Raw genomic sequence first — 53,482 nt, forward strand, 5'->3', positions numbered from 1 at the left:
TGCCCGACATGCCTTGCATTGCGGGTCGGGTCTGCTACAACGTAAGAGGTCTCCTCGCGCGCATCCTGGCGTGAGCATTGCCCGCCGGGTAAACGCTGCGGCGGGCTTTTCTTTTGCTAAGCCCGCACCTACTGACTAGTCGCCTCGTCGGCGGAAGGCAAAATTGCCGTCGCGGTAAGTGCACTTCTCCTTGGCGCTTCATACCCATCGGCGAAATAGAACTCTTCATCAACGAGGTAGCGTTCGCCCGTGTTAGGTCGACGATTGGCGAGACCAGAGAAAGCGGAGACGGCGATATGCGCTGACGCAGTGCTAAGGCGGTGCAGTGGCACAATCGCGTTATGGTGACGGTGATGGCGAAGGAGGGTGCGAGCAACGGCGTGAAGCGACAGGCGCAGATGTCCGTTCGTGGGCCATGCCGCAAAGCCGACGGTCGGGTTAGATGCGATTGAGCTGGCCTTTTCCTATTTGCACCGGAGCCACCGAGACATGGATGACGCGGTTGATGGACTCAAAAGCCGATGCGCAGGGGCTCCGGATAGTGTTGTGTCAAATCGAAGGTACTTCCGATTTTCCATGCTTTAATTTCCGTCGTCTGGCCGCCATAATCGTTGCAGTCGATGTCCGGGTTGATGTAGCCGCTCGGCGTGTAGCCGCCGCCGGAGCGCAGCGTTACCGTCTCCCTAGGCTTGCTGCTCGCGACGTAGAGTGTGGCCTTTGGCCCCTTGCGGACGATGGCCGCGGGGCGGAGTGGCCCGAACGCCGACAGCAAAACGTACACCTCCCCTGAGCAGTTCGGACCCGAGAAGTATCCAGGGTTGCCATACCACTTCAGCGCCCTTACAGACTCGTCCGCGGGATTGCTGCGAACGACGCTCGCATATACAAGCACGCCCTGTATGTTGAGAATCACCCCGCCCTGAGCGAGACGTTCATAGGGCGTGATGTACCCTCCGTAATTGAAGTACACGAGCTTACCGACGACCCTGCCGTTGGCGTCCAAGAGCTTCGCGACTGGACGGTCCCTGTCATGGCGAGCGCTGTCTTCCTCATCGGCGGCTGCCGCTGGCCATGCTCCTAACAGTGCCGCCGACAGGATCAAAGAATTAACAAGTCGCTTATTCACCTTGCCTCCGCCTTGCGCGCTAATAAAGAAGCCTCACGGCATAGAGCTTATTCCCCGGAACCGTACCGATGAACCTGGGGCTCGCATACGTTCATGAAAGTTTGGTTTCAAGGTCCGATTCGCAGAGGCTCCGGATAGTTTTGAGTTAAATCGAAAATACTTTCGACGGCCCATACTAGCCGTTGCGCTGGCCTATAAGAGCAGCAGTCGACCCCCGGCTCGCCCACCGAACTAATGAGCACTGCCTGCTGGCGGCTGCCGCTAGCGACGTAGAGCGTCACGGTCGACCCGTTGCGCACGGTGGCTGTCGGGCGGAGTACTCCGACGTCGGAGACAACATAGACCGTTCCTGAGCAGTTCGGACCCGCAAAGGCGGCATCTCCGCTAGACCATTTCAGGTCAGTTGCCGACTGCTCGAAGTAGCCGTTCCCGATACGAGTGATGCCCGCATACACGGGCGCGCCATGTATGTTGAGAACTACTCCGGGATACCCTTGAAAGTACACCATCTCGCCGACGAACCTGCCATTAGCGTCGAAAACCTTCGCGACGGGTCCGTCGCTACCATGGCGAGCGCCGCCGTTCTCATCAGCGGCGGTGGCCAAGCATGTCCCAAACAGGGCCGACAACAGAACCAAAGAATTGAAGATTCGGTTATTCACTTCACCTCCGCAGCGTGCGATATAGAGAAAGCCTCCACGGACAGAGCTTATTCCCGAAACGGACCGGTAGAAGTGCGAGGCCGTTCGTTGACCCAAGTCAAGCTGCGTGCGGAGATGCCGGACCGATGTTGCACGCAGGCGCTGGATAGGAGTGCGACTTCAGAATCCCACTCTCAAAGGCTCTGGGTAGCGTTGTGTCAAATCGATCGTACTTTCGACCGCCCATGCGCGCAATTCGCCGCCGTAGTTGACGCTCCTATGTCAAGCGACACGCGTTGAATCCGCCAGATCGGCCAGGATGAGCGGGTACAGTTCCCGGACGATATAGCGCTTCAGGCAGCGATGGATTTCCTTGTTCGACATGCCTTCCTTCGTCCGGCGATCAACGTAAGCTCGGGTACGCGGGTCGCTGCGCATCCGAACCATCGCTATCGTCCATAGCGCGTTATTTGCAGACCGATCACCGCCTCGATTCAAACGATGTCGGACCGTTTTTCCGGATGACGCCTGCAACGGACTTGTGCCGCAGAGTGCCGCCAGCGCAGCTTCGCTTTTCAGGCGTTCGGGATTGTCGCCCGCTACAGCGACCAATACCGCAGCGGTCTGCGGGCCGACGCCGAATCTTTCGCGAAGCCGCCTGGCATGCTGGCTGGTCAGGTCGTCGAGCATAGTGTCGAGTGCTTTGAGCTCCTCTGCCAGCGTCAGCCAACGCTTCGCCAGCAATCGCAACGTGGTCGTGAGCGTTTGCAACATTGGCGTTTTTCCCAGCGACCGAAGACGGACGCAGCCCTCAATGCATTCTGCAGTCTTCACTTTCAGAAGGCGATCACGGATTTCTTGGGGGGCGCTCACGAGCAAAGCTCGTAATTGGTTGATAGCCTGCGTCTTTGCCTTGACTGCACTGCGTCTGGCAACAGAGACGGCGCGCATCGCCTCGGCGGCACCGGACTGTTCCTTTGGAATAGCCGTAGCACTTCCGGAGAGGACCGCACGCGCGGCGTTTTCAGCATCAGTAGGATCGGACTTCCCTCTGGATCGGCGCATCGCGCGATCGGGACGATTGACTTCAAGCACCTCGATCTCATGATCGCGCAGCACGCGGGCCAATCCTGCTCCGTAGGTGCCGGTCCCTTCAACCCCGGCGCGGCGTAAATGGCCGAACGAACTCGCCCATGTCAGCAGATCGAGATGCCCTGCCGTGTCGGTCGAAACCGATCGCGTTCCGAGAAGCCTGCCTGTGTCGTTGATCACAGCCCCGACATGCGTATCCAGATGCGTGTCAACGCCTAGAATTACTTCATTTTGTGCCATGCGTATATCCGTTGTAGTGGGCACATCGCCAACCCCAATCGCAGGACAGGACACTCACGGTGCAGAACAAAGCTCCTATTAGGTCACAGACGCTGGGCCCGGCAACGCTCGGGGAACGCCGGAACCCGATCGACAGGTCAACACCAAGGCAGCTCGGCCAATCCCAGCACGGGTCAGATCGGGCCGACGTTCAGAAGCGATCTTAGACTGAGTATCCCAGCAGTCGGTACCCCAAAGTCCCCCCGCCGAGATCGCCGTAATCCACTGCTGTCGCCCGCGGCTGGCGACGTACAACGTGGCTATCGCTCCGTTGCGCACGATGGCTGCCGGGCGGAGCGGTACCGCGGGGGGGACCGTACTAAGATAAGGCGCTCCTGAGCAGTTCGGACCCGTAAAGTGCGCAGCGTTGCCCGCCCATTCCATCTCAGTGGCGGACTTCTCCCCTTGATCTAGACGGATACGAGTGATGCCCGCATACACTGGTGTGCCATGTATGTTGAGAATGACCCCAGCCCCGGGGTCGCCAAAGACGTCGAAGTACTCCAACTCGCCAACGAACTTGCCATTCGCGTCGAAAAGCTTCGCGACTGGGTGGTCCCTGTCATGGCGAGCGCTGTCTTCTACGTCAGCGGCGGAAACCGACGATGCTCCCCACAGGGCCGACAACAGGACCAAAGCATTTAGTCGCTTATTCACATTGCCTCCGGTGCGCGCAAACTAGAAGCCGCCATCCTCGCGAAAGCGCCGCGCCGCTTCGCCTCCCTCATCTCTGCTTTACGAGCGCTCACTGCGCATCTTGTTGCCAGCGCAGGATCGGATGCGTGCCTCCCGCGGGCATCACCCACGTGCCGGTCGGACTGAAGTCCCACGTCGGTCCGAAGCTCGCGGCCATGCTCATCTGCGCGGTCGTGAAGCCGTTGGCGGCGGGTAGCGCATCGCCGCTGTACACGCTATTGGTTGCAGTGGTCGCCTGCACGTCCCAGAAGACGTTGTCCGCGATGGCTCCGTCATTCGTAAAGGCTACACCGGCCTTCTGGTCGGGCGGCCCCAGTAGCGTGAGGCGCGTGGTAGCGAACGATTCGCTAATCGTGCCGGCGTTATACGAGACCAGGCCGCTGGCGTACCAATACATTGTCGCGGCGCCGGCCGCATAGGACTGGGTGATCGATCCGTAGTTCGCGTCGACCAGGCCGGCGCCCGATGCATGCGATCCGCCGCTTACCAAGCCGCTCGCGAAAGACTGGACGATGCGGCCGTTATTGACGACGACGAGGCCTGCAAACGAGCCTTGGTCGTTGAGCGCGGCACTGCTCGACGAGCGCTCGATCGTCCCGTCGTTCTCCACGACGAGGCCGCCGGCGCGCCGGGTTGAACCGATGCTGCCCGACGCATGCGTGTTCGTGATGAGCCCTCGATTTCGTAGCGCAATGATGCCGCCGCCGAGCCCCGCAAAGATCCCCGATGCGGTCATCGTCGCATTAACGCTCAGATTGCGCACGACGCCTGTCGTTCCGATCTCGCCGAACAGGCCCGTCGATTCCTGATATTGGTACAGATTGCCGATGGCGTGACCCATGCCGTCAAACTGTCCCGTGAACGTCGCAGTCGCTCCTCCGATTCTCTGGAATTGATTCGGCCATCCCCCCAAATCGAGATCCTTGCCGAGCGCGTATACCCCGGCGAGATTTTTCGTTACGTTCTCGAGACCCTCTTTAGAATTGACGAGCTGGTACGCGGTCGCCTGCGTGTTCAGGCCGCTGAACGGCGCGGGAGCCCACGACGGATTGCTCCTCACGGTGCCAGCGATGTAAGCGCCGTTCGTGTCATGGAGCGCCGCGACGACGCCGGTGCTGCGCGACCAGTCGATGGTGCCTCGATTCACGACGCTAGCGCCATTATCGATGCTGTTTGCGTCGGCTCGTAGTGTGAGGTTGCCCGCGCCGTTGTTAGCGACCGTTATAGTCCCGCCGATCGTCACATCGTGCTGTGCCTTGAGCGCAAGTGTTGCGTCGCCGTCCCAGCGCAGCGTCGAGTGGAGATTGATGTCGCCGCTCTTGCCGTAGGCGCCCGTCGTGTTCAGATTGACCGACGTGCCGCTCGACAGGCTACGGGCGAGGATCGCCGCGGCCACCACTCCCACGTTGAACTCGGGCGCCGTCAGATTCCAGCGTGCCGCATCGATTACGGCGTCGTCGAGATGGAGCGTATAGCCGCTCGTCTCTACGACGCCGCCGTTGCCAACTGGATTCGATGCCACGACATGGGTGTGGACGTGCGCCGTACCACGGTCGGCCACGAGCCACACGTGACCATCGCGCGTGGCGGTGCCGGTCGCGCGCAGTTCGCCTTGATTACCGGCGAGCGCGAAAACATTGCCGTCGGCCGCATTGAGAGCGATCTGCGCGGCGCTGATCGTGCCCTTGTTCACCACATCGCCTCGAATACCGGGTTCCACGAACACTTGGCTGCCGCTCGACGAATCCTTCAGCAACACCTGTGCGCCGGTGGCAAGTTCCGCCGTGCCCACGAGCGCCTCGATCGAGCCGACGTTTTCGGCCCGCTTGCTCGAGATCAGGAATACGTCGCCGCCGCTCGAACTGATCCTGCCAAGATTCACGACGACGGCATCGCTTGAACCGCTCAAGTTGAGCGAGCCGCCGTTCATGAAGGCGTCATCGCTGAGGTCGAGCGTGGAGGCAACGAAGCGGCCGCCGGTCGTCACAACACCACGCGTTCCTATCAGCACGCCCTGCGGATTGACCAGGAAGAAGCTACCGGTGGCGTTCAGTCTTCCGTCAATGACCGAGCGATCAATGCCGGTCACCCGGCTCAGCGTTGCGCCGGCGCCGTTATTGACAATGACGCTGTTTCCATTACCGATCGAAAAGCTGCGCCAGTCAATGACCGCGCGCGGCGTGCTTTGGGTGATGTTGAGCGCAGTGCCGTTCGACGAGATCGCACCGGCGCCTGCAACAAAATTTCCCCCGTTCGGGAGAGGGCCGGCGGCGAGCACACATGCTCCATGTGTGAGCATCCCGCATAACAAGGCGGACCAGTATCGTTGGCGAGCGTGACGAAGGCCCAAGGTGAGGGGCGCTTGCTTTTGCATAGCTAAACCACGAGGCACAAAGTCCTGCATGACTCCTCCCGCAACAACCAATACTAACCAGCGTCAGTGTCCGGCGAAGGTCTAATGTAAGGATAGACGCTATTCGATCAACTTCAATGGCGTGGCGGAAGATCGACGCTGCAATGAATCACGGGCCGGGGCAAGCGCCAACACAGCGAGCGACTGGGTGAGCGGCGCGTTCCTTTCAATCCCTGAGGCTTGCTGTGCCTTGTCTTTCGCTCCGTTGTAGTTTTTATGCCTAAACCGGCCCACGCGAAACGGACGGGCCTGCGCGAATACGGCATGCTGGCGGAACGTTATCTGCACGAGTTCGATTCAAAGTGGCTGGGGGCGGCTCGCCTGCCAGTAAGGCGTTGGTGAGTAGCGTTGACATTCAGTCGCTTGTGGATCTCGCCAACATTTTCGACGTGGTCTGGACGATGCGGCTCGTCGGCGATTACCGAGGACGCCATCGTGCGCCTCACGGCTGCGGTACTTTCCCGATCGTGCCGCTGGGACTGACGATGACGTCCGCAAAGGATCTGCCGGAGAGACTGTTCGAATTGTTGTTCCAGGCGTTGGCCTTCCTTGCCCGTGCGCTATGGATGACCGTATTGGCCGACCTATGTTTTCGTCTGGAGTGGCAGGACTGCTCGACTCTGACGGCTCGACCGTCGGCAACGGGTCGAAAGTGACGTGGGGCGAGCGACGTTGTGAGCAAAACGATCGGTTGCGCTGTTCGCCGACGTCGGCGCATGGGCATTCGAACGTCCATTTACATCGGGTTCAGCCGATCACTCACCGCCGTAATGGCAACGGTCGGCAGGCCTTGGACACTTAGCGTCCAACATGCAGCGGTTCAGGGAAGCGCGCTGTCAGGTCGAGCGACTCTCCGACTACCCACGCGGGAAAATCTCCCTGTTCGACGAAGTTTCCGCAGTCGTTTCCATAGTCCTGGGAGCGAATGCTGACGTACTGCGAATGTTCGTCCTTCGCCACATGCAAGACTGCCTTCGCCCCTTTGCGCTCGATGGCAGCCGGTCGCAAGGGTCCAAGCGCGTAAGGAATATAGGGCGTGCCAGTACAGTTCGCGCCGGAATAGGACGGGCTCACACCGCTCCATCGGAGTTTGCTCGCTGACTGTGAGCCGTCAGGCGCCTTCTCAAGCGCAAAGCTGACAAAAACCGGTGCACCTTTGACGTTCATGATGACGCCGCCGTCGGATACGGCTCCCCCCGGCGCATCGATTACGATGCCCACCAGCTCATTGTTCGCGTCATACAGTTTCGGGGTGTTGCCCTGTCGTTCGCCCGCATCCCATGCGTGAGCCAACGCTGCACCGCTCGCGGTAGCCAAAACCGCGACAGTCGTCAGCATCTGAAAGGTTCGCATGTTCTCCTCGCAATGGTTCGCGTGGTCGGAGGTTCATCGACCGATGCGCAGAGGTTCTGGAAAAAGTTGAGTTAGGTCGACGGTGCTTTCGACAGACCAGGCCTTTGAGACGTAGACCGGGGCGCCGGCATAACAAGATCCATAGCCACCTATGCTCGAACCCATAGTGACGGTTTGGGAGAGCGTATCCTTCGCGATATAGAGCGTCGCTGTGTTCCCCTTGCGCTCGATTGCGCTCGGACGGTATGGGCCCCCGTCGTAGTAGATGTACGGGGTACCCGTGCAATTTGGATTAGAGTAAGCGAGCTGCGGATACTGCCACACGAACTCGCTGTTGCTCAGCGCGTCGTTGGTTTGGTAGCCGCCTGCGCGCGAAAACCCGGCAAATACGAGAACGCCGCTGAAATTGAGCAGAACGCCGCCGTCGTAGTCGATCCCGCCGACGTAGATAACATCGCCGATAACAGTCCCGCGGGCGTCATATAGCCGAGCCTTGGGACTTACTTTCTCGTGTCTGCCTTGGAGAGTCCTCGAGCCTCCACCCTGGTCGTTGCCATCATCCCACCGATCATGCGCCGAGACGAAGGTTGTAAAAGCAGCCAATGCGAGGAGCAAAGCGAACTTGGTCGCGAGAAACAGTCGACGATTCACGTGACTTACTCCGATGTATGGTGAACGGCGCGTCCTAACCCGGCGAGGCGAGCACGCCGGTTAGAATCCGACGCGCAGTGGCTCAGGGTATCTGCTCGTCAGGTCAAAGGTGCGCTCAACGCGCCAAACGTCATTGGGCACGGCGTAGTTCCCGATGCAGGTTCCGCCCTCCAAATTGGAGACAAGGGTGCGATGCTCTTCGCGTCCTTCCACTGCAATAAGCAGCGTCACCTGTGAGCCCTGCCGCATTATCGAGACGGGCCGGAGGGGGGAGTTTATGTACCAGATGTAAGCGGTCCCAGTGCAGTTGGCGCCACCATAAAAGGGCTCGCTTCCACTCCACCGCATTTGCGTCGCGGACCGGGTAAATCCTCCATCGAGCGAAATCCGCTCGAAGCCGACATATACAAGAACGCCGTCGATATTGAGAACAACACCCCCATCGTCGCTACTTGTTCTGCCAAGCGCAATGTCGCCTACGACCGTTCCTCGCGCATCGAAAAGCTTCGGTGTCGGCGCTCGTTCCCGCCATGGCCGATGCCAATTTTCGGTTCTGTCCGGGTCGCGTTGGACATCCCTACTATCTTGAGCATGACTAATAAGCGGTGTCGTCGCGACACTCGTAAGAAGCATCGTGAATGTGCAAAGCTTCTTAACCAACTGCTTATCCACGTTACCTCCGCTGTTTGCTCGCGTGAGTTATCCGGCGGATTTCATCTTATGCCCAACTTTTCAAATATCCAAGTTAAAGACGGTGCGACCTTGTCATTGATGGCTCTGCCGAGGAAGGTGCAAGCGGGGCGCGGTCGGTTTGGTCTGACCCGGCTATCCGCCTATCCTTCTTTTTCCAGATTCAGATCTGTGATCGCCGAAACTCGCGTCGACGAATAGTGGGTGTGGGCGCGCGACATGCGTTGAAGGAAGTTGCAGACGGCCTTAACGTGGGCGCAGCGCTTGGACATTATTAAGAGGTATGAACTAGAAGGGGCGTCATCTAGCGGCCGCTCGCAAAGCGACGGCGGAGCCATGGAGAAATTAGAACATGACCGAGCGCGAATCCGACGTGGGCTGAGCTCCACTTTATTCGCGCAATTTTCGCCCTCGAGCCGTGTGATTTTGTCAATTCGCAGCCCCTGCGGCCTCAACGGCTCTAAGGTCTGTCGAGGTTCGGCCCAGGTATTGGCGAGGGTGCGGTCCCCGCGAGAAAGCGCAAAAGCCGCTGTTCAGCCTCCATCACCTTGTGGCGAGGCGCGGTCGCCAATTGGGTGTCATGCAGCGCGAGCAGCGTTTCAAAAGCCGGAATTGTGTCTTTGGCCAGAATCCATTCGTCGGACCTGCTCGCAAGCTCGAGCGCTGCCTCGACAGCGTATTCTGCCTTCTTGTAGCATTCAACCGGTTCGTTGCCAAAACCCGCCTGCTGAAGAAACCAGGTGGTATAAGCGACGCGAATGAGTTCGTTGAACAGGTACTCGCTTCCATGCCCATCTCTGCATGCGGCAAGTGCAAGATGGGAAGACAAAGATCGCTCCCGCGCGGACGCCTGGTTCATCGGCAGAAGCATCGCCTTCGTGAGAGGTTGACGCGCAGAGGACCCACCCTTTCGGCTACGCTTCGAACCCATATGCCCTCTCGCCAGGCTCGCTCAAGCGTTCTACGACCCGCAAGCCCAATCGCATCGCTGACGATTTGTCACGTGTTGACAGCGTCCTTAAACGCCTTGCCCGCTGTGAACTTGACCGTTTTTGCCGCCGGGATCGTAAGAGCTTCGCCGGTCGACGGATTGCGCCCGCTCCGCTCTGCGCGAGCGCCGGTCGAAAATGATCCAAAGCCCATCAGTTGCACGGCCTCTCCTCGGGTAAGCGCCTGTGTTACCGATTCGAGGATGGCGTCGATGGCCAAGCTCGTGCTCGCCTTTGTGCCCCCGGTGGCGGCGACTACTGCTTCAATTATTTCCTGCCTGTTCATACTTCCATCCTAGAAAATCCGGTCGAGCCGTCACGCTACCGCATCTAGGCGCAATCGCGCAACCGACGCAGTGGAAGTTGCTACATGGGAGAGAAATGAAGCTGAGAGCCAATAGGCGAAAACGGCGACAGCGAGCGCGGGAACCGTGCGATTGTTTGAGGCCCCGGGGGGAGGTGGCGACGTTGGGGCATCGACACGCACGGCAAACGGGTGACGCCGGCTCGAGATGCGTCGAAAATTTCGAGCCCAATGGCTGCCGAGCTCGACCGGGCGTCATTCGCGGCTTTAGTTTCTCGTGAAATCGGCGGGGGTCGGCCGCCGTTAGCTCCAAGCGTTCGCGAGCAGCTTTCGTTGTGCGACTGCCGTCGCGGAAGATTCTCAGGGTCTTGTGTCATCCGCATTGGGCGTGAGCCAAAAATGCATCTCAAGTGCCGCGCTCGCCATCACGCATTCAACGGAACGCGATCTGTGCCTCAGGACGAACCCGACGCCATGCAGATCGACAACAATCCCAAGTTCGAGTTCGAGTGTTTCCATGTGAGTTCAACGCATTGGAAAGTCTGAAAAGATTCTGACAGAGGCAAGGCGCTTTCAGGACCGCTGTACTGGCTTCACGCGACGACTATTCCTCGTACATTGGCCGAGCAAGACCGACTTCCCGGCAGGCATGTCGGCTTGTGATTAGTCTCTCAACCTCGTGGCCCGCATTGCTCCTAGCGATCTTCCTATATCTCAAAAACTTCCTTGCATTCATCTGAAGGTTGTGCTTTTATACAGTGTAAGGTCAACAAATCGCTTCCGGCATTTCACAAATAATGTCGAACGTGGAATATTGACGCTGAAACGTAGCAAGCCGCTGTTGTCCGTGGCATTAATTCCGTCTTCGCCGAAACCGCGCAACGACGGAAAAAGAATGCTCACGCTGACCAAAAAAGAGTTGACGGTCCTCGACCAAGCTCAGCCGGATTACGAAATTCATTTGATCGAGACTGAGCACGGCCACAGCCGATGGTGGCTCATGAAGGTCAAGCTACCGACGCATGACATGGTGTATGACGTCGTGACCGCGCTCGGAAAAATCAAGCTGTGGAAACGCCTGGATATCGCCGTCGATTTTATTAAAGAAAGTTGTCCGCGTACTCAAACCGTTTGCATCGTTTTTTCCAAGAGAAACGAATAAACCTGAGAGGTGTTTGCCATGGGCCAGCTGAATGACCATAAGGAACTTACAGTCGGCCCTTGCAAGGGCGACAGCGTCGACCGCGTGCTAGAGTTCATCGCGAATGCGCTGGTGCTCCTCCTGGTCTTGCTTCCCGAGATCGCTCAAGCCCAAGACGCAGCGGGCGCATTCACCGGCATTACCGCATTTCTGAAGTCCATTACCAACCTGCTCATCTTCGAGTGGGGCTACTACATCGGCATCATCACCCTAGCGATCCAGGGGATTCGCTGGAAAACCGGGCGCATCGACCTGATGACGCTCGGCGGGTGGGGGTTGGGGATTGGTCTGGTGTTCTTCGCACCGAACATCGTGGGCGATATTCGCAATCGTGCGAGTGGCCTGGTATGAGCCAGGTCGAGCACGACCTTTTGCCCGATGAAGCGGAAACACTCGTCGCGGCGATGACCCGACCCACGATGGTCGGCGGCCTGACGCTCACGAGTCTCGCGATCAGCTTTTATTTTCCTGGCATGACGGCGCTCATCACGCGCTCGCTGTGGGCCGCGGCCTTGGTGCCCGTCCTGCTGCTGATCAGCTATCTGGTCTGCCTGAAAGACGTGTACCTGTTTGACATCCTGGCCGCCGCCACGCATCTGAAGACGTGCCCGAACAAGCGCTTATGGGGATGCCGTCGCTATGCGCCTCGCTGACGTCTTGAAAGAGCAGTTCGACATGTCGCTGTCGATGCCGACACCCGACGGCGCGCGCGCGAACGCCCGCGAGAGGGCGTTGAGCGAGATGATTCCGTACACCGTTCACTACGATGACGAAACCGTCATCACCAAGGACGATGGCGTGATGCAGGTCATCAAGCTCGATGGACTGTATTTCGAGTCGTTAAACGCCGCGCAAATCAAGCAGTTCGAGCGTCGGCGCAATACGGTGTTGCGCTCCATCGCGAACAGCGACCGCGGCATCTATGTGCACCTGATTCGTCGCAAGGTCAATCAATATCCGGCAGGCGAGGGCGGCACGTGGTTTTCGCGGCAGTTCAATGCGGCCTGGCGCGCCCGCTACCAGCAGCGCCCGTTCTACGTGAACGACATCTACATCTCGATCGTGCGCAACCGGTTTCGCCAGGGCGTGCCGGGTATCCTCGACCGCCTGTTCTCCTTGGTGTCGGGCACGACGATCACGAACGAGGTGTTGGAATCGTTCGACGAACAGGTCAAGGACGTGAACGAAGCGGCGAACCTGATCACCCAAACCTTGGCGAGCTATGGCGCCCGGAAGCTGCGCATCCAGCGCGCACCCAAGTTTTCTGTCGATCAGGTGACGCGCGCGGATGCCGAGGCCGCAATCGTTCGGTTCGGCACGGACTGGCCAGCGTTCCTGCGCGAACACGGCGACCGGGGCGTCTATCGGCGTGACGACGTGCTCGACGCGCTCGGTGCGGACTACACCGAGATCGGTGGCTTTCTTCATTACCTGATCAATCTCGAAGATGAGCGCGTGTCGGTCACGGAACTGCCGCTCGATCGCACGCTGGCTGTGTCGTGGCTCGACTTCAAAACCGTCAGCAACACGATGGCGGTGCAAAACCTGAGCGGCATGCGCGCGGGCGCGATGCTGAGCATGGCCGAATGGCCGTCGCGCACGCCTTCGCGGATGCTCGACGAATTTCTCAGGCAACCCGTCGAGTACATCATCACCCAATCGTTCTTCTTTACCGACCGGATCAGCGCCGAGCACGACATGCGGCAGGAACGCCGTCGCATTGCAGTGAATGATCACGAGGGCGTCGCGCAGGAGGACAAGGACGAAATCACCCAGGGCCTGCAAGACTTAAGTCGCGGCCGCTCGGTCAATGGTCTGCATCACCTGAGCATGCTCGTGCATGTACCGGCCACGACGACCCTCGACGACCCGGTCGTCAACAAAGCGCAAACGTTTGCGGATCTCGATGCCGCGGTCGGACGGTTGAAGAAAGCGTTCGTGAATCTCGGGGTGAAGCCGGTGCGCGAATGGTTTGCACTTGAGACCTTCTTTTGGGCGCAATTGCCCGGCCAAGCGCAGCATTTCATGGGCCGGCGCGGCAAGATCAAATCTGGCAACTTCGCGGGCTTCGCGTCGCTGCACAACTTCGCCACCGGCAAGATCGACGGCAACCTGTGGGGACCCGCGATCATGCCGTTCGAAACGGAGAGCGGCACCGCATACCACTTTAACTTTCATCGGGAGATGGAAGGGATGGTCGCGGGCAGCCTTGCCATGGCGGCCGATAGCGGGGCAGGTAAGACGACGCTGCTGGCCGCCTTGATTGCAATGGCCGACAAAGCCCGGCCGCGGGTGTTCTGGTTCGACAATCGCGAAGGCGCGAAGGTGTTCATGTGCGCGATGGGCGCGCAGCACACGACGCTGAGCCTGCAAGGGAAAACGGGCTGGAATCCGTTCAGGCTTCCCGATACGCCCGAAAACCGCGCCTATTTGATCGAGCTACTGATGCTGATGCGCACCTGCTACGGCGGCACGTTGATACCCGACGACGTCGAGCGCTTCAAAAAAGCAGTTCACGAAAACTACGAACTGCCGGAGGAAGACCGGCGCTTGCGCAACGTGGCGTGGTGCTTCGGTCAGACCGAGCTCGCCAAAGACATGCGCATCTGGCACGGCGCGAACGGTCACGAGGGGGCGAACTGGGGCGTGTTCGATAACGAGCACGACTGCATCGATCTGAACACCTGCCGATACTACTGCTACGAGATGCGGCAACTCATCCGAGACGGTGCGGCGCGTCCCGAGTTGCCCGTCGTGCTGAGCTACCCGTTTCATCGCATCGAGCAGGCGATGAACGGCGAGCCGTTCATCTTGGTGCTCGAAGAAGGCCAGAACCTCGTCAAGCACGCGTATTGGCGCGACAAAATCGACAGCTACATCATGCAGATTCGTCGCAAGAACGGGTTGCTGATTTTTGTGACGCCGGATGCCAAGTACCTGTACAGCGAAACCGACTCGATTCAGAAGCAGACGGCGACCAAGATTTTTCTGCCGAACGGCGAAGCGCGGTATGCCGATTATGTCGACGCGCTCGGGCTGACACCAGCTGAATTCGAGTTCATCCGCGATACGCCGCCGGAACATCGCACCTTCCTAATCCGACGGGGTAACGAGTCGATCAGAGCGAAGTTCGATCTTTCTGAGCTACCCGAGTTCATCCCGGTCCTATCTTCCAACGACAAGGGCGTCGCGCTGATGGACGAGATTATTCGTGAGCTCAACTCCGCCGACCCGGAGCGGTGGGTACCGGTGTTCATGGCGCGTGCGCTCGCGAGGAACACGCACAACCTCAGGGCAAAGGAATCTCAGGCAGGAGCTCAAGCATGAAAAGGATTTTCGTGAGCATCGCGATCGCCGCTTCCTTCTGCGCATCGATGCCGGCAGCGGCGACGGGCATTCCGACCTTCGACGCGGCGACAATGAGCCAGCTGCAACAGCAGTTCCGTCAATTGCAACAACAGTACGAAACGCTCAAACAGCAGTACGCGGCAGTGACGGGGAGCTATGGTCGCGGGCAACTGGGGCTGAACGAATCGATCCGCGCGACGTCGGTGGTGCCGGGATCGTGGCAGGAGGTCGTCGCGCAACAGCAGAACGGGGCGTTTGGCTCGCGGCAAAGCTTTTACGAGAAGCTCATCAATACGATGCCGCAAGACCTGTTCGCCAATCCGCAGGCGCAGACGGCGACGACCTACAAGATGAGTACGGATTCGGTGCGCGCCGCGATGGCGGGCGGCGACTCGTTGTATTCGGAAGTGCAGACACACCTGATCAATCTGACCCGCATGAGCGAGCAGGTCGATACGACGACGAACGTCAAGGATGCTCAAGACTTGCAGAACCGCATCTCGAGCGAGAACGGCATGTTGCAAAGCGCGATGGCGAAGCTCAACGCGATGAACATGAACTTGCAAGCCAACATGTTGAATCAGCAAAACCAGGCGACGGCGGCCACGCAGAAGTATTTCCGCCGCACGGGCGAGTGAGCCTCTCGGAAACGAGAGACCGCCGCCTCACAAGGAGTCACCGTCGTGAAGATTCTTGCATTCCTGCCCTTTCTCCTGTTCTTACCGATGATTGCGCTCGCGCGCAAGGGCTGTCGCCTGTTTGCGCTGCTGGTGCTCGCGGCGCTGATTGGGGGCTGCGCGGGCGCCTCGAACAAATTCGACAAGTCGCCGTGTGCGTGCGAGTTCGAACGTCTCAACATGGAAACGGATGGAGGCCAAGGCGATGCGTAGCGTCTGGATGATTGTTTCGGGCCTCGCCACCGTCGTCGCGATCGGCGGAGCGGTTTATTACTTCTTTCCAAAGCAGCCGGTCGAACCCGTTGTGTCTGAAGCGTCGAGCATGCCTCAACAGCCATCGACCGGCAGCCGTGTGCTCGTTGTGCCTGCCGGAAACCCTCTACTGACCGCTGACGCCGCCCAGTTAAGCCGCTGGGTGTCGCTGTATCCAATCCGATGTGGCGAAATTGTCTTTGAGAAAGCGGACGCAAATGCGAAGAACTACTCATTCTGCATCGCCGAAATTAGAAGGCGGGTTGCGACTGCCACTGGTCAGCAGTTGAGTCGCGATGAGGTGCTTGACCCGCGCGTCAGAGTGCATTGGCGCGATGTGATGGGAGCGAAGTGACATGGCCGCTATGAGCCTACAGGGTTTAGTCGGTGCAGCCGACGGCGTGACGCAGTCTTTTCTGTCGCAGACGTACCCAGCGATCGCGAACGCCATTTCAACGCCCCTTTATTTCACCGCCATTCTCTATTGGGTGATTTTTGGCTACAAGATTTATGCCGGATATGCTCCCGTCCTGTGGAAAGACATGTTGGCAAAACTCATCATGACAGTGGCCGTGTTCGGAACACTCAGTTGGGGCGGCCTAGCTCAGATCGTCTACAACGCGTTTGTTTCGTTCATGGAAGGCGCCGCTGCCACGGTCATGGCGGGCAAACCAACGGCGCAGATGCTCGACGGGTTATGGGAAAACGTAGACGCGGTCTCGGGAAAGCTTCGAAATGTGGACTTTTATCAGTTTGCAATGATTTGCGACGGCATTCTTCTATTCGTCGTGAACTGTGTTCTGTTTGCACTAGCGCTTGTTTACATGACCATCGCAAAGTTCGGGCTGGCCATCACGATGGTGCTGTGTCCGCTGTTTGTTGGCTTTCTGATGTTCCCTGAAACCCGGCAGTGGTTCATGAACTGGGTGAGCAAGATGCTTACCTTTTGCTTCATCTATATCCTGGTAATCGCCATCGTTCGCTTCGGTTTTTTAGCCTTTGGTGACGCCATCGATACAGCAGGAAGAGTGGCGAAATCTGACGAGTTGGCGACGAGTGAGCAAACTGCGCAACTCGTCATTGTCGAAGCCGTGCTGATTCTGTTCATGCTGGGCGTTCGTGGCTGGGCTTCTGCGCTGGCAGGCGGTGCTTCGTCGTCGACGGGGACACTCTTGATGCTCGTGCGCATGGCCATGCCTCGCGGAGGCGGCAGATGAGTTCCGGTGATGCGACGTTCCTCGGTGACGCGAAGACGCAGGCCGCGCAACTGGGCGGGTCAAACAAACTGAAGCAGGAGCGCAACCGCGCGTATCTGTTTATCGGTCTGTTGCTGATCTGTTTGGCGAGCCTCGCCGGTGCCGTGACGGTGCTTGCGAATATCCATACGGTGATCCCCGTGGTATCCGTCATCGATGCGAACGGGCACGTCGTCAAACAGCAGGTTGTCGACAAAGAGATCCTCACCGGGCAGGAGAGTTTCGTCCAAAGTCAGGTGTACGACTTCATCATGTACTGCAACACGTTCGACCCTGACTGGCGGCAGCGCTTTGCTGATCTCTGCCGGCTGCACTCGACGCAAACGATCGCCGCTCAGTACGACGCGGAAACCAGCGCGGACAACCCGAACAATCCGTACTACCAGATCGGGCAGGGCGGCCGACGGTATCCGAAGGTCACTGGCATCACGTCGCTGGGCAAAGACGCTTATCAGGTCTCGTTTCAGTCGATCACCGAGAAGCCGGGCAGCGCACCAAAGATCGACTACTACACGGCTTTGGTTCGCTACACCTTCACGTTCAAACCGCTCGCGCTGGGCGACCGTTGGGAAAACGCGCTGGGCTTCGCGGCGACCGCCTATCGAAAAGATCAAGAGCTGAGCCGCCAGTGATCCGCGCGGTAACGACTCCGTACTCGGCTCGGTACCTCATCACTCAGCTCAGTACCGGGTTCGATAAGCCGCCCCGTAACGCCCGTTTCGATTCGCAGAAGGGAGATGCACCATGCGACCCACCGTACTTCCTCTCGCTATCGTCCTGTCAGCCCTGTCAGCCCTCTCGGCCATTTTGACGGGCGGATCGATCTCACTCGTGTCGATGCCGGCGAGCGCGGCGAAGTTGCCGCGCCCGCTCGTCACCGATGACCGGGTCAAACAAGTGGCCTTTGACCCGAATCAGGTCTATGAAATCGTCGGAACGTATGGATACCAGACCTCGATCGAGTTTAGCAACGACGAAACGGTCAAAGTAGTCACGGTGGGCGATTCGATTGCGTGGCAGACGGTCCCCTACCAGAACCGGCTTTTTCTGAAGCCGGTCGAGCCGAACGCGGCCACCAATCTCACGGTAATCACCGACAAGCGCACCTACTATTTCAAGCTCAACAGTGGCAAAAGCCGCGCCTCGATGACGTTCCTGGTCCGCTTCGTCTATCCGAACGCGAACATGAACGGGGTCGTCAGCGCGCCCGCCTCCCGCCGGGCGAGCACTGGGATCGATCCGGCACGGCTCAATCTCGACTACGGCACCTCGGGTAACAAGGCGGCGATTCCGCTCGCCCGCGCGTTCGACGACGGCCAGTTCACCTACTTCCAGTTCGCTCCGGACGCGGAGATCCCTTCTGTCTACACGGTCGGATCCGACGGCACCGAGTCGATCGTCAATACACGGCGCGAGGGGCCGTATCTGGTGGTCGAACGCACGGCGAGCCTCTTCACGCTACGCAACGGCAATTCGCACCTGTGCGTGCAGAACAACGCGAATCCGTATAAGCGCACCGCGGCGGCGCCGACGGAGATGGCGGCGGTTGCGGTTGGAGGCGGCTGATGAGCGCTCCAACCAACCTGCCGGAGGATGACCGCGAGGCGGCGGTTCGCGAATGGGAAAAACAGACCCACGCCTCATTGGTCGTGGGCAACCGGAAAAAAAGCATCAGCGGCGTCGCGATGGTTGCGCTCGCAGTCGCCGCGCTCGCCGCGATCTGGTACTGGAAGCAGGGTGGCAGCGAGGTGGCCAGACCTGCCGCCGGTGCCGAGCTGGACATTCCGGAACGTAAGCCCGTTCCCAAGCTCAAGGCGCGCGAGCCGGCCATCATGCCGGCGGCAACATCTGCGCCGAGCGCGACGCCGGCGAGCGCTACGCAGGCCGATGATCCGATGAAGGTTCAGCGCGAGCAAATGGAGATGCAGCGTCGGGAGCAAGAGCGGCGCCTCCTTGAAGCGCGCATGAAGTCCGCCATCATGGCGCCGAACACCGGCAACCAGGCGCCGACCTCCGCGCTGCCAAATGCTGGCGCTGGTGGCGGGGGTACGGGTAATAGTGGAAGTGGAGTCGAGCAGGGGCAGCCGAGTGCAGGCATGTTGGGCGCCGGCAGCGGCGAGCGCGGCGCACAGGACCCGAACACGCGCTTCGCCCGAGCGCTGTCGGGCAACGGCGTCGCAGTCAGCCAGGCCAATCAGATTGAGAATCTGCCGTACAAGGTTTTGCAAGGCAAAACGATCGAGGCCGTGCTCGAGCCGCGGGCGATCTCCGATTTGCCGGGCATGGTGTGCGCAACCATTCAACGCGACGTGTACGGCGCGCAAGACCGGATCAAGCTGATTCCGTGGGGCTCGCGCGTGTGCGGTACCTACAACGCGGAGGTCCGCAAAGGCCAGGATCGGCTGTTTGTGATCTGGAATACGGTGCGCCGGCCCGATGGCGTGCAAGTGGCCCTCGACAGCGCCGGCGGCGATCAGCTCGGCACGGCAGGCATGGGCGGCATGGTGGACAGCCACTTTGCCGGAATTTTCGGTATGTCCGCGCTGTTGTCGATCATCGGCGCCGGCGCCTCCAATGTCGGCGTCGGCTCAGGCGATCAGTACAACTCGGCCGCTTACTACCGGCAGTCGGTACAGCAGGCCGCCGCGCAGACGTCCCAACAAGTGCTGGCGCCGTACGCCAACATCCCGCCGACGATCACCGTAGCAGCCGGCTCGCGGATTCGCATCTATGTGAACAAAGACCTTGATTTCACTCCGATCTATTCGGATGAAATGGAGGCGTCCAGACGCGCCGATGGCGTGACGTTCATCCAGTGAGGGCAGGGCACACCGATGTCGGAAATCGCCTCGTTTCGCGCCAAGCTGTCGCTGCTGACCTCGTATCTCGATGATCCGACGATCACCGAGATTGCCGTCAACCGCCCGGGTGAGGTGTGGTTAGGCCGACAGGGTCAGCGTTACATGCAGCCGGTCGACGTCCCGGACTTGAATCAACGGCTGCTGGACTCGCTCGCCGAGGTCACGGCCGCCTACAGCAATCAGGAAAGTGACCGGGAACGGCCGCTGTTGTCGGCGACGATTCCGATAAATCTGGCGGAAGGGGTCGCCGACACCGAACGCGGCGGCTACCGGGTTCAGGTCGTGCGCCCGCCTGCGGTCGAAGAAAAGACCCTCGCCCTGTGTATCCGAAAACCCACCCTGCTCGATATCGGCCTCGCGGAATACACCGCGCAGGGCGCATTCAACACGGTGAATCAACCCGCGGACGACGAGCACTATTCGGATGAGCGGCTGGCGGAACTCCACGCAAGCGGGCAATGGGAGGAATTTCTCCGCGGCGCGGTGCGCGCCCATAAGAACATTGTGATTTCGGCTGGCACGAATGCGGGTAAGACCACCTTACTGAACGCGCTGCTCAAAGAGATTCCTGAGTATGAGCGGGTGGTCACGATTGAGGATTCGCGCGAGATCCGTCCGCCGCAGCCCAACTGCCTGCACCTACTGTACTCGCGCGGCGGTCAGGGCGTGGCGAAGGTCACCGCGGTGGATCTGCTCGAAGCGTCATTACGCTTGACGCCCGACCGCGCCATCATGGGCGAGTTGCGCGGCGCCGAAGCCTATTCGTACCTTGAACTGCTCAACTCCGGGCACACCGGTTCGATCACCACCATTCACGCCGATAGCCCGACGCTGATGTACGACCGTCTGTCGCAGATGGTGATGCGCTTCGGTGCGTCGATGGGCAAAAGTCAGATTATCGATTACGCGAAGTCGCTGATTCAGGTGGTCATCCAGTTTAAACGCGCAGCTGACGGGCGCCGCTATGTGTCGGAGATTCGATATGAAGGCGCCTGACGCGATGACGGTCGTGCTCGGTGTGATGACTGCTATGTCGAATGCGCACGCGCAAATGCCGACACAATCACCAACGCAAACACCAACACGGGAGGTGCCGCAGCGATTCGAGCAACTGGCCGCTGAATGTGCGCCAGACGTCCATCCGATGACGCTTAAGGGCGTGGTGAGGACTGAGTCGTCGGGTAATCCGTACGCGATCGGTGTCGTCGGTGGCCGGCTTGCGCGTCAGCCGCGCAACCGGGAAGAAGCGCTGGCCACAGCCCGCGACCTGGAACGCCAAGGCTTCAACTTTTCGGTTGGCCTCGGCCAGGTAAATCGCTACAACCTCGCGAAGTATGGCGAGACCTATGAAACGGGGTTCGAGCCGTGTCGAAACCTGAAGGCCGGTAGCGCGATCCTGAAAGCATGCTTTGAGCGCGCCCACACGCAGATCGGCGACGAGCAGCAAGCGTTACGGGCCGCGTTCAGCTGCTACTACTCGGGCAACTTCACGCGGGGTTTTCGAGCAGAACGCGCCGGCCAGCCGAGCTACGTGCAAAAGGTAGTGGCCAATGCGACGGACACAGCGCAGCCAATCCCGGTTGTGCCGGCCGTTAAGCTCGAAAGCGCCGACGACGCGGCGTCTGTTAGGCGGGCCGGCGGGCCTTCGATGCCGGCGAACTCGACCCGGCTCACGACACCGGCGTGGGTGATCTTTGCTGACGCTTCGCAGCAGGATCAGCCTGCAGCGATGCAGCCTGAATTGACCAAAGAGCCAGTCGACACTGCCGTCGTCAAAGTTCGGTTCAAGACGCCGGCGGGTGCCGCTGCTCGTGCAGGGCAAAGCACGACACTCCGTGGAGCAGACGAGGGGCGCAGGCAGCGCTCGACGCCGAACAGCATCCAGCAGGATGCGCCTTTCGTGCAGTTCGTAGACTGACAATTTCTCACACGCGGGAAAGCGATTTCAGGAGAAGAGGCCATGATGAAACTCCTTGTCGTACTCTCCATCACAGCCGCTGGCACATGCGCCCACGCGTCGGACTATGGATGCAAGGTGCTGCTGTGCCTTGCCAATCCCGCATCGAACGGCGGCCCAAAAGGGATGACGCAATGCGAACAGCCGATCAATCAGCTTTACCACGATCTGAGCAAAGGGCGGCCATTCCCGAGCTGTGACCTGTCAGACGGAAATGACGGTTCCAGCTACGCCCGCCAAGTCTACGATCAATACGACCCCTGTCCAACTCCCCTGCACGCGGTGCTGCGTGGTTCCTATGTGACCGAAGGACGGCGAAAAACAAATAGTGCGACGGGGTATGGGTGGGGCGGTGACGGGTCGTTTGTGCTGACCAAACCACTGCAGGTATCGGAGCAAGGAGAATACGACAATAGCCCGGGCGCGCGGGCCTGCGTTGGGAAGTTGATCGGCTCGTACACCGCCGGTAGCTTCGACAATCCGTACACTGTGAACGTGTTTGATACGGTGATTTGGCAGCCGGCGCAAACCCCTCGGGCCATCGACGTTTTTATCGACCACACGTGGCAACAACGCGTGCGCTGGTAGACGGGTGGTAGAAGTATTGATTCATCTGCATCGCTGGGTCGGTCACGCGCTTGGGGAGCACCAAACCGCGTCGTCACACGGCTTCGCTTCAAGAGGTTGAACCCGGCTGAGGCCAGGGCCAACCGCGCTTTTCGTCGGACGCGCCCCATTCAGTTGAGCTCGCCGCCTCGTTCGGCTTTTCGACCGGCGTTTCTGTCTCGGGCGCAGCCTGGATGTCTTCTGGCGTGACGTCGGCCTTGATTTCAGGAAGTCCTGTTCCGAACCACTTCACTTTTTCCTGAATTTGCATCGCAAAGGCCTCCCAGCCGCCCGGATCTCCTTCGAACAATGCGTGCTGCACGGATGTTGCCAGCGCGTCGTGATTCAACTCCTGCTCGAGCAGTTCCTTTGGCCAGAGCGAATAGGCGCGCGTCGCTCGTTGGGCAAACTCGGCCGCACTCATCGTAGGCGCGACTCCACGAAGAAAAGCGAATCGTTGTAAAGACTTCTCATCTTTGGTGAGTTGCGCGACAGATGCGTTGGGGCACTGAGTGTTCGCCAAGCAATTCATGGCTTCCAACATGTCCCCAAGATGCAGCAGCAGTTCTCGTCTGTCAAAACGGTCGTCCAAGGCTTCCTCCTGGTTACGGTACTGCATCATTCTAGCGCCCGGAGACCTCGAGTCGGCGAACCGTTGCGTGAGCGCATGCGGGCCTCGTTAGTTGATGACTCGAGCACCAAGCAGCGCCTGGTTGAGCAGACATGAAGCATGTGCTTGCCGTCTACTATGGTCCAGACTTTGGGAATCGGTCTGAAGGGCATTGTGAAGTAACCAACGATTCCGCTGCGATAAAGGGATGGTGCATGTGCTAAGGACCATCGAAGCCGTGCTTGCTAGCAACCCCCGGTAACACATCACTCCCTCCATAGACTGTTTCGGGCTTCGTGAATAGCGTGAATGGTGGCATAGTGCGGACGTGACGTCCTTAAGGAGACCGTTATGCCCACCCTCGAACAAATCCAAGGAAAAATGAAGCGACTTCAAGCACAGGCTGAAGGCTTGATTGCAAAACAGTCGAAGACTGTCCTCGCTGACATCCGAAAGCTCATGGACAAGCACGGACTGACGACCGCGGACATCGAGGCGCACTCCGCGACGAAAAAACGCGTTGGCCGACCGGCAGGTGGAACTTCCGCAAAAGTGGTCAGGGGCAAGGGCGCGATCGCATCGACTGCGTCGAGTTCAACGAAGGGTAAGCTGCCACCGAAATACCGCCACCCGAAAACGGGCGCGACGTGGAGCGGCCATGCTCGCCCCCCCGCCTGGATTGCGAAGGTTCGGGACCGTACGAAATTTCTGATCGACGGTGCTGGCGCTATGGCGGGCGAGGCGGCCGGCGCGAATGGTGTGAGCAAGACGAAAGCGGCGCCCAGGAAGGTTTCGCCCGCGGCCAGGACCGTCGCAAGCCAAGCACGGGGCAAAGGATCCCTACCACCGAAGTATCGTGATCCGAAAAGCGGCGCGACCTGGAGCGGTCACGCCCGTCCGCCGGCCTGGATCGCCAATGTCCGGGATCGCACGAAGTTCTTGATCGACGGAGTCGTCGCCGCTGCAGCAAGCGGCGTCGCGGCGAAAAAGCCGACCGCCAAGAAGGCGACAGTCAAAAAGGTGGGGGCCGCGAAGACCGCAGCGACCGGGACGAAGTCTCTCGTCAAAAAGACGGCGAAAAAAGCGCCGGTTGCGTCGGTGAAACGCGTAGCCGCCAAGAAAGCCGCAAAGCCTACCGCTAAGAATGTTGCGAAAAGCAAAGCAGTAAGCCGTAAGTCGGTCGCCGCGAAAAAAGCGGTTACGCCACCTGATGCGCCGGTCGCTCTTGCGTCGACGGCCGCACCCGAGACCGGGAGCGTACCGGCAACGGCGTAGCGGGATGGCATCGGCGCACCTTGCGCGTCGGCTTGATAAAAGAACGCCCCTCGGACGATCGTCTTGAGGGGCGTTTTGCCTCGGCGCTTGATTTACAGCGCGGCGTCCTTCAGTTTCTTCAGCGGACGTACTTTCAGGCGCACCGAAGCGGGCTTCGCGGCGAACCACTTGTCTTCGCCGGAGAACGGGTCCTTGCCGAAGCGCTTTTTCTTGGCGGGCACGTCCTGGGCCACGACCTTCAACAGGCCCGGCAGCGTGAACTCCTTCGCGCCTTTCTTGTGGATTGATGCGAGCACCGTTTCTTCGAGTGCGGCCATCAACGCCTTCGCGGCTTTCGGTTCAACGCCAGCACGCTCGGCGAGATGTACGGTAAGCGAGGCCTTCGTGAACGAATCCTTGATGGGTTTCAACGGCGCAGCAGCAGCGACCGCTTTCTTCGTGGCAGATGCGGTGGCCTTCTTCACCAGAGGAGCCTTCTTCGCAACAGGGGTAGTCGCCTTTTTAGGGGCCTTTGCAGCGTTTGTTGCACTTGCTTTTGCCATGTATTCCTCGTCTTTGACCAAAGGTTGGCCTGAGATTCTTGCCTTTGAATAGTCGCCGACATATGCAAAGGTGCAATTCCTCGGGCTGGCGATAGCGTATCAATGCAAGCACGAATCTGCAACGGTCTGAGCACCGAAAACAAAGGGTTCGCGGCCAGGACGAGGCGAAAGTGACGACCTGTGCCGCACTTCAGGGCGTTGAGCCCGCTCAACCCACGGTTAGGGGCGGGTGCAGCAGGCGCTCTGTCGGCCGGGCGTCTTGGCGCGCAAGCACGTGGCCGCGTTCCAGCTGGTCGATCGAGACTTGCGTAAGCCATGACAAGTCGCGCATCGACATGAGCGCCAGGGCGTGCGTTGAATGCGTCGAGCGTCTGCTTCATTGCAGTCACGCACGTCACGCATTTTCCTTCTTAACGGCACGCTTTGCCCAGAGGGATGTCACGCCGGCTGCCTTTATCGAAAGGCGACCGGCGCGCCGGATTTGGAGTGCTATGCCCCTCGCTGGCCGAGGGTTCAAGTAGTTGAGCCTCTCCGTGCACCCTGTACCATCTACTTTTCGACTAACTCCGTGGAGCCACAATGCCCCTTGAAACACCGGAAGAGCACATTCAATTGCACGCGTACCGGCTGTGGGAAGCCGACGGCCGTCCGCACGGCCGCGACGAATATTACTGGCATCAAGCGTGCGCTCAGCTGCAAACGGACGTTGCTCCGCCGAGCGGCCTTTCATCGGACGAAGGTACAAAGCCAACGGATCGGAAGGTCACGACGAAAAAGACGGCCACTACGAGCAATGCTGAAAAGGCTTCGAAGCCTAAGAACAAGAATGTTTCCGTCGCCTCCGGTGCTGAGCGGACATCCAAAACCAAAGGAAAAGTTTCAGGAAAAACAGGTGCCGATATTCCAGACACGAAAGAGGCCGTGCCGAAATCAGCGAAGAAGAGCACCCAGAAGAGCTGAGTGCAAATAGCGAACAAGGGTCGGAGAACAGTCGATAGCGTTTAGAGGGGCGCCGCAAGTGCGGTACGCGAAGAAGCTGCCATTGAGGTGACACAAATTCCAACGACGGTTGAGGGCGGCCGAAACTGTAAGTTGGCGGATGCAGGAAGCGGCCGTCCCGCTGCTCGACGCCGTCACCGTCTGCAACCCGCCATCTTGCTGACGTCCAAGCGGGCCTCGTCGAACCTTGGCAATGACCGAACCTGCGTTTAGCTCGTCCGTTAAGTTCCACATCTGTTTCAACGGCAGGACTTCCTTCTTGGCGAACAGCGAGTGGTGGTCGAACCGCAACATGGGTCGCCCACCACTCGCGCTCCGGACTGTCGCAAGGAAATCGGAATTACCTCGATGCTGACGCAGACTATCGCCAAGAGTCTTCTGCTCCGAAGCCACGATTCCTATCGAAGTTCAATCGCTCCATCCTTCCGGTCTCCCGGAGTAAGCGACGTCGAATTTCGTCGTCCGCTTTTTATCCAGCTTGCACAACATCGCGCCCACATCCATCGCAATAAGAAATACCGGACAAGTTCATTCGTTTATTACTGGCACCCGACAGTCTCGGGGGAGTTGACGGGAGACGGCGGCTGGCCGACGGGTCGACCCAGCCAGCATGACAAGCTGAACGACGCTGTCGGCCCTATCTCGTTGCGGCGCCCCCCAACGTCGTCGTGGATGCTTCACACGGGGTCCCATGAAAACTGGTCGCCGGTGGGTTGAGAGGCGGGAAGACGAACATGAAGTTTGTCTGGTCGTTGCCGGTCGCTGCCGCTGCATACACGTATCCCCTCGAACTAATTACCGGCGACGAGCGTCCTCCGCCATGCCAGTTTAGCGTCGCTACGGTCTGCAGCGTCGCGATGTCGAGCGTGGTTAGGGCGGCTGTCGTCGCGACGTATACGAGGTTGCACGACGAGGCTGCCGCGACGATCGACCTACCGGTCAGCTTGACGTGGTTGCTAAGCGCATGAGCGACCGAAAATTCCGCGATCCCGCCAAACTCCTCGACGACGATCAGCCGGCCGTCGGGCAGGCGCGTTGGAACGGCAGCCACGAAGCTGATATCGCCTATGGAGTCGCCCATCGGGGTAAAGTTCGGTCCGGCGAACGTGAGCCGGTTCAGTTTTTTGCCTCCGCTCGCCGCCACGACCGTATGGCCGTCGGGCAAGATGAGCGGCCCTGACGACGCGAGGCGATCCGGGTCGTGCACGCGAAACCGCTCAGTAAAGCCTTGCGCTGGATCGAAGGTATAACCGACGACATCCTGTTTTGCGTCGGACACCATGACCGTCGGCGCTTCGCCCTTGTTGCTCTGCCAGATCGCGACGTTGGACAGTGGCCAGGTCGTATCCTCAGGCAAGCACAGGGAAGGGTCCGTGCATGTCGAAGGTTGACCTGCAAACCCTCCATATCCGAAAGGCGGCAACAGGTCGAGCAGACTTGTCCAGTCTCCTCCGCCCGTCACTGTACCGGGCGACGGCTCCAATACGGGAGCATCGCCCAGCACCGCGCCGCTGGTGGAGAACGCGACCAGGCGCAGCGACGTGGAGAGCGGTGCAGCGTAGATCGCCGGCACCATGACTGCCTCGACGCCATTACTGCTCCAGATGTTCGGCGGCGCGTTCGCATCGCCGCGACTGCTGTACTTCGTGCCGCCCCAGCGCTGAGGGAAGGGCGTCTGATACAGCCAGCCGCCGCCTGCAGAGAACTTGTGCAACGTGGATTCGTAGCGATAGAGGCTCGTCTCTCCGTCGACGAGAAAGCGTGTCTCCGCGACGATATACACCGAGCCGTCCGCGCCGACCACGGGTGAGGACGTTACCCATTGTCCTGCGGGCAACTGGCGGCTCCAGGCCGGTGTGCCATCGGCGTGAAAAGCGAGCACCTGGCCGTTGAGATTGCCGATGTAAACCGTTCCGTCGGGTCCAACGACCGGAGCGGCGCCGGATGCGAGAGGGCCGATCGTCGCGGCGCGCACTGGCCTTGATGCGGGGGCCGTGACCACCTTGGCGAAGCTGGTGTTCGCCGAGTCCGCGTGCGGATATCTCCACTCAGTATGGCCGGGCGCGGCAACCGCTGCGAGAGCGGCAGCACACAGCATGAGTTTGATGTTCATCGCGTTTCTCCCAAGTTGATTTTCGGAAGAGTACAGTGGCCCGCATGGGACTCACCGGCGCATAGGACGGTAGGCTTCGCCCCTGCAGCGTTGCGTTTCCATTTGCAGTGGCCCGAAGTTGACTGGTAGTTTTTGTGTTGGTCAGGACAGGCGGCGACTGGCTCTCCATAGCCGCTCTAAGGCACATAACGGGCCAATCGAGGGTCGTTCCTTCGACCTAAAACGTAACTGTTTGATTTTTTGATGGTTCAGCGTCTGAGGTGATCGCTTTGAGATGACGCGACACCCATCGAGAAGAAATGAGATGGTGGTGGCACTCCAACACATGGTGTCTTGGTGTTGGCCTACATCCGATACTCACGGTCGGGCATTCGACTGCCGGACATTTACGTTGCTTTCTCGGCGGGAGCGGCCGTTGGCGCCACGTGAACCGACGGCGCCGTGGGTTGCGTCGTTCCACAACAACTTCGCCGATACATCGCATGTGCGCAGGAGAGGATAGATTGCCGCACCATGGATTTATTCCCGCGTTTGCTCTCGCGGGAACACTTCATCTCAAACTGAGGCGATCGACTCAGAACGTCTCGCCGTCAGCCTTGTAGTGACCATCATAAGGGCCGGCTGGCAGTCCCTGGCCAGCCTTGTTGACCGAGATCGCGTTTGCCTGCTGAGCCAAAGGAACGTAATTCGGCTTCGTCTTTGCGATCGCCGCCGTGATTGCCGCAGCAATCAACGTCGCAAGCGGGTTACCCGCACTCGCGGCCTGCGGCGAGTAGACCATGGTCTGTCTATGGGTCCACAGAGTCTCTCCGGTAGTGCCGCTCTTTAGCGCATAGACGAGTTCGACCGTCACCGACGTTGCCAAAACCGCATACTTCGCATCCCACCGGTTGATGGTGACATACATGATCGAGTCTGTGCCGAACATCCTGCCCAGAGCGGTCGGATCGCTGGCATGAACAAGATCAGCGTCACCAAGTCCATCATCCTCCATGACCCGCTTCGTCAGGTTCACCGGAAAGACGTAATAGCCGCGTTCTGCCAACGGCCGACTGATCGTTGACAAAAAGTAATCTGGCGCATCCACGTCGACGCTGCGGTTGACAACCGGCACGACAAGAATCGAATGCGGATCGGCATGCCGGAAAGTGGTGTAATCGTTGTGGACGGGAATTGGCGCGCATGCTGCCATCGTAACTACGGACGTTGCGGCGAGAACAAGCTTCAAGAGGCGGTGTGCTGCGCTCATTGCTTCGCCTCCTTCGCGCTAGAGGCGACCCTGATCATGGTCGTCATAAAGACCGTCGACTCCGGCCAGGTGGCTTTTTCTTTTTCAAAGAAGACAGCAGCTTGCTTCGAGTCACCGGACTCAAGCAAGACCTGGCCATATTCAGCGTAGATTCCCGGAGGCACCTTCCTGCCTGATGTCTCGGCCTTGCTGATAGTATCAGCCAAGTGTTCAGCGAATGCCGTGGTGTCTCCGGGCGTCTTGTAGTGTTCGTACAAGGACGACTCGTAGTTTCCCCAGGCGTATTTTGACTGAGGGGCACAGGCAGCGGTCATTCCGGCTACCGTGAGCACGACTGCAAGTTTCCAGGCTTTCATTGTCATTGTCCTCCACTCGTTACGTCCACTGCGACTGTTTCTCCGCTAGCAGCCAAGATTTTTTTCTTTGCCAGCACTGTGTTGCCTTGACGAACTTCAACGGCGTGCGGGCCTTCCTCGATGGACATCACGCCGTTGACGCCGTTGTACTGGTTCGCCGGTCCAATCAACTGCCCGTCAAGTAGGAGTTCGCTGTCGATCGGCGCGCCGACAAGACTAAGGGTAGGGCGGGCGCTGCCCGAAGCGACCTGACTATGGGGCATAGCGCAGCCCGCAATGGCAACTACAAGCGTTGCCGCGCAAATGGATCGCATCATTTATGGGTTACTCGGCTACGAATAGAGATTTGTCTTTCGTGACTGATCCGCTTGTCACAAGGGCCACAGAGCCTTCATTTACTTCGCTATCGCCAAAATTTGAAGACACGCGAATGGTGGCGATGGGAGTCGGGGGCAATGCGATAGTGAGGCCCGTTTGACCGCTCTGGATCGACTCCCCCGCCTTGTAGACGCGAAAGGTGGAACCAGGCTTGATCCCTTGCAGCGCACCGCCGCTGATGTAGACCGTAGCGCCGTCTGCCTTGAGGATGTCAGACTTCCACGGACGCTCTTTCAGTTTTGTCATCATACGGCCGATGACGTCAGAGACCGCCGCGGAAATTGCTTTGTCATTGAGCGAGCCGTCATAGTCCGCGCGACTCCCGAATCCCGCGACCTCTCCCGACTCGGTGGAAGCTTCACCGGTACCGGATGCAGAAAAGAAGACATATCCCGTCTTGACGTCGACCAGTCTCAACTCTACTTTCGCATGGGCGTTCTGAACTTTCGTCGCGCTTAGGAAGCCCGCCTTGCCCGTGGTGCTGCGACCGAATTCAGTCACCGATCCCAAAATGAGCGCGTCCACACCTATGAGGCCTGAATCTTTCGAAAGGGATTGTTCGGCGGCCACCTTCGCGATATCGGGGCGTTCAAAAACAAGGAACTGCTTCGACGCTACCAGTCGGCTTGCCAAGATGTCGCTGGCCTGCTTACCCAGCGGATCGAGGCTGGCATCGGTGACGAAGGTGCGACCGTAGCGCGTTTCGTTGCTAAAACGGCCGATGGCGATTTTTCTCTTAACCGCCTTCTCGTCAGTCGCAGAGCTCGCGACTTGCGCTGCTTGCTGCTGCGTCCTGGGAGCGGGTGCTTCCTTGACTTGCGGAGGCGTAGACACGGTTGCGCAAGCCGCGAGCATCGCACTCGCTGCGCTGACGACTATAGTTTTTTTCATTATTCCCCGGAGGCCACATCTAGTAATTTTGCGACAGTCTATGGTTACATTGGGTTGCAAGCAAGTTTGCATTTTTCCTAATTTGACGGGAAATACAACAGTTGCAGAGACGCGGTCAAAAGCCCTAAAGACCCTGCGTGTGTCGCTCTTGCGTCAGCCCGGACGTAGCTCAGCACCGGTCCGCAGGTTTTAAGACACCCGCGCCCAATATCGCGATTCACAGAGGCAGCGAAAGGCGCGCGCACTAGTTACGAGCGATAGTCGGCCGGACGTCGGCCAAAGTTTGCAATGTACATTCGTGACCGGCTGGGCGACCTCATGAAATCAAACGGTCGCTAGGACAACATGTTCTACGTTGGTTTACGGCAGCCGCGAAAGTTTCTTGAGTATCTTTCGCGACTTGGTAGGTGCAGTGCGGCGCGGCAAAGACAGCGTCCGCATATATTGCTTGATCGATCTCTGCGCGCTTGCGGCGCAGTTCATCGGCCAGCACACTTCTCGAGCGTCCTTTGCGGCGAATGTCAGTGGCCCAGTAAGGTCGGGTAGGGAATATCGTCACGCAATTATGCGGCGATCAGCGATGAGCCAAGTCTTCGACCGTTCTATCAAACGCTTTCGAAGCCCGACAGCTTGAGGCTGCCAAACGGCGTTGCAGTTCTCGTTCGCCAAATGATCATCGTCGCGGAGCGCAGCCGGCCGTGCGGATAGCTTTCTAGCCAAAGCGTCCATACGCCGATGGCTTCTTGCCGCTCACTGGTTGCGGTCGCGGCTGTTCGAGCTGATGTTCGAGCTGATGCAACGTCTGCCTGTCGTGCGCCACGCCCTTCGGTTGCATGCCGGCTTCGCGCCGCTGCACATAACGTTCGCGCTGGATCGCCAGCGCCGTGCTCTTGTCGAAGCGCCGGGCGATCGCCGCCGGCAGCTCGTTGATCGCATTGGTGTAAATGCGCGCCTCGTGACGCGCGCGGGTGATGGCGACGTAATACAGATTCATCGAGGTGGTTCGGCTTCTCGTATCGAGCGCGATCAACGCACGCTCGTTGGTCAAGCCTTGCGCGCTATGGACGGTGGACGCGTAGGCATGCTCGAGGTGCAGCGGCCGGTTCGCCAGCAGCTCGAGCGAGCGCGCCGGCCGGCCGTCGCGCTGCTCGACCGATTCGAGCTGGACGATGCCGCCGGTGACGCCTGCAACCCGCATGCGGTCGCCGTTCGTCAGATCGCGGCCGGGATCATTGCGGTTGATTCGCACGGTGTCCCCGACCGACAGCTCGGCGCGCTCGAGGTGATAGACGCTCAACTGCGTGACCTTGCGCGGATTGATCATGGTAGTCGTGCCGTCCTGCCGTTGCAAAACCAGCGTATTGCCGGGCAACGCTTCGTCGACGCGGTAGGTTTCGCCGCGTGCCAAGCCGGCTTTGGGGCAGTCCTTTTCCGGCTGGATCACCATCCCGGACCGGTAGCTGGGCGCAAAGCGACGCTGCGCCTGCGTCAGGTCGACACGCGTGAGCGTCTCGAACTCCCGGCCTTGACCCGTCAGGCGCAGCGACTCGCGCACCATCGCGTTGATCTCGCGACGCGCCTGATTGGTGCCGGCGACGATCAGGGTGTCGCGGCGCTCGGGCTCGGTGAGCCTGAGGTAGTCGTCGCCGATGGCCCGGTGCCGCTCGGCCGGCTCTTTCAGTTCCTCGACGTGCTTGATGTGCGCGAGCGATTGCGTAACGCGGCCCTCAGCCGCATGCTCGACCGCGGTCTTCAGGTCGTGGTCGGTCTGTCGCTGAATTTCGCTGATGCGCGCGGTTTGCATGCCGTCCTGCTGCAGCTGCGCGAACGGTTTGCCGGCTTCAATCGCTGCCGTTTGCTTGGTGTCGCCGAGCAACACCATGCGCGCACCGGTTTTCTCGACAAGCCGCATGACCTGTTCCATCTGGCGAGCGCCGACCACGCCGGACTCGTCCAGAACGAGGATCGTCTTGCCGTCGATGGGCTTGTTCTTGCTGCGTAAAAAGCTCGCCAGCGTGTGCGCTTCCAGCCCCTCGTTCTTGAGCGCCTTGACCTGATTGCCGTAGGGCGCGAGCGCGACCGCGCGATAACCGTCGCTCAGGCCAGAGGCCTGTTGGATCAGGGCGATAGCGTGATTCACCGTATAGGTTTTCCCGGTCCCGGCGTCGCCCTGGATGCCGACGAACCGGTTTCTGGTGCTGACGATCGCTTCCACGGCGCGACGCTGCCCAGCGTTCAATGGGGTGCCCTCCAGCGCCGTATTGACGGCGGCCGCTGTCATGATGGGTTCGACCGCGCCGCGCCCGGTGCGCTCGATCGCAAGAATCGCTTTCTCGCGGGCGAGCGCTTTCTGAGTTGTATAGCGTTTCTCGGCGGTCGTGAGCGAGCCGCGTTTGATCGCATTGCCGACGTACTGCTGCGCCTCTTTGTCCGACCAGCCTTTGAGCGCCTGCAGATAGTTTTTCCAGCCGGCCGCCGAGAGCGTCGGCCCATCCTTACGATCGGCCATGCGATCTGCCATGCGATAGGCCGGCACGGCCTCGATCAACGTCCCCTGGCCGACCAGTCGATTGATTTCGGCACGAACCTCGGCGGCGCCCGCCAGGCCGACTGCACGGCGCAACGCGGTCGCGGTGAGCGCCGTCTCGCGGACTACCGCCTCGCGCTCGGTCAGGTGGTTGATCGCGTACTGGACCACGGCTTGCGCCGGCGTGAGGCTCGTGGTGGCGATGCGATCGCCGGCGTCGGCGTGGACACGTCGGTCATCCCGGTCACCACGGTCGCCGCGATCGACGCGGTCGCCGCTCTGATACACACCCGCCTCATACTTGCGGCCATCAAGCCGGGAGCGCGGACCATAGTCAATGCCCAGTTCGCGGCTTTTCTCGACCCAGTATTGCTTGACAATCTCGCGCTCGGACTCATCCTTGCGCGGGCGCGTAGCCAGCGAAATCACCTGCTTTTCAAGCGTGGTCGCGCTCGCCCGCGTCTTGCCCTCGTTGGCGAGCGCCTCCTCGATCACGCGGCTACGCGCCGAGAACGCCTCGATCTGCTCGCGGCTAATGTGGGCCAACTCGAAATTCCCCTGGTCATCGACGAGCCGGATGGCATAGCCGAGCGCCTGCAGGCCGCCCGCCAGCTCCGCCTTGTAGAGTGCATCGACCTCGTGCTGCACCCGGAAGATGTCCTCGTTCGAGAGCGCGCGCCAGGCGCCGTCGGCGCGCTGCGTCATGTTCATCACGACGCAGTGGGTGTGGAGCTGCGGATCCTTAGCACGGCTCATTTCGTGCCGGAATTTGCCAATAACCATGTTGGCGGTGCGCTCGCGCGCGCTCTTTCCCTTGACCTTTTTGCGCGCCTCCGCCAGCCGTTCGACCTGCTCGAGCGCGCGCGTGACGGCTCGGTCATGCGCGGCCGTCACCTCCTTGTCACCGGCGACCAGCGCCTGTAAGGAAACCGACTTCGGCGCGGAAAACGTCAGGTCGAGCCCCATGCGCTTTTTGTGGTCGGCCGGATCGAAGGTTGTCTGGATCCGCTCGCCGTTTGGCAGTTGCCCGTCGAGCAGTCGGGACAACTGCGCCTGTTCAATCGGCCCCGTCAGGCCCAGCGCCTGTGCGCCCTGTCCCTGCCACTCGCCGGGATTTTCCTTGGCGTAATAGTCGTCGGCCGCCGAGAAGTAGTGCGCCGCCGCATACTGATTGCTGCCTCGAATCAGGGTCACGTTGAGCATGGCTCATGCCTCCATCACCGGATGTCGATCGCGGCCGCGCGATGCGGGTACTTGACGTAGGGCAGGGTGATCCTGGCGATCGGAAAATCCTCGGCAAACAGGACGTAGCCTTCCAGATCCTTAAGGTTCGAGATTTCCGAGTCCAGTACCACCGGCTCCGGGGGACTCGCGACCACATGGCGGCTTCGGCCGCCTCTGGCGCCTGCGTTGGTCGTGATCTGGATCCGTTCGACGTGGTGCTTGCCGAGAATCTCGCTCGCCTTGTCCGCGTTGAGCGCGTTCGATGCACCAAAAATCAGGTAATTACGAAAGCAGCCGAGCAAGGTCCTGGCGGCGTCGCGCCCGTACGTCTCGTCAAGTTGTGCCCAATCCTGGATCGACGCCGCCATGCGCAAGCCGTGCTTACGGCCTTTGGTCGCGGCCGGCACAAACGATTCGAGCTTGCCGAGCGACTCCAGCTCATCGAGGAAGAGCCACAACCGGCGCGACAGAACTTGCCCGTCGTCGGGGAGGCTCAGGATCGTTGCGCAGATCGTGTCGATCCAGGTGGCGACCAGCGGACGTTGCGCGGCCCGCATGTCTTCGCGCCAGGTGATAAAGAGGTTGCCCGCGTGCGGGTCATGCACCCACCGGTGTAACGAGAAGTCGCCCTGGGTCATGAAGCGCAGCGGCCGCACGTACTTGTTCATCATGAACTGGGTCGATGCGATCGCCTTCTCGGCGTTCTCCCGAAAATAGCCCTGCGAATCGGTGTTGGCGAGAAATGCCCGGATGACTTCGCCGTCCTCGCGCACCAGCAGGTTCACCAGCGTGTCTTGGTCCGGATTGTTCGTTTCAACCAACTTGCGCATGGTGTCGGCCAGTACGTCGCGCGCGTACGCGCACCACTGCTCATCACTCGGATCTATTTGCGGCGGAATGACGCTTTTCGCCATCCGATCGAAGTCGTGGATGCCCTTGATCTCGTTGAACAGCGTCCAGCCCGCCGAGCGGCGGTCGAACGGATTGAGAATCGTGTCGCCGGGAAAGCTGAATTTGGAATAGAACGTTCCGTTCGGGTCGATCACGGCCATCTTGTCGCGGCGCTTGACGGCCGACGCCATCATGCTTTCGATCGCGACCGATTTGCCCGCGCCGATCGATGCGCAAATGAGCGTGTTGCGATTCTCCAGGTGCAGCGGCATCGGCATCGGGCCGATCAGGATGGGCGGCAGGTCCTTTGCGCTCTTCTGTTCGCCCCGTCGCCGGCGATTTTCTTGGCGATTCGCCGCGTTGACCTGGCTTTTTACCCGGTGCCAGTTCGCCATGCGGGAGCCCCGCATCCAGCGGCGATACGGTGCGCCTCGAAAGCCGTCGTCGCCGTACTCACGGAAGAGGTACGCGACGCTGGCCGCCACGCCCAGGCCGGCCGCCATGCCGCCGACGATGAGCGGGTGATGGGGCGTGAGATGCAGCGCTGAGGTGAGCGCTTGCGGGAGCGGCAACAGCGGCACATGGGCGGCGTAGATCCCGGCCAGCCACCCCGCGGCAGGCAAGCTGAAGCCAGAGACCAGGGTTGCGCTTTCGACTTCGTGCTTCTGCATGGTGCACGTCCTCCGAGGAATTCAATCGCGGCGGCGCTCGAAACTGGCCGATACGGGGGCGCCCCCGTTACTTGGCATCCTCGCCGCATCGACCCATCGCGCTGCATCGAGCCGGAAAACGCGGCCCTGATCGCTCGCGCATCGGTCCCCGTCTTGGTGACTCTGTGGGTTACGCCGAGCCCGGTGATCACGGCGCTGACACGTCGTGGCTACGCCGACCGCGGCGCCATTACCAGTCTTTCGTGAAACGATCGAGCATCGCCGCCAACTCGGGCAACGATCCCGCAAGCACTTCGGCCGGGGAGCCGGCGTTTTCGCAAACGAGCACCAGTTCGTTGATGTCGCCCATCGTGGCCTTCTTGCGTACGAGAAAAATCAGCATCGCCAACAGCGCCTGCGCGGCTTTCTGAGCGCGCTCGATCTCGGCCAGGCGGCCGCCCAGTTCCTCCTGCTCGGCCCATGTCTGCACGCTGTCGCGGGCTGTCTTTCGATGGCTGCTACTATCCAGCGACTTGTCGCGGATGTACTTTGACAAGTGCCGGTAGCCCGCCAGCGCGGCCGCTTGTTCCAGCCTGCCTCGCTCGTCCTCCGAGTACCAAACGGAGATTGATTTTCCGTCGTTCATCGGTGTTTCCCGCGTCTTAGCCGTGTTTCGTTAGACTAATCTAGCACCCATAAGGCCGAGCGGCCAGTTCCTAATGAATTCCTAATGAATTTACTGACGCGAAAACGGCGCAAAGCTAGATGGGACAAGGGCCCGTTACCCCCGCAGGGGGTGCGTGATGTGTATTGAGATTTTTGGCCTGTTAAGGACAGAAATCTCTAGGGGTTAAGGGCGTCCATCCTGCTTAGGCCGAAGGCCGTAGGGAGTTGGCATCAAACAACCACCCACCTTTTAGCAGCACCGCACCAAAGCAATCCTAAGAAGGTTGTAAAACCGTAGCAATGTAATAGACTGATGATAGTGATTTGATAGTCGATTGGTAGTGAACCAGAGTCGAAAGGGACGCTCATGCGCGAACCGGACCTGAAAGCCAAAATCGATGCGATTCAGGTGACCACCAAGGCGGCACAACTCCGTCAGTTGATGCCTGCGATCGAGGCGAAGCTCGCCGAAGGCGTGCGCGCCGCGCAGATCGTGGAGATTTTGAAGCAAGGCGGGCTCGAACTCACGATCGGAACGTTTAGAAACTACCTACACCAGTACCGCATCAAGCAGGGCAGCACCGAGACCGGGAAAACCTCGCTCGCCGGTTCCCGATCGGCGGCCGGCCCCCCCCAACCCGGCCCATCCGGCCCATCCGGCCCATCCGTGCCATCCGTGCCATCAACGCTTTCGGGCCGCTCACCCCTTTCAAGCCGACCCGGCGTCGCGACCGAACCGACCCCTGAGCCGGGTGCATCGGAGTCGAACGAATCGGCGAATTCCGGCTCGCCATCACGCGAGCCCATCTCAATGCAGGAACTGCATCGCTTGATGCACCCGGACCCGGCCAAGCAGGCTGAGGAAATGGCGTACTACGAACGCCTCGCCAGGCAAAACCGAAGGAGCCGCAAACCATGAAAGTTGCGATCATCAATTTCAGTGGAAACGTGGGCAAAACGACGCTCGCCCGGCAACTGCTGGCGCCGCGCATGAAAGCGCCCGAGTTTGCGGTTGAAACGATCAATGCGGGCGCGTCAGATGAGACCGACGGCGACGTCGGGCGCCTCAAGGGTAAAGAGTTCGGTAGCCTGCAAGAGGATCTGATGCAGCTCGACTCCGCGATCGTCGATATCGGCGCGTCCAACGTCGAGGAGTTCGTGCGATTGATGGGCCAGTTCGACGGCTCGCACGAGGAATTCGACTACTACCTCGTGCCGGTCGTCAGCGAGAAGAAGCAACAGGCCGACACCGTGAACACGATTCAGACGCTCGCGCGGCTCGGTGTGCCCGCGAAGAAGATTCGCGTGGTGTTCAACAAGGTCGACACCGATGATGCGGGCGACCTGGCGCGCCTGTTTGAACCCGTGTTCGGTTATCACGATGCGCACAAGGGTTTTACGCTCCGGCCGGACGCAGTGCTGTTCAGCAATGAGATTTTTGAGCGCTTGCGGCCCCTGAAAAAGACGGTGTCGGAAGTGGTCGCCGATGAGACCGATTACCGGACGATGCTGCGTGAGGCGAAGGACGAAGACACGAAAGCACACGCGGTCAGCATGATCTCCGCGCAGCGGCTCGCCAGATCAGCGCACAAAAACCTCGATGAGGTCTACCGGACGGTGTTCCGATAACGGGGCGTCTCATGACAGGGAGCAACGTAACGACGGCCCGCGAGGCGCTGATGGCCGAGCTGCTGCAGGATGTCGACGCGCTGGTGCGGCGCGTCGAGCACGTCGACGCCGCGCTCGCCGGCAAGATCGAGCAGGCGACCACGGACGCGGCTGGACAAGCGTTTCTGGCTGCGAAGCTCAATTTCGAGTCGGTGATCGATAAAAACGCCGACAAGCTGACCAATGCCGGTCGGCACGCGGCTGCGCAGATCGGCAATCAGCTCAATCATGGCGCGGCGCAACTCGTCGCCGTGAACGCGGCCCATGCGCGCAAGATGTGGCGGTTGATGCTGCTGCTCGTCCTGCTCGCACTCGTAGCCGGCGCCGCGGGCGGCTTCATCGGTGCCAAGCTGGCCGGGGCATAAGCGGCGCGCTTTTCGGCGCTTCTTAATGAGGCGCACATAAAGGACTGGCACGCCATCGCGTCAGGAGTCGCGAAGGAGGCCGCTCGGTTAGCAGGGCGTTTTCACAACACAGCGAGGTACCCGATCGCCCAGCACTGCGGAAGCCGGCGAGGGTCGGTGCGTAGCCGATAACGGGTCAATTGCACGGCCCGCGCATGTACGAAAAACGGCCCACGGCCGTTTTCAGGCCGGGAGACGTTTATTAATGGTCAGAAACAAGGAACGCCGAACACGAGACGCCTCGATCGTCGCTCGATAAAATCGAACTGGCATTCACGTCGTGAGACATCGCCCCGCAGCGACCAAAGCAAATGCGAGGCAAAGCAAAATGTTGGGAGGGAGTACTCGTGGGGCGCTCCGAGCTTGGAAAATAAGAATTGGGACCCTTGCCGCTGCGCAGGTAGAAAACTTTCAAAGGCGTCTTAAATTTGCCAGCGATGCTGGAGCTGACGTCCATCGACGATTTGCGAGCAGTAGCCCCGGTAAGGTGACGGGCGTCGCGGCCATCGCTCGGCTGTATTTGATAACAACGAAAGAGAGGGGCTGATCAAGCGGCCCTAGGCTAGATGGCCGCCGCCTGGACAGGCGCCAGGTGATCGATAAGCGCGAGCAGGCACCGCATTGAAATGCCCTTCCGGCAGAATGCGTCGATCTGCGCTTCCTTGCCGCGCCCCATCACGTCCGCTTCGGCGAGCGAACTGTACGCGATAATCGGGGTCGCCGAAAACCGGCCAGAGTCGCGCATGGCTGCGGCGACGGCAAAGCCGTCACAAAGCGGCATTTCGATGTCGAGGATGACGATGTGAGGCGTTAAGGCCTGAGGCGTTCGGAACGCTGAATAGCCGCCGTCGACGACGGCTGTGCGAAAGCCTTCGAGGGCGAGCGCAGCGGAGAGCGCCTCCGCGACGGCACGATCGTCATCGACGATCAGCACCGCGATAGGCGGAGTCACGCTTTGGAACGCGCGGACGCTCCAAAGTCCTGAGAGAGGTGAAGAACCGTGCGGCATTTTCAGTAACGATGGTTGTTTTCATTAAACCAGCAACGGTTGTGCCGAAGCTATGTCGATCCCTGCGCAGCAGATTGAATTTGAAATTTCTGCAGGATTTTTCTGGCGTCGCTGAGCGCGGCCTCCTCGCTCGGAAACGCTTCCAGTGACTGGTGAAGAACCTGTGGCGCCGCGCCGGCGGCGTTCGGCATGATGGCCGCCCACACCCACCCCCCTGCCTGCCGCTCTACCCTGATTTCCGGGACATTTGACATTGTTGTTGGCCTCCGCTTGCTACTATAGCCGACCATAAAAGGCCGGCCGCCATGAATGAAGACCAGGTCAAAGGAGTCGGAGAGAAAGTCAAAGGGATGATTAACGAAGGCGTCGGAAAAATGACTGGCGACCCCTGCTCAGGAAGCGAAGGGCGACGCGCAACAAATCGCTGGCGAAGCTCGCAAGGATCTGGGCGACGCCAAGGAAGATGTGAGGGATTCCGCTGACAATGCAGCCGACCGCGCCGACGACACACGATCCCCAGCATCCTAATCGACGCGGTGAAAATGAAGGCCGCCACAGGCTCAACGCAGCAACGATCGTGTTCGTGCAACCCTCGCTAAGAACGCGATCCACCGTCACTACCGAGTTGATTCAGAAGGAAATGACTGCTGCAACATCTCAAGCCCTGCGTCCGTCCAACCGGGCTTCAACGACTTCGTGCAGCCTGAACAGCGCCATCTTCAGATTGCCGTCGGCCGTCAACCGACGGACCGTCTGCAGCACCTCTTGCTCAAATGGATCGGGATTGATGATGTGTTCCGTCCGTTGAGCGAGTTCTGCGACTTCAATATAAAGCTGCCCGTGATATCGGCCTTCGTGGCGGTTTAGCTGGTTCATCAAGACCGTCCAGCGGTCGGCGAGCTGCTCCAACGTTTCCGGGTAGAGCGCTTTCACAGTTCCCTCCACACGAAAAAACATATCGTTCGAATATTTTACCCATTTCCCCTCAACCTATCATAGGCACGGATGTGTACTCGTTGACGCGTGGCACCCGCCTGCTGCCTTACACCACGGTTCGAGGCTTCCAGCGATTCTTCAGTTTTATGTGGCGCATAAAACATAAGGGTTACAAGTTATTACGCACAATGCTTTCGGTCGGACAAATAAAACAAGCGCCACAAGGCGGCACCAAAAGCAGCAAAGCCATACGGGGAAGTCATGGAGCGGGACAACAACAAAATGCCTTTCAAAGGGCAAGCTATCGCAGTGTGCATTGGAGTATCGGCCGTCATCACGAGTGCATGGGCGCAAGACGCAGAGACGCCGCCGGCCATTCATGTCGATGTCGCCAACCAGGCTCAGCCGCTCATCTCGTTGCCGAGCACGCCGACGCCGAGCCCGGTCAACAAAACCGCTCCGTTGCCGGCCGCCAATGGCGCGCCACTCACGCCGCGCGGCACCGTGAACGCAGCGTCGTCGCTCGACACGAGCGCGACGCTCGCGGGCACGCCGCGCTCCCGCGGCGCGGACGTCAACAATCAGCAGCCGCTCGACGCCACGCTTGGCGGCGTCGTGACCACCGACACGGTCACGCTCGCGGGCCAGGATTTCTATAACTGGTTCGCGCAGGCCTGGGGCGCAATCCCGCTCTCCGAGCGCTACATCATCTCGGTGCACGAGCGGCCTTCCGCGCGTTATGGCAGCCTGGTTTGGGTGGAATACGGCCAGCGCCGCGTGTTCCAGGCGTTTCTGCCGATCGCTCGCTCCAACGTGCGGCCAGTGGCGGAAGGAGCAGCGCAAGTGGCTTTCCAGAATGTCATGCAAGCAGACCTGACGCGTCTGCTGTTCCGCGACGTCGACATGGCGACGGACGAACTCTAATAAAACGCAACGCCGCCAACTCCGGGGAATCACGATGAAAACCAATGCGCTTGTCAAACGCGCGGCGCTCGCCTGCGCGCTCTCAATCCAGATGGTCGCGGCTCACGCCACCGCGCTCGTCTACGAGCCGATCAATCCGAACTTCGGCGGCAGTCCACTGAACGGGCCGAATCTGCTCAACGAAGCGAACGCGCAGAACAAGTATAAGGACCCGTCGACCAGTGATTTTGGCACCAGCGGCCAGTCCACGCTCGACCAGTTCAACACGCAACTGCAGCAGGCGATTCTCTCGCGCGTCGCGTCGTCGATCTCGAGCTCGATCGTTGGCACCGACGGCACGCTGCATCCGGGCACGATCAACACGGGCAACTTCTCGATTTCGATCACGCAAGTCTCGGGCAACAACCTGCAAGTCACGACGACCGACAAGACCACGGGTGCAGCGACCACGTTCATCGTCGGCAACGGCCAGTAACCGAGAGCGATAAGAAATGAACAAGAATTCGGCGAAAACCGCCGCCCTGCGTGCGACTCTGGCTGCAATGATCTTCTCGATGGTGCTGCTCACGGGTTGCGTCACCCAGCCGATGCCCTCAGCCGGCAACGCGACGCTCACACCGCCCACGCGCGTCACGCGCGACCTCACGCACCTGCCGCCGCCGAAAGGCAGAATCACCGCGGCCGTGTACGGCTTTCGAGACCTGACTGGCCAGTACAAGCCGTCGCCCGACAGCTCGTTCTCGTCGCAGGTGACTCAGGGTGGTGCGTCGTTCCTCGTCAAGGCGATGCGCGATTCCGGCTGGTTCACGCCGGTCGAGCGCGAGAACCTTCAGGACCTGCTGACTGAGCGCAAGATCATGCGCGCGCTGGAGACGCCTGACGACAAGAACCGCGCCGGGTCCACCGTTCCGCAGATCGGCGCATTGGCCCCTGCGAGCATCGTGCTGGAGGGCGGCATCGTCGGGTACGACTCGAACATTCGCACGGGCGGCGCTGGCGTCGCTTATCTGGGCATCTCGGCGTCGCAGCAATATCGCGTCGATCAGGTGACCGTGAACCTGCGCGCGGTGGATATCCGCAATGGCACGATCCTGAACAGCGTCTCGACGACCAAGACCATCTATTCGATTCAGGTCGACACCGGTGTGTACCGCTTCATCGGATTCAAGGATTTGCTGCAGGCCGAGATCGGGATGACGCGCAACGAGCCGCAGCAACTGTGCGTGAACGAGGCCATCGAATCGGCGCTCGTGCACCTGATCGTGCAGGGCGTCGGGAACCAGACCTGGTCGCTCAAGGACATGAAGGACTGGTACGACCCCACGATGCAGCGCTATCTGCAGGAAAACCAGGGCTACGCGCAGACGATGGAAGCCGTGAATCCGCCGTATGACCCGGCGAAGATCGATCCGCCCAAGACCCTCGGCAGCGGCGTGAGCGGTTGAGCCAATCGAACAGGAGGAGACCAATGAAGATTTCGCGTGTCCCTAAAGTTGCGCTGGGCGTCGCGCTCGGCGCGGTCGTGAGCCTGTCGCTCGCGGTATTCGCCGCAGACCTGTCGCCCGTCTCGGACTTCGGTCCGTCGGAGCCAGGCTTCAGTGGCGCGGCACAAGTTGCACGAGTAACCCAAGCAGGCGCTGAGAATCGCTTAGTTGGGGTGCAATCCGGCCATAACGGCCTGATGGCAAATCAGGCGGGCGTCGCCAATGCGGCCGTTATGGCACAAGCCGGCGCGGACAACTGGATGTCGCTCTCGCAAAGCGGCAGCGGCAACCAGTACGGCGGCTACCAGGCGGGTACGAACAATCGCTCGGTCACCGTCCAGAGCGGTAGTAGTAATGCAGCAGCGGTCACGCAGATCGGTTCATCGATGTCGTCGCAGGTCACGCAGCTCGGTACCAACGACTCGGTCACCATCCTGCAGAGCCGCAATGGCACCGGCCTCTCGGTCACACAGACGGGCAGCGGCGCGCGAGCGTCAGTCCTGATGAAGTAGGCAGGGGGATTCCCGGCAGCAGAGTTTCGAGGGTGCCGGTGGGGAGCAGTTCGCGGTGAGGGTGGGCCGGCATGGCAGCGGAGACTGTCATCCGTAAGCGGTAACTAATCGAAGTACTCAAATATCAAACCAACGAGGGGATTAAAAATGAAAGTCAAGGCAATCATCATCGCTATGGGTCTGGCAGCATTGGCATCGACGTCGGCCTTCGCGGCGGACAGCTACTCGGTGGGCGAGCGCGCGAGCGTCGTGCAGTTCGGCAACGGCAACGTGGCGACCGTCGACCAGCAGGCGTCCAGCTATGACGACGTGAAGGTGCAGCAAACGGCCAATGGCGCGACTGCCACGGTCACGTCCACGACTGGCGCGTTCAACAAGACCGACATCAAGCAGAACGGGGTCGGCAGCGATTCGAAGCTGAGCGCGACGGTGACGCAAGACCGCGCCTACGCTGAGCAAACTCGCATCTCGCAGTCCGGCAGCAATGCGACGGCCACCGTGACGCAAACCTCGTCGTCGTTCGACAACGACAGCATCAACCAGAACGGTTCGAACAGCAAGGCGAAGATCACCCAGACGGGCGCATCGAGCAACATCGTCAACATCGATCAGGGCATGAATACGGTCTACGGCAAGATCAACGGCGGCGACGCCACCGTGGCGCAGACCAGCACGACCGGCAACAACGTGCAGATTTCCCAAGATCGCGGCAACGACAAGGCAGTGGTCGAGACGAACGGCGGCGGATTCAACAAGACGACCATCACCCAGACGGGCGGCGGCACGGACGCTTCGGTTCAGCAAAACAGCGAACTTGCCGACACGGTGTCGATCAAGCAGGACGGCGCCGAGATCGCGAACATCTCGTCGACCAACGGCGGCGGCAACCACACGAGCATCGACCAGAGTGGCGCCACTCTGCCGAATCTCGTGAGCGTGCACCAGATCAACGCCAAAAACGAAATGACCAACATCGTTCAAAGCGGCGCGGCGTTCAACAAGGTCTACGTCGACCAACTGTTCGAGGCAAACGACCACACGACGGTGATCCAGAACGGCAGTGAGAACACCGCATCAGTGGCGCAGCGCTTTGGCGGCTCGAACACGGTGAACGCACTGCAGCTTGGCACCAAGAACATCGCAGACCTGTCGCAGCAAGCTGCGGTGGAATCGTCGCTCATGTCGACGCAAGTCGGCGAACTGAACTCGGTGACGGCATCGCAGACCGGTTCGCATGAAGAGTTGACGCTCGCTCAAGTCGGCTCCGGTAACATCGCGACGGCTTCGCAAAGCGGCGCAGGCAACGTAGGCCTGATCGCGCAGGGTGGTCTGGGCAACAGTGCATCGCTGTCGCAAGCCGGCTACGGCAACTCGGCTGCGGTGACGCAAGTCGGCGTGGCCAACAAGGCGACCATCGCACAGCACTAAGCTCGAAGGCGCGATAGTCATAAGGGCGGTCAACGGTCTTTCAGGCCGCTGACCGCCCTTTTTGCTTGCCGTCCTACCGTCCGGTGGGCCAGCGCCCGGCTTGTTCGCGCACCGTGGCACAAAGCTGCGGCGGGCTTCATCGTGTCGAGAGGGCCGGGTCAAACGGCGCTTTCGGCCTCGCTCGTGGCAATCATGGCGTATTCCAAACCGCTACCAAAGCGCGCTTGTGGGGTCCCCATAAACCATGACCTTGGCTTCTTGGACCGTCTCGAATGCAAACCCGACTTGGCTGCAGTCGGGTTCTTTCCTCATTGATCTGTTGCGCCTACGGCTGTCGCGATAACTTGCTGGGCATGGCTCGCGGCCTCAGCCAGACGTGAGGCCGGATCCTCAAACCGGTCACTGACTTGTTCGATTGCCGCCAACAGCGCCAGGGCCTGCGAAGCAAGTTTCTGCACTGCCTCTAGCAGCGCGGGGGCGGCCTCGCACAGAAGAAAGGCTTGCCGGCCGCCATAGCGGAGAAATGCCCCGTCAAGGGCGACATCCTCCGCGATCAGGTGGCGACGGGTCACATCTTTGATTGAAATGATCCGGGCGCAGGTGGCGTTGCCCCAGTCCGGATCATCACACAGGTCTGCCGGGTCGAGCGTCTTGGCCGCCTCGATCGCCGCCGTCGGCGTCAGCGCCTCGATGGTTCTCGTGCCGTAGTGCGGCACGTCGATGGCGAAGAGGGCAGTGTAGAGGCTCATGCTGCGACCTCGCTCGGCGTTTCGGCCTGCAGGGAGAACAGGTAGTCGCACGCCCGTTGGGCGTGGCCAGCTGCCGTGAAGATCGCCTTTTTATCGGCCTTCAGCACCTTGAGCCAATGATCGAGATAGGAAGCGTGGTCGGCGCGTGTCTCGGGCGCGATGCCCAGTTGCGCGCACAGAAACGCGGCGCCCATCTCGGCAATCAGCTCTTCGGCGGCGTACGCTTCATCACCGAAGCGTTTGCCAAGTTGACGGTTCAAGCGCGTGTAATGCGAAGTCCAATGCGTAATTTCGTGGGCTTTGACGGATTCGTAGCTTTCTGCGGTGTCGAACGCTTCAGCGGGCGGAAGCTGCACGATATCGAGGCCCGGGGCGTAGAACGCGCGGTTGCCGCCGTGACAGACCGTGGCGCGGGTTTTTCCGAAGAACGTTTCGGCAAATTCGATCAGTTGCAGGGGCACGGCATTTGGCTGATGCTCAGTGGCTGGTTCGACTCGGTGGCCTTCCGGCAGGTTGTCGATCTGCTCGACATTGAAGACGGTGTAACCCTTCATGAAGGCGATGTCGAGCTCGGTCACTTCGCCGTCGTCGTTCTCGTCAATCTTGGTGACGGTGTTCGCGTACACAACGAGCGAACCGTGCTCGCCCTTGCGGACACTGGCACCCAGTTCGAGTGCTTGCTTGAATGTCATCCAGCGGTTGGATCGATAGCCTTTCGCGAGGGCCTCGCCCCACAGCAGCAACACGTTGATACCGCGGTAGAGGATGCCGTTGGCACGAACGGGGAGGGTGATACGTGTGGTTGCATTATCGGTTTCCCACGGCTTGGCCCAAGGCCGAACTCCGTGTTCGAGATCGGCAATGATTTTGTCGGTGACGCGGGTGTAGACATCGCTTTTCGGTTCGCCTTTCATGATCTTGCTCCTAAAATTGGCTTAAGGGGTCTGCGCTTTCTGTTGCGCATGGCCCCGTGCCACGTGGCGAACGCGAGGAGGCAAGCGGAGGTGCGGTCCAGGGCGAGGGGGATCACCCGGGATTTTTTTCGGCCGGTGGAAAAAATTTTGGGGATACGACCAGGACCGGTCGAAGACCTTGCACCGAAGAGCGCCAGGGCGAGGAGCCCTTAGCTCCTTCCATCTGAATGAGCCTTTGACTTTGCGAAAGGGATCGTCACCGAATGGCCGGGACGTCAGGCCCGGTGAGCGCACGCGAATAGAGCCCGGTCCGGCCGTGGCCGGATTCGTCCGGGATTTTTATGTAGTTAGCTGTGCGGCTCGGACGCAGTTCATCGTTGCGGTGCCCGATCCCATCACTTCGGCGAGCGAGGTTGCCGAAAATCGGCGGGCGGCACGCATGGCTGCGGCAACGGCAACGCTATCACAAGATCCGCGTGAGCGTTAGTCCCGAAGGTTTTGGACGTTTGGCTCACCCGCCTGAAGTATTCTTGGCGAAAATCGCACAAAGTCTTGTTTCCCACGATTTGCGGGCCTTCGAACTTGACGAGCTCCAACCGCCAACTCCCCGAACTCAGAGGCATGAGGTCCATCCGCTTGTACACGAGTCCGCTGCTTCCACGACAAGGGAGGGAATAGCTGCCTCGCGGATATGGACTTTCACCCCCAAGACTGTCGCGCGCCGTTGGCGCTTGCTTTATAGAGTGAGCAAGGCAAAATCACACAACCGGTTGCTAGCGCGGAATCGCGTGGCGCAATCGCAGTTGAACTTGAACTACTGAGAGCAAAATGACAAAAGCGGCTTACACCTACGCGCATATCACTGAGAAGGTCGAAAAGGAAATCAGCAGTCTGATGACCGAGGCGCGTGGTGAGGCGACGCTGGAAGAAAAATTTCGCAAGCAACACTATGCGACCGGTGTCTACTTGGCATGGCGCGCGATTGCCGCCTTTGACTATGAGCCCGATGATGCGGAACGGCTCAAGGCGATGCTCTCGACGGTGGGCTGAAGTAAGCGCGCTGAGCCACGTTACATCGGTGCGTGAGCGCGGCGAGGGGTTCAACCTGCGACGTCCGGAAGGCGCTCGGCGTGCGCGGTGACATGGGCGTCGCGCATGAGAAATTTACTGCGCTCGCACCGCCGCGCCAACATCGGGCGCTTTCAAACTTCGGGCGCTTCCGGGCGTCGAGGATCCGTTACGCTGCTGCCCTTGCAAGACGCTGTTGCGGATCGCCCCCAATGGGCTCGTGATAGCTGGGCTCGAGTTCGTGACACACCGTCAAATGCCGGCCGCGCTGGGCGAATCGGTTCTTTTGGCGGGGCGGCAAGTCGGTCAGTCGGTCGCTGTAAGGGCTGCAGCACTGCCAAATGGAAGGTGCGCAGCGGCTCTCCCAAATGCAGATGCATGGAAAGAAAGAAAAAGCCTCATCAACGGTCAAGGATGATAAGGCTTTGAGAAAGACCCCAATTCATTGCGCTTTTGGAACCCATCAAATTCGAGCGTTCTGGCCGTTCTTCGACGGCCCGGCAAATGTATGTTTTAAGCGGACGCTTGAATGTGCGTTTCCAGACGTGGGTGCCTCATCTTTGTCCTGCGCGAGCAGGCTTCTTGAGCCATCTCCGAAAGCAACCGATAAAGTGCGATGAGACAAACGAGCCTTTCGAGCAGTCTCTCCGATCGGTGCTACACAGTACCGTGGCTTTACATGCGACCGGACGCCCATCCGAGACAATGAAAGAGCGGGTTGTCGAAAGGTGAGCTTACGTATCGTGGCTCGCTGGCTTCGGCGCCGGCGATCATTACGTTCGAGACCAGCGATCGGGATCTGGGCGACAGAAGGACAATGTGAAAGATACGGCAGACGATGCCGCCAACCGCGCTGACGACACACGCACCCGGCACCCTAACCGATGCGGGCATCGAAGGAGCGAGGCAGGTGGAATGGGGTGAGAGGGCCAGCACGGGTCGCAGCATCTTTCGCGTCATGAATCAATTCACACGCTGCCCTCGAGCCGCTTTTGAAGGACTTCATGCAGCTTGGAGAGCGCCATTTTTAAGGTCGCAATTCTCAGCGAGGATCTTGGCGGTGAGAATTGCGTCTGCCTCGAACGGGTCGAGGTTGATCAAGCGCTCTGTTCGTCGAATCAGCAGGTGCACCTTGATACAGAGCAAACCAGGGTAGTGAGCGTCTGGATTGCAATTGATCTCATTGCATAGAACGGTCCAGCGATTAGCCAGCCGGTTCAGTGTTTCCGGATAGTTACTCTTCACGGCTTCCCCTGGGCGGCTGGTGGCGCTGTTCGACGCGCGCAACGGCTGGGCCAGATGGGCCGCTATGTCGTTATTGCTGGGCCGACTTTTTTCCAGTTCTTGGTGCGAGGGGCGCCGTTCCAGCATGTCGTTCTGCAATAATCACAGGCCGAGGCGCGGATTTCGGTATTGCGGCGCATTCCCGATGAACGCGACTCGATATCCTGCTCGCGTTGGCTGAAAAGGACACGCATCTCGCCAAGACCACCTCATTAGTGCACGTGGGACCTAATCCCAGACGATAGCCGACGGCGTAAGCATACTAAGCGCCTCTCGGTCTTCAAGGACAACCGGCACGTAGTGGTTCCCCAGACGAACAGCGGTACGGCATAGCTAGCGCGCGGAAACATACTCGCCTCGGCCGTTGATACTGCTCATTCCATCCGCCGCTTCGGACTCGCGCGGACTGTCGTTAGCGAGTCCGGCACAACGCCCATGGTCTGCCGCCTCCGCGAGGACGCTTTCACGAACCAGCTCTCCAATCAGGAATGTGCCGAACGACCCCACTGCCACGACGACGATCGCAGCTATGATCAACATCTCCATGTGCACTCCCGCAATTATCGCTTTTCGACTCGTTGCAACTGAGACCGCGGATAAATAAAGCATTCCGTGTGCCTCGTTCGGTCGAGTGGGCGAAGTGTGCATGGGTCGGTACTTGCATTGAGCGACCATGTCTCGCCCATCGCAAGATGGCGGGACCTTGTTGAGCTGAGAACACTGTCTGCTGGGAGCGCGCCAAGCATCTCACTGAATCGCGCGGGCAGTTGCCGTGCCGTACACAGCGGCGCGCGACGCGCATGGGCCGATCAACGGCGCATTCGAGCCTTCATGCGGAATCCTTGCCAGCCGATGCGCCCAAGCCTCGAAGCGGTAGCTCATTTGGCCCTATCCGGCCCACCGATTGCTTCACCGTATTGAACGGTGACTACAGTGCGCGAGCGGGGAGGCAGCTGCAGGTGGCCGTGAGCCGAAGGTAAATACCATCTTGCGATGGTTGACAGACGAGTGACCGGATGGCCCAGAAGAGGCAAGTTGCATTGAAGCGCGGAATGGCAAAGCGCGGAAGAAGTGACAAGGTGCTCTACATGCCCCTTGACGTTCCAACTGCGAATCGGCTGTCGCTTCGGTCGTGGATCGCTCTGGAACGTGCGCGCGCGGGACACGGAGATCGGACGGCAGCTTCGGCACTTGCCCACGCGACGATCGTGACGGATTTCCTCAGCATAGCCGGCTACGGCTCGATCGACCGTATGGCGATGCTGACGGCAAGAACCGGATTGGTGGAGACGATGGAGCGGGGTTTGCAATCGGACGAATGGACATTTTCTGAAAGTCTCCTCAATGTGCTTGGTACTGTGCTTAACGAGCATCATCGCCAATTACGTGAAGAGCGGATGGCCGCCATCGTAGAAGCCACCGAAAAGTTGGAAGTGCATCTAAAGCGTGGAAATAGTATGCTCGACCTGCTTCGTTACTTCCCGCGAACGGATCCAGAGGTGTGAGCGAGGGCGCGCACATTGAAGGCGCACGCCCTTCCGATCGAACGATGCGCGATAAACATACGCACTACGCTCGTCAAGGCGGGTCGCATGGTAGACGTTTTGCTTTCGAAACCACAATATGCCGATACGCATTCGCGCCCTTCCTAGCGGGCCGCGCCCCGTGTCGTTTTGCGATTCTTGTAGTCGCAGCGCCCGAGCCGTGATTTACGTTTGTGCCCGCGGGCCGCGATGCTATGGCTACCGTTTCGCCCGTACCGAGCAACCTGTCGAGGAAACTCAATGCGAAGTTTGGATCAGGAAGATTCAGGGCTCGACACAACCGCACTCACACGGGAAGCTCTTGTCCGTCCAGCAGCGAGGGGCAAAGCCGCCGCGATCTTGCCGCCGATAGCCGCATCTTCGACGACGGCGCAAGATGACGAGCGACAGAGCCAGATGCGCGCACTCATCCAACTGGGTAGGGAGCGAGGCTACCTGACCCACGTGGAAATTAGCGATTTCCTTCCGGACAGCTTCGCACAGACTGCGACCATTGAAATTGTTGTCAGCACCTTTAATGACATGGGTGTGGCGGTCTATGAGCAGGCGCCCGATGCGCAGACGCTGCTGCTGAACGACGCTATCGCGGCCGCCGTGTCAGACGACCAGGCTGACGAGGAAGCTGAGGTCGCGCTCTCGACGGTCGACTCAGAGTTTGGTCACACGACCGACCCCGTGCGCATGTACATGCGCGAAATGGGCGTGACTGCATTGCTGACTCGCACGGGGGAGGTCGAAATAGCAAAACGCATCGAAGACGGCCTTCAGGAAATGATTCAGGCGATTGTTGCCTGCCCCGGGACGATCTCCACGATTCTTTCAAGCGTGGAGCAGATCGCGGCCGGTCAGCTATGTATCGACGAACTGATCGACGGCCTCAACGACGACACCGCAGAGGTCGGACAGTTGACCCCGGTCTCGACTGCCGTAGAAGACTTCGTTACGGACGCTGTCGACGGCGACAGCGACAACGTCGACCCCAATGATGACGGGAGTCTCGTAGAAGCGGATTCGAACAAAGCGAACGAGGCGCGTCTAAAACAGCTGACTATCGACAGCCTCGCTATTTTTGCGAGAGTGAGAGCTTTATTCCACCAAATGCCGCTTGCCGACGTGAGAGAAGGCAAGGGCACGGCTACCTTCGCACGCGTGAGTGAAGAAATGCAGCGTGAGCTCGCGACTATTCGCTTCACGGCGCGAACGATTGACCGGTTGTGCGCCGAGGTTCAGCAGCAGGTGGCGCACGTGCGCACAGTCGAGCGGCGCATCATGCAGATTGCCGTGGAGCGATGTGGGATGCCGCGCGAGCAGTTTGTCGAATCATTCCCGCGTCACGAGACTGATTTTGATTGGACCGCAAACACTGCGGCGGCGTCCCGGGAATACGGCGCCGCACTCGAACGCAGCTTGCCCTCAATCCAGGCCGAGCAGCAGAAGCTGCTCGATATCGAAACGGACGCGGCATTGCCGCTGCAGCAGTTGAAGAAAGTCAATCTTCGAATGATGGCGACTGAGTCGAAAATGCGGCACGCAAAACACGAGATGATTGAGGCGAACCTGCGTCTTGTCATCTCCATCGCGAAGAAGTACGTGAACCGCGGGATGCACTTCCTGGACCTGATTCAAGAGGGCAACATCGGCTTGATGAAGGCGGTTGACAAGTTCGAGTATCGGCGTGGCTGGAAATTTTCGACCTATGCGACCTGGTGGGTGCGTCAGGCAGTGGTGCGCGCGCTCGCGGATCAAGGCCGCACGATTCGTGTGCCGGTGCATATGGTCGATTCGATCAACAAATTGCGCCGGATTTCGCGAGGGATTTTGCAGCAGACTGGACAGGAACCCCATCCGGCAGTTTTAGCAGAGCGCATGGGAATGCCGGAAGAAAAGATTCGTGTGATGCTTAAGGTCGTCAAACAGCCAATTTCATTGGAAACGCCAGTGGGCGAGGGCGCCGACGCAACATTTGGCGACATGATCGAAGATCCGACTGCAGCATCTCCGGCGGACGCGGCCATTCACGCGAGCATGCGGGCCGCGATCAATGAGGCGCTTGAGGCCCTCTCGCCGCGCGAAGCGAAGATCCTGCGGATGCGCTTCGGGATTGATACAGCGTCCGACTGTACGCTTGACGAACTGGGCATGCAGTTCGATGTGACGCGCGAAAGGATTCGCCAGATCGAGAGCAAGGCAGTGCGAAAGCTGTTGTATTCGAACCGCGCCGCTAAGTTAAGGGAATTTTTCGATCAGTGAGTCAAGAACGTACTTATTGGAGCGTCGAATGGCGTTAAACGATGGGAGGCGTTTCATGACATTGCGAAGCGCTGCCTCGATGCGATTAGGGAGGATGCGCCGCATATTGCGCCGGAGTGCGCCTCCGCGCAGGAACGTGTTGGTCGAGGTCCATGGGTTGCCGCATCCCCGGCCACTGGCACGCTCGTCAACCGAGGTTATCCACAATCTCAGTGGACAAGCGTGTAGATAACCTCGAAGTCGGGCACCTAACTCGTTGACGTGCAACAAGATTCGAGATGCGCTCAAAGACGCGGCAAACCGTATTACTGTTTTCTAATCGTTGGCGGTTTGTCGGAAATCCCGTCGACGATCACGGCGTGCCGCTTTCGCGAGGTTGAGACATGTATGGATCGACGGCCGCTGTCTGGCGCTGGTGAGGGTAGCCCAACAGACCTCGCCGACCGCTGTCGAGCTTTTGGCCGCGCTTTCAGCCCGGCAGGTCGGCGGGCTGATCGAAGGGTTCCTCGGGCCCATGCGCGAGGCTCAATGCTTCTTTCAGGCGC

At 59.8% G+C, this 53,482-nt stretch carries 53 protein-coding genes and 1 pseudogene; 30 read left to right on the forward strand and 24 right to left on the reverse strand.

Features of this window, described 5'->3' with window-relative positions:
- Positions 1 to 511: 511 nt before the first annotated feature.
- The 3 genes from AWB65_RS26900 to AWB65_RS26920 all read right to left on the reverse strand — a co-directional run bounded on the left by AWB65_RS26900 (position 512) and on the right by AWB65_RS26920 (position 6,112).
- Complete coding sequence (locus AWB65_RS26900) at positions 512 to 1,126, reverse strand: hypothetical protein (RefSeq protein ID WP_125474214.1); 615 nt, start codon at positions 1,124 to 1,126, stop codon at positions 512 to 514.
- Between the two features lie 923 nt (positions 1,127 to 2,049).
- Positions 2,050 to 3,099 carry an IS110 family RNA-guided transposase gene (locus AWB65_RS26910; protein WP_087670062.1) on the reverse strand — a complete coding sequence of 350 codons (1,050 nt, stop codon included), beginning with the start codon at positions 3,097 to 3,099 and terminating at the stop codon, positions 2,050 to 2,052.
- Between the two features lie 784 nt (positions 3,100 to 3,883).
- The gene (locus tag AWB65_RS26920; RefSeq protein ID WP_235007782.1) at positions 3,884 to 6,112 is read right to left on the reverse strand and encodes a two-partner secretion domain-containing protein; all 2,229 of its coding nucleotides are present in this window, start codon (positions 6,110 to 6,112) and stop codon (positions 3,884 to 3,886) included.
- Between the two features lie 500 nt (positions 6,113 to 6,612).
- Between AWB65_RS26920 and AWB65_RS26925 the strand changes: the two genes are divergently transcribed.
- On the forward strand, positions 6,613 to 6,903 hold the full coding sequence (locus AWB65_RS26925) for a hypothetical protein (RefSeq protein WP_125474215.1): 291 nt from the start codon (positions 6,613 to 6,615) through the stop codon (positions 6,901 to 6,903).
- 142 nt (positions 6,904 to 7,045) lie between these two features.
- Here the strand turns inward: AWB65_RS26925 and AWB65_RS26930 are convergent, their stop codons facing one another.
- The 4 genes from AWB65_RS26930 to AWB65_RS26950 all read right to left on the reverse strand — a co-directional run bounded on the left by AWB65_RS26930 (position 7,046) and on the right by AWB65_RS26950 (position 10,216).
- Positions 7,046 to 7,600, reverse strand: coding sequence for a hypothetical protein (locus AWB65_RS26930; RefSeq protein WP_087670066.1), 555 nt, complete (start codon positions 7,598 to 7,600; stop codon positions 7,046 to 7,048).
- A 33-nt stretch (positions 7,601 to 7,633) separates the two neighbouring features.
- Positions 7,634 to 8,251: a hypothetical protein gene (locus AWB65_RS26935; protein WP_087670067.1), complete on the reverse strand. Its 618-nt coding sequence runs from the start codon at positions 8,249 to 8,251 to the stop codon at positions 7,634 to 7,636.
- 1,150 nt (positions 8,252 to 9,401) lie between these two features.
- Positions 9,402 to 9,800, reverse strand: coding sequence for a hypothetical protein (locus tag AWB65_RS26945; protein ID WP_087658659.1), 399 nt, complete (start codon positions 9,798 to 9,800; stop codon positions 9,402 to 9,404).
- A 140-nt stretch (positions 9,801 to 9,940) separates the two neighbouring features.
- Positions 9,941 to 10,216 carry an HU family DNA-binding protein gene (locus AWB65_RS26950; protein WP_087658633.1) on the reverse strand — a complete coding sequence of 92 codons (276 nt, stop codon included), beginning with the start codon at positions 10,214 to 10,216 and terminating at the stop codon, positions 9,941 to 9,943.
- A gap of 913 nt (positions 10,217 to 11,129) precedes the next feature.
- Here AWB65_RS26950 and AWB65_RS26955 point away from each other — a divergent pair.
- The 14 genes from AWB65_RS26955 (at position 11,130) to AWB65_RS27020 (ending at position 22,374) form a co-directional block, all read left to right on the forward strand.
- Positions 11,130 to 11,396 carry a MobD protein gene (locus AWB65_RS26955; RefSeq protein ID WP_087670069.1) on the forward strand — a complete coding sequence of 89 codons (267 nt, stop codon included), beginning with the start codon at positions 11,130 to 11,132 and terminating at the stop codon, positions 11,394 to 11,396.
- A gap of 18 nt (positions 11,397 to 11,414) precedes the next feature.
- Positions 11,415 to 11,786, forward strand: a complete 372-nt coding sequence (locus AWB65_RS26960) for a TrbC/VirB2 family protein (protein ID WP_087670070.1) — start codon at positions 11,415 to 11,417, stop codon at positions 11,784 to 11,786.
- Complete coding sequence (locus AWB65_RS26965) at positions 11,783 to 12,088, forward strand: VirB3 family type IV secretion system protein (RefSeq protein WP_087670071.1); 306 nt, start codon at positions 11,783 to 11,785, stop codon at positions 12,086 to 12,088. Before AWB65_RS26960 ends, AWB65_RS26965 begins: the two co-directional genes overlap by 4 nt.
- Positions 12,075 to 14,762 carry a VirB4 family type IV secretion/conjugal transfer ATPase gene (locus AWB65_RS26970; protein ID WP_200821808.1) on the forward strand — a complete coding sequence of 896 codons (2,688 nt, stop codon included), beginning with the start codon at positions 12,075 to 12,077 and terminating at the stop codon, positions 14,760 to 14,762. The genes AWB65_RS26965 and AWB65_RS26970 overlap by 14 nt, the downstream gene beginning before the upstream one ends.
- Entirely contained in the window at positions 14,759 to 15,421 is a 663-nt protein-coding gene (locus tag AWB65_RS26975) for a TrbJ/VirB5 family protein (RefSeq protein WP_087670072.1), read from the forward strand. The genes AWB65_RS26970 and AWB65_RS26975 overlap by 4 nt, the downstream gene beginning before the upstream one ends.
- Positions 15,422 to 15,466: 45 nt before the next feature.
- Positions 15,467 to 15,673 carry a hypothetical protein gene (locus AWB65_RS26980; RefSeq protein WP_087670073.1) on the forward strand — a complete coding sequence of 69 codons (207 nt, stop codon included), beginning with the start codon at positions 15,467 to 15,469 and terminating at the stop codon, positions 15,671 to 15,673.
- Positions 15,651 to 16,067 carry a hypothetical protein gene (locus AWB65_RS26985; RefSeq protein ID WP_200821809.1) on the forward strand — a complete coding sequence of 139 codons (417 nt, stop codon included), beginning with the start codon at positions 15,651 to 15,653 and terminating at the stop codon, positions 16,065 to 16,067. The genes AWB65_RS26980 and AWB65_RS26985 overlap by 23 nt, the downstream gene beginning before the upstream one ends.
- 1 nt (position 16,068) lies before the next feature.
- Positions 16,069 to 16,929: a TrbL/VirB6 family protein gene (locus tag AWB65_RS26990; protein ID WP_087670074.1), complete on the forward strand. Its 861-nt coding sequence runs from the start codon at positions 16,069 to 16,071 to the stop codon at positions 16,927 to 16,929.
- Positions 16,926 to 17,600, forward strand: coding sequence for a VirB8 family type IV secretion system protein (locus AWB65_RS26995; protein WP_087670075.1), 675 nt, complete (start codon positions 16,926 to 16,928; stop codon positions 17,598 to 17,600). Before AWB65_RS26990 ends, AWB65_RS26995 begins: the two co-directional genes overlap by 4 nt.
- 112 nt (positions 17,601 to 17,712) lie before the next feature.
- Complete coding sequence (virB9, locus tag AWB65_RS27000) at positions 17,713 to 18,534, forward strand: P-type conjugative transfer protein VirB9 (protein ID WP_087670076.1); 822 nt, start codon at positions 17,713 to 17,715, stop codon at positions 18,532 to 18,534.
- Entirely contained in the window at positions 18,534 to 19,787 is a 1,254-nt protein-coding gene (locus tag AWB65_RS27005; RefSeq protein ID WP_087670077.1) for a TrbI/VirB10 family protein, read from the forward strand. Before virB9 ends, AWB65_RS27005 begins: the two co-directional genes overlap by 1 nt.
- A 15-nt stretch (positions 19,788 to 19,802) precedes the next feature.
- Complete coding sequence (virB11, locus tag AWB65_RS27010) at positions 19,803 to 20,825, forward strand: P-type DNA transfer ATPase VirB11 (RefSeq protein WP_087670078.1); 1,023 nt, start codon at positions 19,803 to 19,805, stop codon at positions 20,823 to 20,825.
- Positions 20,812 to 21,747 (forward strand): lytic transglycosylase domain-containing protein, encoded by a 936-nt coding sequence (locus tag AWB65_RS27015; RefSeq protein ID WP_200821810.1) that lies wholly within the window; start codon positions 20,812 to 20,814, stop codon positions 21,745 to 21,747. Before virB11 ends, AWB65_RS27015 begins: the two co-directional genes overlap by 14 nt.
- A 42-nt stretch (positions 21,748 to 21,789) precedes the next feature.
- Positions 21,790 to 22,374, forward strand: coding sequence for a hypothetical protein (locus AWB65_RS27020; protein ID WP_087670079.1), 585 nt, complete (start codon positions 21,790 to 21,792; stop codon positions 22,372 to 22,374).
- 88 nt (positions 22,375 to 22,462) lie between these two features.
- Here the strand turns inward: AWB65_RS27020 and AWB65_RS27025 are convergent, their stop codons facing one another.
- The gene (locus AWB65_RS27025) at positions 22,463 to 22,984 is read right to left on the reverse strand and encodes a hypothetical protein (RefSeq protein WP_087670111.1); all 522 of its coding nucleotides are present in this window, start codon (positions 22,982 to 22,984) and stop codon (positions 22,463 to 22,465) included.
- A 369-nt stretch (positions 22,985 to 23,353) separates the two neighbouring features.
- Between AWB65_RS27025 and AWB65_RS27030 the strand changes: the two genes are divergently transcribed.
- Positions 23,354 to 24,277 carry an H-NS family nucleoid-associated regulatory protein gene (locus AWB65_RS27030; RefSeq protein ID WP_087670080.1) on the forward strand — a complete coding sequence of 308 codons (924 nt, stop codon included), beginning with the start codon at positions 23,354 to 23,356 and terminating at the stop codon, positions 24,275 to 24,277.
- 92 nt (positions 24,278 to 24,369) lie between these two features.
- On the opposite strand, the gene AWB65_RS27035 is transcribed toward AWB65_RS27030, so the two are convergent.
- Positions 24,370 to 24,741: an HU family DNA-binding protein gene (locus tag AWB65_RS27035; RefSeq protein WP_235007783.1), complete on the reverse strand. Its 372-nt coding sequence runs from the start codon at positions 24,739 to 24,741 to the stop codon at positions 24,370 to 24,372.
- Between AWB65_RS27035 and AWB65_RS37090 the strand changes: the two genes are divergently transcribed.
- Complete coding sequence (locus tag AWB65_RS37090; protein ID WP_235007784.1) at positions 24,662 to 24,871, forward strand: hypothetical protein; 210 nt, start codon at positions 24,662 to 24,664, stop codon at positions 24,869 to 24,871. The two genes, AWB65_RS27035 and AWB65_RS37090, sit on opposite strands and share 80 nt — an antisense overlap.
- Before the next feature lie 527 nt (positions 24,872 to 25,398).
- A complete protein-coding gene (locus tag AWB65_RS27040; protein ID WP_087670082.1) occupies positions 25,399 to 25,779 on the forward strand; it encodes a DUF2934 domain-containing protein in 381 nt (126 codons plus the stop codon).
- Positions 25,780 to 26,455: 676 nt separating this feature from the next.
- On the opposite strand, the gene AWB65_RS27045 is transcribed toward AWB65_RS27040, so the two are convergent.
- The 8 genes from AWB65_RS27045 to AWB65_RS27080 form a co-directional block, all read right to left on the reverse strand.
- Positions 26,456 to 27,931: a PQQ-binding-like beta-propeller repeat protein gene (locus tag AWB65_RS27045; RefSeq protein WP_087670083.1), complete on the reverse strand. Its 1,476-nt coding sequence runs from the start codon at positions 27,929 to 27,931 to the stop codon at positions 26,456 to 26,458.
- Between the two features lie 574 nt (positions 27,932 to 28,505).
- A complete protein-coding gene (locus AWB65_RS27050) occupies positions 28,506 to 29,180 on the reverse strand; it encodes a DUF799 domain-containing protein (protein WP_087670084.1) in 675 nt (224 codons plus the stop codon).
- A complete protein-coding gene (locus AWB65_RS27055) occupies positions 29,177 to 29,536 on the reverse strand; it encodes a DUF4810 domain-containing protein (RefSeq protein WP_159907799.1) in 360 nt (119 codons plus the stop codon). Before AWB65_RS27055 ends, AWB65_RS27050 begins: the two co-directional genes overlap by 4 nt.
- A 2-nt stretch (positions 29,537 to 29,538) precedes the next feature.
- Positions 29,539 to 29,853, reverse strand: a complete 315-nt coding sequence (locus AWB65_RS27060; RefSeq protein ID WP_087670086.1) for a hypothetical protein — start codon at positions 29,851 to 29,853, stop codon at positions 29,539 to 29,541.
- A gap of 7 nt (positions 29,854 to 29,860) precedes the next feature.
- The gene (locus AWB65_RS27065) at positions 29,861 to 30,805 is read right to left on the reverse strand and encodes a CsgG/HfaB family protein (RefSeq protein ID WP_087670087.1); all 945 of its coding nucleotides are present in this window, start codon (positions 30,803 to 30,805) and stop codon (positions 29,861 to 29,863) included.
- A 712-nt stretch (positions 30,806 to 31,517) separates the two neighbouring features.
- Entirely contained in the window at positions 31,518 to 34,535 is a 3,018-nt protein-coding gene (gene mobF / locus AWB65_RS27070; RefSeq protein ID WP_087670088.1) for a MobF family relaxase, read from the reverse strand.
- A gap of 14 nt (positions 34,536 to 34,549) precedes the next feature.
- Positions 34,550 to 36,118 (reverse strand): type IV secretion system DNA-binding domain-containing protein, encoded by a 1,569-nt coding sequence (locus tag AWB65_RS27075; RefSeq protein WP_087670089.1) that lies wholly within the window; start codon positions 36,116 to 36,118, stop codon positions 34,550 to 34,552.
- A gap of 229 nt (positions 36,119 to 36,347) precedes the next feature.
- Entirely contained in the window at positions 36,348 to 36,743 is a 396-nt protein-coding gene (locus AWB65_RS27080) for a conjugal transfer protein TraA (protein WP_087670090.1), read from the reverse strand.
- A 387-nt stretch (positions 36,744 to 37,130) separates the two neighbouring features.
- Between AWB65_RS27080 and AWB65_RS27085 the strand changes: the two genes are divergently transcribed.
- From AWB65_RS27085 to AWB65_RS27095, 3 genes are read left to right on the forward strand one after another with little or no spacing between them, the layout of a single operon-like run.
- Positions 37,131 to 37,682: a hypothetical protein gene (locus AWB65_RS27085; RefSeq protein ID WP_087670091.1), complete on the forward strand. Its 552-nt coding sequence runs from the start codon at positions 37,131 to 37,133 to the stop codon at positions 37,680 to 37,682.
- Positions 37,679 to 38,392 carry a StbB family protein gene (gene stbB / locus AWB65_RS27090; protein ID WP_087670092.1) on the forward strand — a complete coding sequence of 238 codons (714 nt, stop codon included), beginning with the start codon at positions 37,679 to 37,681 and terminating at the stop codon, positions 38,390 to 38,392. The genes AWB65_RS27085 and stbB overlap by 4 nt, the downstream gene beginning before the upstream one ends.
- Before the next feature lie 50 nt (positions 38,393 to 38,442).
- Complete coding sequence (locus tag AWB65_RS27095) at positions 38,443 to 38,796, forward strand: hypothetical protein (RefSeq protein ID WP_087670093.1); 354 nt, start codon at positions 38,443 to 38,445, stop codon at positions 38,794 to 38,796.
- A gap of 601 nt (positions 38,797 to 39,397) precedes the next feature.
- Here AWB65_RS27095 and AWB65_RS27100 read toward each other — a convergent pair.
- Positions 39,398 to 39,787: a response regulator gene (locus AWB65_RS27100; RefSeq protein WP_159907802.1), complete on the reverse strand. Its 390-nt coding sequence runs from the start codon at positions 39,785 to 39,787 to the stop codon at positions 39,398 to 39,400.
- 107 nt (positions 39,788 to 39,894) lie between these two features.
- Positions 39,895 to 40,035: a hypothetical protein gene (locus AWB65_RS36440; protein ID WP_159907805.1), complete on the reverse strand. Its 141-nt coding sequence runs from the start codon at positions 40,033 to 40,035 to the stop codon at positions 39,895 to 39,897.
- Positions 40,036 to 40,149: 114 nt separating this feature from the next.
- Here AWB65_RS36440 and AWB65_RS37095 point away from each other — a divergent pair.
- Positions 40,150 to 40,372, forward strand: a pseudogene (locus AWB65_RS37095) (CsbD family protein).
- Between the two features lie 129 nt (positions 40,373 to 40,501).
- Here AWB65_RS37095 and AWB65_RS27115 read toward each other — a convergent pair.
- Entirely contained in the window at positions 40,502 to 40,777 is a 276-nt protein-coding gene (locus AWB65_RS27115; protein ID WP_125474216.1) for a hypothetical protein, read from the reverse strand.
- A gap of 285 nt (positions 40,778 to 41,062) precedes the next feature.
- Between AWB65_RS27115 and AWB65_RS27120 the strand changes: the two genes are divergently transcribed.
- The 5 genes from AWB65_RS27120 (at position 41,063) to AWB65_RS27140 (ending at position 45,128) form a co-directional block, all read left to right on the forward strand.
- Positions 41,063 to 41,704, forward strand: coding sequence for a CsgE family curli-type amyloid fiber assembly protein (locus tag AWB65_RS27120; RefSeq protein ID WP_159907808.1), 642 nt, complete (start codon positions 41,063 to 41,065; stop codon positions 41,702 to 41,704).
- 34 nt (positions 41,705 to 41,738) lie between these two features.
- Complete coding sequence (locus tag AWB65_RS27125; RefSeq protein WP_087670098.1) at positions 41,739 to 42,179, forward strand: curli assembly protein CsgF; 441 nt, start codon at positions 41,739 to 41,741, stop codon at positions 42,177 to 42,179.
- Positions 42,180 to 42,195: 16 nt separating this feature from the next.
- Positions 42,196 to 43,149, forward strand: a complete 954-nt coding sequence (locus tag AWB65_RS27130) for a CsgG/HfaB family protein (RefSeq protein ID WP_087660309.1) — start codon at positions 42,196 to 42,198, stop codon at positions 43,147 to 43,149.
- A gap of 23 nt (positions 43,150 to 43,172) precedes the next feature.
- A complete protein-coding gene (locus AWB65_RS27135; protein WP_087670099.1) occupies positions 43,173 to 43,700 on the forward strand; it encodes a hypothetical protein in 528 nt (175 codons plus the stop codon).
- A gap of 147 nt (positions 43,701 to 43,847) precedes the next feature.
- On the forward strand, positions 43,848 to 45,128 hold the full coding sequence (locus tag AWB65_RS27140; RefSeq protein ID WP_087670100.1) for a hypothetical protein: 1,281 nt from the start codon (positions 43,848 to 43,850) through the stop codon (positions 45,126 to 45,128).
- A 308-nt stretch (positions 45,129 to 45,436) separates the two neighbouring features.
- On the opposite strand, the gene AWB65_RS27145 is transcribed toward AWB65_RS27140, so the two are convergent.
- Together AWB65_RS27145 and AWB65_RS27150 are read right to left on the reverse strand one after the other, a co-directional pair.
- Complete coding sequence (locus AWB65_RS27145) at positions 45,437 to 45,877, reverse strand: hypothetical protein (protein WP_087670101.1); 441 nt, start codon at positions 45,875 to 45,877, stop codon at positions 45,437 to 45,439.
- Positions 45,874 to 46,791: an ArdC family protein gene (locus tag AWB65_RS27150; RefSeq protein WP_087670102.1), complete on the reverse strand. Its 918-nt coding sequence runs from the start codon at positions 46,789 to 46,791 to the stop codon at positions 45,874 to 45,876. Before AWB65_RS27150 ends, AWB65_RS27145 begins: the two co-directional genes overlap by 4 nt.
- A gap of 828 nt (positions 46,792 to 47,619) precedes the next feature.
- Here AWB65_RS27150 and AWB65_RS27155 point away from each other — a divergent pair.
- Complete coding sequence (locus AWB65_RS27155; RefSeq protein WP_087670103.1) at positions 47,620 to 47,841, forward strand: hypothetical protein; 222 nt, start codon at positions 47,620 to 47,622, stop codon at positions 47,839 to 47,841.
- 1,020 nt (positions 47,842 to 48,861) lie between these two features.
- Here the strand turns inward: AWB65_RS27155 and AWB65_RS27160 are convergent.
- Positions 48,862 to 49,230, reverse strand: a complete 369-nt coding sequence (locus tag AWB65_RS27160) for a hypothetical protein (protein WP_087670104.1) — start codon at positions 49,228 to 49,230, stop codon at positions 48,862 to 48,864.
- A 246-nt stretch (positions 49,231 to 49,476) separates the two neighbouring features.
- Positions 49,477 to 49,689 carry a hypothetical protein gene (locus AWB65_RS27165; RefSeq protein ID WP_087670105.1) on the reverse strand — a complete coding sequence of 71 codons (213 nt, stop codon included), beginning with the start codon at positions 49,687 to 49,689 and terminating at the stop codon, positions 49,477 to 49,479.
- A 470-nt stretch (positions 49,690 to 50,159) separates the two neighbouring features.
- On the opposite strand from AWB65_RS27165, the gene AWB65_RS27170 reads away from it, so the two are divergent.
- Complete coding sequence (locus AWB65_RS27170; RefSeq protein ID WP_087670106.1) at positions 50,160 to 50,648, forward strand: hypothetical protein; 489 nt, start codon at positions 50,160 to 50,162, stop codon at positions 50,646 to 50,648.
- Positions 50,649 to 50,927: 279 nt separating this feature from the next.
- The gene (gene rpoD, locus AWB65_RS27175) at positions 50,928 to 52,937 is read left to right on the forward strand and encodes an RNA polymerase sigma factor RpoD (protein WP_087670107.1); all 2,010 of its coding nucleotides are present in this window, start codon (positions 50,928 to 50,930) and stop codon (positions 52,935 to 52,937) included.
- Positions 52,938 to 53,482 lie beyond the last annotated feature (545 nt).

It is taken from the genome of Caballeronia humi (assembly GCF_001544475.1).
Taxonomy (GTDB): Bacteria; Pseudomonadota; Gammaproteobacteria; order Burkholderiales; family Burkholderiaceae; genus Caballeronia; species Caballeronia humi.

What these genes read in the sequence shown, in the direction of transcription:
- AWB65_RS26910 (WP_087670062.1), bottom strand. Translation starts at nt 3,099, where the DNA reads ATGGCACAAAATGAAGTAATTCTAGGCGTTGACACGCATCTGGATACG.
- AWB65_RS26930 (WP_087670066.1), bottom strand. Translation starts at nt 7,600, where the DNA reads ATGCGAACCTTTCAGATGCTGACGACTGTCGCGGTTTTGGCTACCGCG.
- AWB65_RS26945 (WP_087658659.1), bottom strand. Translation starts at nt 9,800, where the DNA reads ATGAACCAGGCGTCCGCGCGGGAGCGATCTTTGTCTTCCCATCTTGCA.
- AWB65_RS26950 (WP_087658633.1), bottom strand. Translation starts at nt 10,216, where the DNA reads ATGAACAGGCAGGAAATAATTGAAGCAGTAGTCGCCGCCACCGGGGGC.
- AWB65_RS26955 (WP_087670069.1), top strand. Translation starts at nt 11,130, where the DNA reads ATGCTCACGCTGACCAAAAAAGAGTTGACGGTCCTCGACCAAGCTCAG.
- AWB65_RS26960 (WP_087670070.1), top strand. Translation starts at nt 11,415, where the DNA reads ATGGGCCAGCTGAATGACCATAAGGAACTTACAGTCGGCCCTTGCAAG.
- AWB65_RS26965 (WP_087670071.1), top strand. Translation starts at nt 11,783, where the DNA reads ATGAGCCAGGTCGAGCACGACCTTTTGCCCGATGAAGCGGAAACACTC.
- AWB65_RS26970 (WP_200821808.1), top strand. Translation starts at nt 12,075, where the DNA reads ATGCGCCTCGCTGACGTCTTGAAAGAGCAGTTCGACATGTCGCTGTCG.
- AWB65_RS26975 (WP_087670072.1), top strand. Translation starts at nt 14,759, where the DNA reads ATGAAAAGGATTTTCGTGAGCATCGCGATCGCCGCTTCCTTCTGCGCA.
- AWB65_RS26985 (WP_200821809.1), top strand. Translation starts at nt 15,651, where the DNA reads ATGGAGGCCAAGGCGATGCGTAGCGTCTGGATGATTGTTTCGGGCCTC.
- AWB65_RS26990 (WP_087670074.1), top strand. Translation starts at nt 16,069, where the DNA reads ATGGCCGCTATGAGCCTACAGGGTTTAGTCGGTGCAGCCGACGGCGTG.
- AWB65_RS26995 (WP_087670075.1), top strand. Translation starts at nt 16,926, where the DNA reads ATGAGTTCCGGTGATGCGACGTTCCTCGGTGACGCGAAGACGCAGGCC.
- virB9 (WP_087670076.1), top strand. Translation starts at nt 17,713, where the DNA reads ATGCGACCCACCGTACTTCCTCTCGCTATCGTCCTGTCAGCCCTGTCA.
- AWB65_RS27005 (WP_087670077.1), top strand. Translation starts at nt 18,534, where the DNA reads ATGAGCGCTCCAACCAACCTGCCGGAGGATGACCGCGAGGCGGCGGTT.
- virB11 (WP_087670078.1), top strand. Translation starts at nt 19,803, where the DNA reads ATGTCGGAAATCGCCTCGTTTCGCGCCAAGCTGTCGCTGCTGACCTCG.
- AWB65_RS27015 (WP_200821810.1), top strand. Translation starts at nt 20,812, where the DNA reads ATGAAGGCGCCTGACGCGATGACGGTCGTGCTCGGTGTGATGACTGCT.
- AWB65_RS27020 (WP_087670079.1), top strand. Translation starts at nt 21,790, where the DNA reads ATGATGAAACTCCTTGTCGTACTCTCCATCACAGCCGCTGGCACATGC.
- AWB65_RS27030 (WP_087670080.1), top strand. Translation starts at nt 23,354, where the DNA reads ATGCCCACCCTCGAACAAATCCAAGGAAAAATGAAGCGACTTCAAGCA.
- AWB65_RS27040 (WP_087670082.1), top strand. Translation starts at nt 25,399, where the DNA reads ATGCCCCTTGAAACACCGGAAGAGCACATTCAATTGCACGCGTACCGG.
- AWB65_RS27045 (WP_087670083.1), bottom strand. Translation starts at nt 27,931, where the DNA reads ATGAACATCAAACTCATGCTGTGTGCTGCCGCTCTCGCAGCGGTTGCC.
- AWB65_RS27050 (WP_087670084.1), bottom strand. Translation starts at nt 29,180, where the DNA reads ATGAGCGCAGCACACCGCCTCTTGAAGCTTGTTCTCGCCGCAACGTCC.
- AWB65_RS27055 (WP_159907799.1), bottom strand. Translation starts at nt 29,536, where the DNA reads ATGAAAGCCTGGAAACTTGCAGTCGTGCTCACGGTAGCCGGAATGACC.
- AWB65_RS27060 (WP_087670086.1), bottom strand. Translation starts at nt 29,853, where the DNA reads ATGATGCGATCCATTTGCGCGGCAACGCTTGTAGTTGCCATTGCGGGC.
- AWB65_RS27065 (WP_087670087.1), bottom strand. Translation starts at nt 30,805, where the DNA reads ATGAAAAAAACTATAGTCGTCAGCGCAGCGAGTGCGATGCTCGCGGCT.
- mobF (WP_087670088.1), bottom strand. Translation starts at nt 34,535, where the DNA reads ATGCTCAACGTGACCCTGATTCGAGGCAGCAATCAGTATGCGGCGGCG.
- AWB65_RS27075 (WP_087670089.1), bottom strand. Translation starts at nt 36,118, where the DNA reads ATGCAGAAGCACGAAGTCGAAAGCGCAACCCTGGTCTCTGGCTTCAGC.
- AWB65_RS27080 (WP_087670090.1), bottom strand. Translation starts at nt 36,743, where the DNA reads ATGAACGACGGAAAATCAATCTCCGTTTGGTACTCGGAGGACGAGCGA.
- AWB65_RS27085 (WP_087670091.1), top strand. Translation starts at nt 37,131, where the DNA reads ATGCGCGAACCGGACCTGAAAGCCAAAATCGATGCGATTCAGGTGACC.
- stbB (WP_087670092.1), top strand. Translation starts at nt 37,679, where the DNA reads ATGAAAGTTGCGATCATCAATTTCAGTGGAAACGTGGGCAAAACGACG.
- AWB65_RS27095 (WP_087670093.1), top strand. Translation starts at nt 38,443, where the DNA reads ATGGCCGAGCTGCTGCAGGATGTCGACGCGCTGGTGCGGCGCGTCGAG.
- AWB65_RS36440 (WP_159907805.1), bottom strand. Translation starts at nt 40,035, where the DNA reads ATGCCGAACGCCGCCGGCGCGGCGCCACAGGTTCTTCACCAGTCACTG.
- AWB65_RS27120 (WP_159907808.1), top strand. Translation starts at nt 41,063, where the DNA reads ATGCCTTTCAAAGGGCAAGCTATCGCAGTGTGCATTGGAGTATCGGCC.
- AWB65_RS27125 (WP_087670098.1), top strand. Translation starts at nt 41,739, where the DNA reads ATGAAAACCAATGCGCTTGTCAAACGCGCGGCGCTCGCCTGCGCGCTC.
- AWB65_RS27130 (WP_087660309.1), top strand. Translation starts at nt 42,196, where the DNA reads ATGAACAAGAATTCGGCGAAAACCGCCGCCCTGCGTGCGACTCTGGCT.
- AWB65_RS27135 (WP_087670099.1), top strand. Translation starts at nt 43,173, where the DNA reads ATGAAGATTTCGCGTGTCCCTAAAGTTGCGCTGGGCGTCGCGCTCGGC.
- AWB65_RS27140 (WP_087670100.1), top strand. Translation starts at nt 43,848, where the DNA reads ATGAAAGTCAAGGCAATCATCATCGCTATGGGTCTGGCAGCATTGGCA.
- AWB65_RS27145 (WP_087670101.1), bottom strand. Translation starts at nt 45,877, where the DNA reads ATGAGCCTCTACACTGCCCTCTTCGCCATCGACGTGCCGCACTACGGC.
- AWB65_RS27150 (WP_087670102.1), bottom strand. Translation starts at nt 46,791, where the DNA reads ATGAAAGGCGAACCGAAAAGCGATGTCTACACCCGCGTCACCGACAAA.
- AWB65_RS27155 (WP_087670103.1), top strand. Translation starts at nt 47,620, where the DNA reads ATGACAAAAGCGGCTTACACCTACGCGCATATCACTGAGAAGGTCGAA.
- AWB65_RS27160 (WP_087670104.1), bottom strand. Translation starts at nt 49,230, where the DNA reads ATGCTGGAACGGCGCCCCTCGCACCAAGAACTGGAAAAAAGTCGGCCC.
- AWB65_RS27165 (WP_087670105.1), bottom strand. Translation starts at nt 49,689, where the DNA reads ATGGAGATGTTGATCATAGCTGCGATCGTCGTCGTGGCAGTGGGGTCG.
- AWB65_RS27170 (WP_087670106.1), top strand. Translation starts at nt 50,160, where the DNA reads ATGGCCCAGAAGAGGCAAGTTGCATTGAAGCGCGGAATGGCAAAGCGC.
- rpoD (WP_087670107.1), top strand. Translation starts at nt 50,928, where the DNA reads ATGCGAAGTTTGGATCAGGAAGATTCAGGGCTCGACACAACCGCACTC.